This is a genomic window from Kribbella sp. CCNWLW201 (genome assembly GCF_037203805.1).
Lineage (GTDB): Bacteria > Actinomycetota > Actinomycetes > Propionibacteriales > Kribbellaceae > Kribbella.
This window is the reverse complement of sequence record NZ_JBBCBQ010000014.1, coordinates 57,157-112,615: the sequence shown is the minus strand read 5'-3', so window position 1 is coordinate 112,615 and position 55,459 is coordinate 57,157. Positions and strand designations below refer to the sequence as shown.

Genomic DNA, 55,459 nt, shown 5'->3' with positions numbered 1-55,459 from the left:
TTGCAGGCGTTCTTGACGTCCAGCGCGACCCACGCGGCGCCGACCAGCGAGGGGACGGTGCCCTGGTCCAGGCCGGCGTTCCAGTCCGGCGTACCACCGGGGGTCTTGCCGTCGATCTTCAGCGTCATCGCCTTGACACAGACGTCCCAGGCCTTGCGAATGTGGTCCTGGTCGCCGATGAACTTGTTGTCCTTGTCGATGTACCGATCCGGGCCCTGGCCGACGACGATGTCGTACAGATCGGTCGCGTCGGACACCATCGGCGCCTTCGGGTTCGCCTTCTTCAGCTCGACGCCGGCCGCGAGATAGTCGTCCCAGGTCTTCAGCTGCTCGGCCACCTTGGCCGGATCGCCCGGCAGGCCGCCCTTGGTGAACACGTCCTCGCGGTAGTACAGCGCGGTCGGCCCGATGTCGATCGGCAGACCGATCACCTTGCCGTCCAGCGTGGTGGCCTGCTTGACCTTCCACTCGACGTAGTCGCCGAGGATCGAGTCCGCGCCGAGGGTCTTCAGGTCGACGAACCGGTTGGCCTGCGGCAGCATCGAGGCGATGTCCTCACCCTTGATCCCGGTGATGTCCGGGATCGCCGTACCGCCGTTGAAGGTGGTGATCAGCTTCTGCTTGAAGTCGCCGCCGATCTCGGAGTACTTGATCGTCGGGTCGGGGAAGTGCGCGATGGTTTCGTCGAGCACCGTCTTGCCCAGGCCGCCGGGCCAGCACCACAAGGTCAGTGTGGTGGCGGTGTTCTTCTTCGGCTCCGCTGCCGTGTCCATCCCGGACGAGCAGCCGACGACCGTCCCGCCGAGCACGGCTGCGAAGCCCCCAGCGAGCAGCGTCCGACGTGAGAGCTCCATGGTTCTACCTTCCTGAGTGGGCGCTGATCAGCGCTTGGAGATGGTGGTCTTCGGGGTGGGCGGCCTGCCACGCGATCAGGTCGGCCCAGCGCGGCGCCGCCTCGGCGCCACTGAGCCGGGTCACCGACAGCGCGGCCACGAGTGCGGCGAACCGGACCCGCTGCTCCAGCGGCAGGTCCCACAACGTGGCCGCGATGAAGCCGGCGGCGAACACATCACCCGCCCCGGTGGTGTCCGCCGCCTGCACTGGATACGCCGGTACGACGACCCGTTCGCCGGTGGCGGCGTCGAGCGCCAGCGCACCGTCGGCACCGTTCGACACGACGACCAGCGGCACGAGGTCCGCCAGCCGGTCGAGGGCCTGCTCCGGGCTGTCCGTCCGGGTGTAGCTCATCGCCTCACCGGCGTTCGGCAGGAACACGTCGCAGTGCTCCAGTTGGTCGAGCACCTGCGGGTCCCACTGCTCCGACGGGTCCCAGCCGACGTCGGCGAACACCGCGCAACCGGCCGCCTTCGCCTTCGCCAGCCACTCGTTCGGCCAGGGGCCGATGTGGGCGGCGACGGCTCGGGCGGCCGGCGGCGCGGTGATCAGCTCGTCGGCTGACAGCAGGGGAGGGGTGCCCCGGGTGACCAGTGCCCTGTCGTTGTCATAGGCAAGGGCCACGGTCAGCGGGGTCTGCCAGCCGGCGAGCTTGCGGGAGAGAGTCAGATCGATGCCTTCACCGTCGGCGAGCCGGTCCCAGAGGCGGTCGCCGAGGTCGTCCGCGCCGAAGGCGGCGGCCAGCCCGGTGCGCAGACCGAGCCGGGCCAGCGCGACCGCGAAGTTGGCGATCCCACCCGGGCTCTCAAGCGAGTCGGTGGCCCAGACTTCGGTGCCTGGACGCGGCGGAGTGGGCAGCCCGAGCACCAGGTCCTGGAACAGCAGACCCGACACCACCACGTCCACTTCACTCATCCACGTCCTCGCTTCGCTCCGGGCGCGGATGAGGCACAAGTCCGCCTGTGTTTGACGGTGAACTCGCTCCGCTCCTTCACGCCTTCCCACACTCCTGCACCCTCGATCAAACTCGTGCATGAATTGTGTGGCGGGTCTGCAGGATCCGCAATACCTGATCAAGAATTTGAGTGAAAATGACGGAGTTTGCGTGATACGGTCTCTCCGTGTTGCCAAAGCAGCGGCAGGATCAGATCGTCCGCGCGCTTCGGGTCGATGGGGCCGGAGGCGTGAAGGTGTTGGCCGAGCGACTCGGCGTCAGTGAGGCGACGATCCGTCGCGACCTCGAGCAGTTGCACGCCGAGGGCCGGCTGACCCGGGTGTACGGCGGTGCGCTGGCAGTCGACGGCGGTGACGAGCCGTTCGCCGACGTGAACGCCGTACATGCCGCTCAGAAGGACCGGATCGCGCGGCGGGCCGCGGAGCTGGTGACCGACGGTGAGTCGGTGCTGCTCGACATCGGGACCACCGCGTTGCGCGTCGCGCAGCACCTGCACGGCCGGTCGTTGACGGTGGTGACGAGCAATCTCGCCGTACTCGAGGAGCTGCAGAACGACGAGCAGATCGAGCTGATCGTGCTCGGCGGGTTCGTCCGGCGGAGTTACCGGTCGCTGGTGGGGTATCTGACCGAGGAGAGTCTGCGGCAGATCCACGTCGACTGGCTGTTCCTCGGCACCAGCGGGGTCCGGCCGGACGGGCGGGTGATGGACAGCACGATGATCGAGGTGCCGGTGAAGCGGGCGATGATCCAGTCCGCCGACCGCGTGGTGCTGCTGGCGGACGCGACGAAGTTCCCCGGGCACGGCGTTGCGCGGGTCTGTGAGCCGGGTGAGCTGGACATGGTGGTGACCGAGCCCGACGCCGACGAGGCAACCCGGGCCCAACTGGCAGAGGCAGGCGTACAGGTGGTGTTGACGTGAGGCTGACCATCCTCGGCGGCGGTGGGTTCCGGGTGCCGCTCGTCTACCAGGCGTTGCTCGGAGATCGCGGCGACGGCCGGATCACTTCGGTGGTGCTGTTCGACACTGATGCTTCCCGGCTGGCGTCGATCGGGGCTGTGCTGCGGCAGCAGGCCGCAGCGGGTTCGCCGGGGGCCGGTGATGGCTCGGCGCTCGCGCCTCCGGTCGTGACCGAGACCACCGACCTGGACGAGGCCCTCCGCGGGGCCGACTTCATCTTCTCCGCGATCCGGGTGGGCGGGCTGGAAGGGCGGACCGTCGATGAGCGGGTCGCCCTCGACCTCGGCGTCCTCGGGCAGGAGACGGTAGGCGCCGGCGGGATCGCCTACGGACTGCGCACCCTGCCGGTCGCGGTGCACATCGCCCAGCGGATCGCGGCGGTCGCACCGGACGCGTGGGTCATCAACTTCACCAACCCGGCCGGGATGGTGACCGAGGCGATGATCCCGTACCTGGGCGACCGGGTGATCGGGATCTGCGACTCGCCGTCCGGGCTGGGTCGGCGGGCAGCGCTGGCGCTCGGCGTGGATCCGTCTACCGCGTTCTACGACTACGCGGGGCTGAACCACCTGGGCTGGCTGCGCGGGTTGCAGTCCGGGGGGGTCGATCGCTTGCCTTCGCTCCTGGAGTCGGGCGATGCGCTGGCGTCCTTCGAGGAGGGACGGCTGTTCGGGCCGGACTGGTTGCGGTCGCTGGGGTCGATCCCGAACGAGTACTTGCATTACTACTACTTCGCGCGCGAGACGCTGGCCGCCGTACAGGCTGTGCGGCAGACCCGGGGGACGTTCCTGCTGGAGCAGCAGTCCGCGTTCTATGCGGAGACCGCTCGGCACCCGGAGCAGGCGCTGGAGCTGTGGCAGAAGACCCGGGCCGAGCGTGAGTCGACGTACATGGTGGAGAGCCGTGAGGTCGCCGACGCGGGGGAGCGGGACGAGCGGGACATGGCCGCCGGCGGGTACGAGCAGGTCGCGCTGTCACTGATGCGGGCGATCGCCCACAACGAGCGGGCGTCGCTGATCCTGAACGTGCGGAACCGGGGCGTACTGCGTCATCTCGACGACGACGCGGTCGTGGAGATCCCGTGCACCGTCGACGCCAACGGTCCGCTGCCGGTCACCGTGTCCCAGCTCACGGACCACCAGGCCGGCCTCGTCTGCGCGGTGAAGGCCGTCGAACGCTCCACCATCGAGGCTGCCGCCGGTGGGTCTCGCGCCGCCGCCCTGCGAGCCTTCGCCTGGCACCCGCTGATCGACTCGGTCACGGCCGCGGGGAAGCTCCTGGACGCGTATGCTGACCAACTGCCGGATCTGGCGTCGTTCCGCGCTTGATCCCGGGTTGGTCGCTGTGCCGCGCATCTGGCACAATGGCCTGCTGAGTCCGTCCAGGTTCGTGCAGCCCTCTAACTCCACTGCCTGGCTCGGCCCATTCGAGTTGTCACCCGTTGTCCCCACGACGTTGTGCTGCTCACCCAGACATGTAATCAAAGGGAGTACCCACAAACGTGGCAGTCAAGATCCGTCTGAAGCGCATCGGCAAGAAGCGTGCGCCGCACTACCGCATCGTCGTGATGGACGCCCGGACCAAGCGGGACGGCCGGGCCATCGAGGAGATCGGCAAGTACAACCCGAAGGCCGAGCCGTCGTTCATCCACGTCGAGTCGGACCGGGCGCAGTACTGGCTGAGCGTCGGCGCGCAGCCGACCGAGGCCGTCGAGGCGATCTTCAAGGCCTCCGGCGACTGGCAGAAGTTCAAGGGCCAGGACGCGCCGCCGCCGCTGCGGGTCAAGGAGCCGAAGCGGGACAAGCAGGAGATCTTCAACGAGGCCCTGGCCGAGGCGCACGGCACGCTGAAGACCGAGGCCGTCACGGCCAAGAAGTCCGCGGCGAAGAAGGCGGCCCCGAAGGCCGACGACACCGCGAAGGACGAGGCCCCGAAGGCTGCCGACGAGGCTCCGAAGGCGGAGGCCGCTGAGGCCCCGGCCGAGGCCGCGCCGGCCGACGACGCCAAGGCCTGACCATGATGGAGACCGAGGCGCTCGAGCACCTGGTCCGAGGCATCGTGGACAACCCCGACGACGTCAGCGTCCGGGCCCGGAACCTGCGGCGTGGTCGCACGCTGGAGGTGCACGTGCACCCCGACGACATCGGCAAGGTGATCGGCCGCAACGGCCGGACCGCGACCGCGATCCGGACCGTCGTCGGCGCGCTCAGCTCCGAGTCGTCGATCCGCATCGACTTCGTCGACGAGTTCAACCGGCGTGGCCGGCGCTGACTCGTAGTACTTCCTTGGAGGGCCGCACCCGTCGCGGGTGCGGCCCTTCGCCATATTCTCGGTAGTGAGTAGAAGGGCTTGTGCGGGTGTTGGTGACAGTCGGGCGGATCGGCCGGGCGCACGGGATCAAGGGCGAGGTCGGTGTGGACGTCCGGACGGACGAGCCGGACCGGCGGTTCGCCGACGGCGCGACCCTGGTCACGACCTCCAAGGTGCCGCGCACCCTCACCGTGGAGGCCAGCCGGTGGCACAGCGGGCGGCTGCTGGTGAAGTTCGCCGAGGTGCCGGACCGGACCGCGGCCGAGCAACTGCGCAACCTGGTCGTGCAGTCCGAGATCGACGAGGACGAGCGCCCGGAGGATCCGGACGAGTACTACGACCGCGAGCTGATCGGCCTCGCGGTCCGCACTACTGACGGCGTCGAGGCGGGTGAGGTGATCGACGTCGTCCATCTGCCCTCACAGGACCTGCTGGAGATCCGCCGTCCGGCCGGCAACGCCGTACTGGTGCCGCTGGTCGAGCAATTGGTTCCGGAGCTCAACGTGGACAAGGGGTACGTCGTCGTGGCGGACCGGCCCGGTCTACTGGACCCGGAGGGCGCCGACGTGGTTCCGACCGAGCCAGGCGCGGACTGATGAGGCTCGACGTCGTCACGATCTTCCCGGAGTACCTGGCCGCCCTGGACGTGTCTCTGGTCGGCAAGGCGGCGAAGAGCGGCCTGCTGGACATCCACCTGCACGACCTGCGCGAGTGGACCCGCGACCGCCACCGGACCGTCGACGACACGCCGTACGGCGGTGGCGCGGGCATGGTGATGAAGCCAGAGCCCTGGGGCCAGGCTCTCGACGCCATCGCACCGCCTGACGGCCCCGCACAGCCCAGACTGATCGTGCCGACCCCGGCAGGTCGCCCGTTCACGCAGGAGCTCGCGTACGAGCTTGCAGCCGAGCCATGGCTCGCCTTCGCGTGCGGCCGCTACGAGGGGATCGACGGACGCGTCACGTCGTACGCGGGGGAGCGGATGCGGGTCGACGAGGTCTCCATCGGCGACTACGTGCTCAACGGCGGTGAGGTCGCCGTACTGGTCATGGTTGAGGCAGTCGCGCGTCTGCTGCCCGGTGTGATCGGCAACCCGGAGTCGCTGTCGGAGGAGTCCCACTCGGGTGACGGCCTGCTGGAGTACCCGGTGTACACGAAGCCGCCGAGCTGGCGCGGGTACGACGTACCTGAGGTGCTGCTGTCGGGCAACCACGGCCTGATCGCCACCTGGCGCCATGAGGAGTCGGTACGGCGTACTGCGGAGCGTCGGCCCGATCTGCTGGCCGCGTGGGGCGATGTGGTCGCCGGTAAGGACGATGCGACGTCGCAGGTCCGTGTGCTGCCCGCGACCGAGGCCGACGCGGGGGAGATCCACACCCTGCAGTTGGCAGCCTTCCTGTCGGAGGGACGGGCGTACGACGACCTGTCCATCCCACCCCTGGTGGAGGACGCGGAGGCGAGTATCCAGCGGCTGAAGCAGGGCGGCGTACTCAAGGCCGTGGCAGGCACCAGGATCGTCGGCTCGGTCCAGGTGACCGTCGACGGCGCCGTGGCGCGGATCGGCCGGCTCATCGTCGCCCCGGACTGGCAGGGCCGCGGCCTGGGCGGTCGGCTGCTGCGCGTGGCCGAACAGCTGGCACCCGCCGAGGTCACGTCGTACGAGCTCTTCACCGGTGCTGAGAGTGACCGCAACCTCGGGTTGTACCAGAAAGCCGGTTACCGAGAGGTACGACGGGAGCGGCAGACCCCGAAAGTCGAGTTGGTCCTGCTCACGAAGCGTCGCCGGCGGCGCTGATTTCGTTGTCGCTGGGGCGGTGTGGCAAGATTGTTCGCTGCTGCCCTTCGGTGCTCCTGCCACAGGGGGTGACCACCGACCGGCAGCCTCTTGATGACTTCATCACCACCGACATTCGTGGGTGACCTGTGGCACGCGCGAGGAAGAGACACCTGATGAGCAACGTCCTGAACGAGCTCGACAACGCGAGCAAGCGCGACGACATCCCCGCCTTCCGTCCCGGTGACACCGTCAAGGTGCACGTCAAGGTCGTCGAGGGCAACCGGTCCCGCGTCCAGGTGTTCCAGGGTGTCGTGATCCGGCGCCAGGGTGGTGGCCTGCAGGAGACCTTCACGGTCCGCAAGGTCAGCTTCGGTGTCGGCGTCGAGCGGACCTTCCCGCTGCACACCCCGATCGTCGAGAAGATCGAGGTCGTCACCCGCGGCGACGTCCGCCGGGCCAAGCTCTACTACCTGCGCGAGCTGCGCGGCAAGGCAGCCAAGATCAAGGAGAAGCGGGACGTCCCGGCCTCCTGAGCGTCTTAGCGACGACGGTCACCTATGGCGCCGAGCACTGCGACTCGCGCTCGCCCTCGCCCGGTAGCCAGGAGGGCACGTCGCAGCAAGGGACGTCACCGCAGGCTGAAGCAGCGCAATCCGCTGCTCAGCCTGCTGATCGAGATGAGCACCGTGACGGTGCTCGCGCTCGTCATCACGGTGGTGCTGCGGCTGTTCGTCGCCGAGGCGTTCTACGTACCATCGGAGTCGATGTACGACACGCTGACTACGAACGACCGGATCCTGGCCGAGAAGATCAGCTATATGCACCGCGACGTCGATCGCGGCGACATCATCGTCTTCAAGGACCCCGGCAACTGGCTGAACGAGGAGCAGGTCGAGCCAGGCCCGTTCCGGCGCATCGGTGAGTTCGTCGGCATCCTGCCGCGCAGCGGCGAGGGGCACCTGGTCAAGCGGGTCATCGGGATCGGCGGCGACCGGGTCATCTGCTGTGACAAGGCCGGCCGGATCACCGTGAACGGCATCCCGCTGGACGAGCAGGAGTACCTGCTCAAGGACGCCAAGCCGTCGCTGCAGCCCTTCAACGTTCAGGTTCCGCCCGGCCATCTGTGGGTGATGGGCGACAACCGGGCCGAATCCGCCGACTCCCGTGCCCACATGGGCGGCCCCGGCGGCGGATTCGTGCCGGTCGAGAACGTGGTTGGCCGGGCCTGTTGCGTAATCTGGCCGTCTGACCGGATGACGATGCTGCGTCCTCCGGAAACCTTCAAGAAGCCGGGGCTGAAGAAGTGACCGATACACCGACGAAGACGCCGGAGAAACCCGCCCACCGCTCGGGGTTCGCCGCGGCCGCCCGTGAGTTCGTCCTGATCGTGGTCGGGGCACTCATCGTCTCGTCGATCCTGCGCGCGTTCGTCGGGCAGATGTTCATCATCCCGAGCGAGTCGATGGAGAACACCCTGCTGGTCGGCGACCGGGTGGTCGTCGAGAAGCTCACCGACGTCAAGCGCGGCGATGTGGTCGTCTTCGAGGACCCGGGCGGCTGGCTCGGCCCGGAGGAGAGCGGCCAGAAGCGCGGCTCGATCGGCCGGTTCTTCGAGGTGGTCGGCCTGCTGCCGGACTCCAGCCACGGTCACCTGATCAAGCGCCTCATCGGCATGCCGGGTGACAAGGTCGCCTGCTGCGACGCGAAGGGGCGACTGCTGGTCAACGGGCAGCCGCTCGAGGAGACCAGTTACCTGTACCCGGGAGATGCGCCGTCGCAGATGGAGTTCCAGGTCACCGTCCCGGCCGGCCGGGTCTTCGTGATGGGCGACCATCGGTCCGCCTCCGGCGACTCCCGGGTCCACCTGAGCGACACCGCCAACGGCGGCAGCCCCGGCGACGCGGCGTTCGTCCCGATGGACAAGATCACCGGTCGCGCCGTACTGGTCGTCTGGCCGGCCGGCCGCTGGAGCAAACTCGGCGTCCCCGACACGTTCAAATCCGTCCCGGCCGCCGCCGAACCGCCCCCGGACAAACCCTCCATCTCCCTCACCGCACCCCCGAAGTGAGCGAGCCCCCGGTGCCCCTACCTCTCCATCAACCCCCGGCCCCGGCAGTCCTCCCAGAACACACCTCACCCCGCCTGTCACACCTGCTGCCCGCTCTGCCTAGGGTGGGAATTGTGGGTGGAGTTGGGAGGGCTGGATGAGCGTGTTGCCTCGGGGGAGCACGGTCCGGCGTGATGCCGGGCTGTACGGGTACGAGCGAGCGCTGCGCCGCGTCGGCCTGGACCCGATCGCAGGCGTGGACGAGGCCGGCCGCGGACCCTGCGCCGGACCCCTGGTCGCCGCCGCGGTGATCCTGCCGGACGGCAAGCGCGGCCAGATTCCCGAGCTCGCCGACTCCAAGCTCCTCACCGCCAAGGCCCGTGACCGCTGCTACGACGAGATCCGCAAGCGTGCGCTGGCCTGGTCGGTCGTCTCCATCGAGGCCACCGAGTGCGACCGCCTCGGCATGCACGTCGCGAACGTGGAGGCGCTCCGCCGGGCCCTGTTCCGGCTCGACGTGCGCCCGTCGTACGTGCTGACCGACGGGTTCGGCGTGGACGGTCTCGGCGTACCGGGCCTGGCGATCTGGAAGGGTGACCGCGTGGCGGCTTGTATCGCCGCGGCATCTGTGATCGCGAAAGTGACCCGTGACCGGGTGATGGAGCACTGGGACCAGGTGTACCCGCAATACGGGTTCGGGATCCACAAGGGCTACTGCACGCCTGAACACCAGGCGGCACTGGACGAATACGGCCCGTGCCCGCAACACAGGCGGCGGTTCGAGAATGTCCGCCGCAGTCTGCGACCCGATATGGGACAGAATGTGACCAGTCCCACCGGAGTGGAGAGCCGATGAGTGCCGATGACCTCGAGAAGTACGAAACCGATATGGAGCTGCAGCTCTACCGGGAGTACAAGGACGTCGTCGGGATCTTCAAGTACGTGGTGGAGACCGAGCGGCGGTTCTACCTGTGTAACGCGGTCGACCTGAAGGTCCGCACCGAGGGCGGCGACGTGTACTTCGAGGTGACGATGGCCGACGCGTGGGTCTGGGACGTCTACCGTTCCGCCCGCTTCGTCAAGAACGCCAAGGTCGTCACCTTCCGCGACGTCAACATCGAAGAACTCGCGAAGTCCGACCTGGAAGTCCCCAAGGACTCTGACTTCGGCCGCTGACTGCTCCGCCGCCCTATGGGGTTGGTGGAGTTGGCGGCGTGGTCGGGGTCAGGCGCCAGCCCGATTCGTCGTGCTGGATGAGCGTCAGGTCGGCGAGGGTTTCGAGGCATTCTTGGGTGCTTTCCAGGTCCAGGCCGGCTGTGGCGGCGATGCGGGTGACGGGGGCGGGGTTCAGAACGGGAACGGCGTCGAGCGTCCGGCGCAGATCGTGGTGCAGCTCGTCGGTCAGACTCTTCGGCGCCTGCGGGTACGGCGTGAGCCGGGTACCCAATGGGGAGATCGCCTCGATGATGTCGTCGACGTTGGTGACGAGTACGGCATTGCGTTCGCGGACCAGTAGATGGGCGCCTTCGGACATACGTGAGGTGATCGGGCCTGGTACGGCGAGCACCGCGCGACCGCACTGCTCGGCCCAACCCGCGCTGTTGAGCGCCCCACTCCGCACGGCCGCCTCGATCACGACCGTGCCGAGCGTTCCCGCGGCGATCAGCCGGTTGCGCGCCAGGAACCGCAGCCTGGTCGGCGAACACCCCGGCGGCAGCTCACTCACCACCAGCCCTTCCTCCACGATCCGGCTGAACAACGCCGAGTTCCGCTTCGGATAGCTGACGTCAACCCCGCACGCCAGCACCGCCACGGTCACACCCGAACCAGCCAGCGCCCCCCGATGAGCCGCCGCATCGATCCCGAACGCGCCACCGGACACGACGGTGATCCCGCCGTCCGACAGTCCGGACGACAGCTCAGCCGCGACATGCTCGCCGTACGACGAAGACGCGCGAGCGCCCACGATCGCCACGGACCGCGTGAGCACCTGCCGTAGATTCGCCGGCCCTCGCACCCACAATCCGAACGGCACCCCGGCCCGTCGCGTCAACTGCCCGGCCTCCGCGAGCACCTCCATCTGCTCGGGCCACTCGTCGTCTCCCGGGATCACGAACCGTGCGCCGGCCGCGGCGGCCCGTTCCAGATCGCGTTCCGGCTCGGCCTCAGCCAGCCGAGTGGTCCACCGCTCCGTCCCTGGAGACCGCTGCTGCAACAGCTCCCAGATCTCGAGTGCCTCGAGTCCTTCGAACGCCTTCAACGCCGCCAGATCCCCGGGTTCGACAACCCGAGACAGGCCTGCGCGAGCCAGCCGATCCCCATCGCCCGCGCCGGCAACCACGGCACCCGTCGGCCCACCGGTGCCTCCGACTCCCGCTTGATCTAGTTGCGCGGAGGGTGTCCCGGACGGGGGTCCACCGCCGACTGCAGCAGCGTGGTCAACGAACTCAGAGCCGGGAGGGCAATTGGTGATCATGCGGCGGTTCCTTTGAGGGGGCGAACGTCGGCGAGGTCGGTGAGGGCTTCGCCGGTGCGGAGTTGGAAGGCTTGGTGGGTGAGCTGGGCGGTGGGTCTGTCGAGGCCTTGGAGATCTGCCAGCGTCCAGGCCAGGCGGACGACACGATCGAAGCCACGGGCGGTGATGCGGCCGGCCGAGTACAGGTCCTCGAGCATCTTGTGGCTGGCGGCATCCAACGGGAAGTCGCGGCGCAGCACCGGGCCGGGGATCTCGCTGTTCAGGATCCATCCGGTATCCCGGTAGCGGTACGCCTGACGGTCGCGGGCCGCCTTCACCCGCTCGGCCACGACCTCGGTCGACTCGGGCTTCTCCCCGTCGGTGCTCGCGCGCGCCGCCGGCAGGATCTGTCTCTGGATGTCCAGCCGGTCCTTGATCGGTCCGCTGATCCGTTGCCGGTACCGCGCGAGCACCTGCGGCGTGCACGTGCAGATCCCACGGTTCGTGCCGGACAGCCCGCAGGGACAGGGATTCGCCGCGAGCACCAGCATGAACCGTGCCGGGAACTTGGCCACCGCCGCCGACCGGTGCACCTCGATGTATCCGGATTCCAGTGGCTGCCGCAGTGTGTCCAACGTCAGCGGATGCATCTCCGGCGCCTCGTCGATGAAGAGAATCCCTCGATGCGCGCAACTGATCGCCCCCGGGCGCGGCATCCCCGAACCACCGCCGACCAGGCTCGACAGCGACGCGGTGTGGTGCGGCGCGATGAACGGCGGCCGGACCACGAGTTCCGCATCGCTGGTCATCAACCCAGCCAGCGAGTGCACCGCCGACACCTCGAGCGAATCATCCGTGCTCAAGTCAGGCATCAACCCGGCCAGTCGCTCGGCGAGCATCGTCTTGCCTGACCCAGGCGGCCCGTGCAGGAGCAGATGATGACCACCGGCCGCGGCCGCCTCGATCGCTCGTCGCCCTTCGCGTTGACCGATCACGTCGTCCAGGTCGACCTCCGGCACTCGGGTCAGCGACTCGGACAACAGCCGCGGCTCGGCGCGAGGCGGCTCCTCATCCGGGATCTCGGTCCCGCGCAACATCGCCAGCACCTGCCGCAACGACCGAACGCCGTACACCTCGATGCCGGGCACCAGCCGCGCCTCACCTGCGTTCAGCTCGGGTACGACGATGCGCGCGAAGCCGGAGCGGGCTGCGGCCAACGTCATCGCGAGTGCGCCGCGGACCTCGCGGACCCGGCCGTCGAGTCCGAGCTCGCCGATCATCGCGGAGTTTCGCATCGACTCGCTCTCGAGGACCCCGGCGGCCGTGAGCAGCGCGATCGCGATGGCGATGTCGTAGTGCGAGCCCGTCTTGGGCAGCGTCGCCGGCGACAGCCCGATGGTGACCTTGCGGTCGGGGAATCGCTCGCCGCTGTTGACCACGGCGGCGCGAACCCGGTCGCGTGCCTCGGACAGCGACGCGTCCGGCAGGCCGATCAGAGTCGTCTTGGGCAGGCCCTGTGCGATATCGGCCTCGACTTCGACCAGGTGGCCTTCGAGACCGACCAACGCCACCGACCACGTGTGTGCGAGAGGCATCAGGCCACGCCCCTCACGTGGTCCACGCGGGGTGGTGAGTGGTGATCGAAGAGGACGGCGACGATGTCGATCCGGATCGTGCCCGGGTTGAGCTGATGAGTCTGCAGCCAGCGGCCGGCCAGCTTCCGCAGCGTGGTCAGCTTCCGGTAGGTGATCGACTCCAGCGGGCTGCCGTACTTGAGCCCGCGGCGGGTCTTCACCTCGCAGACGACAAGGGCGTCGCCCTCCCGCGCGACGATGTCGATCTCGCCCAGCTCGCAGCGCCAGTTGCGCTCGAGAATGACGAAACCTTCGGTCGTGAGATACCTGGCAGCGAGATCTTCGCCGTACCGTCCGACGGTGTTCTTGGTCCGCATCGATGACCACCTCCGGCTAAGAACATGCCGGGATCAGGCACCGATTCGGACGCGACTTTTCGGGCTGTGGACAACCGCGAAGACGTCAGCTGCGCATGTGTTTACCGCGGGTCGGCTTCTGTGGCGGCGTGCGGACCGCGCGCAGTTCGCCCTCCGGCCGGATCGCCTGCATCCCGCCCGTACCGGGGTCGGTGTCGCCGATGTCGAAGTCCCAGCTGTCCTCGTTCGCCAGGCGGCTGTGCCAGCGCCCGTACAGCCCGTAGATCAGCAGGCCGGCGACCATCCAGATGCCGAACTTGGTCCAGGTGCTGGTCTTCAGGTTGAGCATCAGCCACAGGGTCGAGCCCAGCGACAGCAGCGGGATCAGCGGCACCATCGGCACCCGGAACCCACGCTCGAGGTCCGGCTCCGACCGGCGCAGCGTGAGCACGCCGATCGCACAGAAGGCGAAGCAGAACAACGCACCGATGACCAGCAGCTCTTCCAGCTCGAGAACCTTCGGGTAGAGCGTCAGGAGCAGCGCGGCGAACCCGGCCGCTGCGGCCGCACGCGCGGGGGAGGAGTACACCCGGCTGACTCGGCCGAGGCTCTTCGGCAGCAGTCCGTCACGGCCCATGTTGAACAGCACACGGCTCTGCGCGATGAGCACCACCATGATCACCGTCATCAGCGCGAGCAAAGCGCCCAGGTTGACCACCTTCGCGGCCCAGCCCACCCCCACCGCAGCGAGCGCCTCCGAGACCGGTGCGCTGCCGCCCAGTTCGCCGTACGGGCGCATGCCGACCAGGACGACGGCCATCGCGATGTACAGGATCGTGACGGCGCCGACGCCGAGCAGCATGCCTTGCGGGACCGTCTTGCGCGGGCTGCGCGCGTCCTCCGACGCGGTCGCGATCAGGTCGAAGCCGATGTAGGCGAACACGATCGAGCTGGCCGCCGTGAAGATGCCCATCATGCCGAACGAGCCGAACGACGAGTCCAGGATCCAGCCGAGCAACGTCGGACTGGCGGTCGCGGGCGCGGCTCGGGCCATCGGCACGAACGGCTGGTAGTTGGCCGTGTCGATGTGCATCGCGCCGACCACCACGACCAGCAGGATCACGGCGACCTTCGCGATCACGACGACCGTCAGCACCCGGGCCGACAGCTTCGTACCGGTCACGATCATCGCGGTCAGGATCAGCAGCAGCAGCGGCGCGACCAGGTTCACCTTGGCGTCGGGGCCGAAGAACTGCGCGACGTTCGCGGGCAGGCTCACCCCGAATCCGTCCAGGGTGGCCAGGAAGTACGCCGACCAGACGCGGGCAACGATCGCTGCAGCCGTGACCAGCTCCAGCACGAGCGCCCAGCCGACCAGCCAGGCCCACATCTCGCCGAACGTGACGTAGCTGAAGGTGTACGCGCTGCCCGAGACCGGGATCGTGGACGAGAGTTCGGCGTAACAGGCCGCGGCCAGGACACACACGATCGCCGCGATCACGAACGACAGGATCACGGCCGGACCGGCGACCTTGGCCGCCTGGTTGCCGCTGATGCTGAAGATGCCGGACCCGATCATCACGCCCAGGCCGAGTACAACCAGGTCGCGACGACCGAACAGGCGCGGCAGACGGTGCCGCGCGTCCTCGACTCGAGTGAACGCCGACTCGACCGGCAGGCGCCGGCCTACGGTCTGTCCGTTCGCTGAGGGGGCCATGGTCAGGGGTGCCTCCGTTGCTACTAGGGCAATCGGGCCGAACAGTAGTCGACCGTCGGGCTATCGACCAGACCTCCTCTCATCGGCCTCCGCGCGGTGGCTTGCGATGCCGGGTCAGCTCCCGCATGGTCGAGGCATGGCGCCGGACGATGTCGGTACGAACCCTTCCTGGCCGGAAGGTTTCACAGTGTTACTGACCGACTACGAACGGCATCTGACGGCGGAAAGAGACCTCAGCAAACACTCGGTCAGAGCGTACCTTGGCGACGTCGCGGATTTACTCGAACATTTGATTCGGCTTGGTCACGATGATCTCGACGGCCTCGACATCCGCGGGCTGCGCTCCTGGCTGGCCAAGCAGCAGAGTCTCGGCAAGTCGCGCAGCACGATGTCTCGCCGGGCGACCGCCGCGCGTGTCTTCACCGCCTGGGCCCAGCGGACCGGCCGGATCAGCACGGATCCCGGTGCGCTGCTGGCGAGTCCACGGCCGCACAAGAGCCTGCCCGGCGTACTGGGACAGGCCGATACGCGGGCCGTACTCGACGCGGCGGCCGTTGCAGCCGACGACGGCAGTCCGATCGGGCTCCGCGACTTGGCCATCATGGAGCTCCTGTACGCGACCGGCATCCGCGTCGGTGAGCTCTGCGCACTCGACATCGACGACATCGACCCGTCGCGGCGAGTGGTCCGCGTGTTCGGCAAGGGCCGGAAGGAACGCTCGGTCCCGTACGGCGTGCCGGCCTCCGACGCGCTTCGCCGCTGGGTGGACGAGGCCCGGCCGCAACTGGTCCGGCCGGGGAGTGGTCCCGCGGTGTTCCTCGGAGCCCGCGGTGGTCGCATCGATCAGCGAGCGGTACGACGTCTTGTGCACGAGCGGATCGGGGTCGTCGACGCACCCGACCTGTCCCCGCACGGACTACGCCACACTGCCGCAACCCACCTGCTGGAAGGTGGCGCCGACCTCCGCAGCGTGCAGGAGTTCCTCGGTCATGCGTCACTCGCGACGACGCAGATCTACACACACATATCCACCGACCGCCTGCGCCGGGCCTACGAACAAGCCCATCCGCGAGCCTGAGACCGGCCTTTCAGGGTGTGTGTCGGGCGGGATGCGGCGCGGGGGTGGGGGAATGCGGCAGACTGCGGGGCATGCGGGTTTCGGCGAAGTCTGACTATGCGTTGCGGGCGCTGATCGAGATCACTCAGCGCTGGGTGGCCAACGACCCCTCGGTGGTATCGGCCGAGGAGCTCAGTCGCGCGCAGGGGATTCCGCACGGCTTCCTGCAGGGGATCCTGGCCGACCTCCGGCGGGCGGGCATTCTCGCGAGTCAGCGCGGGCAGTCCGGCGGCTGGAAGCTGGCGGTCGATCCGAACGAGATCTCGGTCGCCGACGTGATGCGCGCGGTCGACGGGCCGATCGTGAGCATCTCCGGCGTACGGCCGGAGAGTGTCGCCTACAACGAGCGCGCGGTCGTGCTCCAGCGCGTCTGGATCGCCGCCCGCGCCAGCCTGCGGGACGTCCTCGAGCACACCACCCTCATCGACCTCGCCAAAGGCAAGCTCCCAGCTGGCGTAGAACGCCGCTCCCGAGACGAAGACGCCTGGCAAGCCCGAGTCCCCGGCAGCTGACCACCCCGCTCAGTCCGTGACGGCCGCAAGCCCACGCGTCCTCCGGCCGGTGATGGGTCGGCGTCCGCGCTAGCTGACCCGCATGTGCGGCCGTCTGCCGACCAGCGACCCGGTCGGCCGGGTAGGCCGACCAGTAGGCGGCACCGAGTGCCCTGCTTGGGGCGGCGGCGCCGGCGTGACTGGTTGGCGGCGGCTCGCAAGCCTCCCCAGCACCTTGGCGCCATGACAAGCCGGCGACTGCGGGAGCGCGAGCAGTCGGCCCCTGGGCCGGTCTGACCAGCTGGCGACCGCGAGAGCGCAAGCAGTCGGCGCCCGGGTGATCTGACCAGCCGGCGTCTGCGCGGGCTGACCAGCAGGCCGGCGGGCGGGTCGGCCGAGCGTGATCACGCTGCCTTGCCAGGCGGGTGAGCGGCCGGAACGCCCGGCAGGCTGACCGGCCGTGTCCGCGGCTGCATGACGAGTTGGTGGCTGTTCTGGGTGGGGTGCTGGTGTTACAGTGTGGGCTTATATAAGTCTGGGGTTTTGGAGGAGAAGATGGCTGGGCAGAAGGTCACCACGTTCCTGTTGTTCGAGGGGGCGGCTGAAGACGCGATGAACTTCTATTTGTCGCTCTTCGATGACGCGGAGGTTGTGTCGATCAGTCGCTATGGGGCTGAGGGGCCGGGTGATGAAGGGACGGTGATGCATGCCGTGTTCACGCTGGCCGGGCAGCAGTTCATGTGCATCGACAGCCCGGACAAGCACGAGTTCACCTTCACGCCGGCGATGTCGCTGTTCGTCGACTGTGCGGACGAGGCCGAGATCGACCGCCTCTGGGCTGCGCTGTCCGAGAAGGGCGAGGCGCTGATGGAGCTCGGCGACCACGGCTTCAGTCGGAAGTTCGGCTGGCTCAACGACCGGTTCGGCGTCTCCTGGCAGCTCAACCTGCCTGCCTAGTGCCGTCGGATCAGCAGCCCGGCCGCGAGTGTCAGGGCTGCTGTGGTGGCGACGACAGCCGCGGCTGTTCGCTCGCCTCGCGGTGTCGACGCGTTGGCAAGGGCGCGAGCTCGGGGCTGGCCTGAGCCAGAGACACCTGCGCCGGGTTGGTCTGGAGCGCTTGGGCTGGCCCGGGCGTGTGGGGGTGGGGTGAGCGGGAGCAGGCGGACTGGGCGGTCCGGGAGCAGAGTCAGGGGGTTGAGGTACTGCTTGCCCTGGACGAGGCCCCAGTGGAGGCAGGTTGCGGGCGCGCAGTGGGAGCCGGCGGCCGAGAGCCGGCCGATGACGGTCCCTGGCGTGACGACGGCGCCGACCGCAACTGCCGGGACGACTGGCTCATAGGTCGTACGGCGAGGGCCGGTGGACAGCACGATGACGCCCCGGCCTGCGAGTTGGCCGGCGTACGTGATCGTGCCGGAGGTTGCGGCCAGGACGGGTTGGCCGGGGGAGCCGGATAGGTCGACGCCGCGGTGGCCCGGGAGCCAGGGCTTGGACGGTAGGTCGAATCCGCGCACGACTCGAGGTCGTGGTTGCAGCGGCCAAGCGGCCGTCTGTGGTTGGGCGTGCGCGGGTGGGCTGGCGGCTGCGGGCGCGACGCTTGCGATGGCTGGCGCGACCAGGGTCGTGCGGGGTGGCAGAGCCCTGGTCGAGAGGGCTGGCGCGGCGGTGGCTGTGACGGGTGGTGCGGCCAGGACCGGGAGGGCTGGAGTGGCTGCAGTCAGGGGGAGGACGGTGATCGGGGCGAGGAGAAATCGGATCGGGTTCATGCTGGAAAGGTGCCGTGGAGTCGGGGGTTCACGGACGGTGAGTTCGAGGGCTGTGGACAACCGGCGCCCGGTTCGCTTCGGGGTGGGGTGGTCCCGTACACTTCCGGTGGCGTCCCATGCGAATGGGACGACTTCGCACGCCCGCATACCTGTGCGTCCCCCTCGGTCCCGGTCCACGCCGGGATGGGTGCGCACACCGGGCGTCAGGCGCGGCGGACCACCCGGTTCGTCGCGGGACAACCGAGACAGCGCCGATCGGACCGGGTAGCCCGGCCACGGCGCGACAGGAGGAACACCTCATGGCCGTCGTGACCATGAAGCAGCTGCTCGAGAGTGGCGTGCACTTCGGACACCAGACCCGGCGCTGGAACCCGAAGATGAAGCGCTACATCCTCACCGAGCGCAACGGCATCTACATCATCGACCTGCAGCAGTCGCTGTCGTACATCGACCGCGCCTACGAGTTCGTCCGGAGCACCGTCGCCTCCGGCGGCGCGATCCTGTTCGTCGGCACCAAGAAGCAGGCCCAGGAAGCGATCGCCGAGCAGGCGACCCGGGTCGGCATGCCGTACGTGAACCAGCGCTGGCTGGGCGGCATGCTCACCAACTTCCAGACCGTGAACAAGCGGCTCCAGCGGCTCAAGGAGCTCGAGCTCATCGACTTCGACGACGTGGCCGCCTCTGGCGTCACCAAGAAGGAGCTGCTGCAGAAGCGGCGCGAGCACGACAAGCTGCTGAAGACCCTCGGCGGTATCCGCGACATGGCCCGGGTTCCGGCCGCCGTGTGGATCGTGGACACCAAGAAGGAGCACCTCGCGGTCGACGAGGCGCGCAAGCTGAAGCTGCCGATCATCGGCATCCTGGACACCAACTGCGACCCGGACGAGGTCGACTTCCCGATCCCGGGCAACGACGACGCGATCCGCTCGGTCGGCCTGCTGACCCGCGTGGTCGCCGACGCCGTCGCCGACGGCCTGATGGGCCGCTCGGGTCAGGGCGCCGCCGCGGCCGGTGAGGAGCTGGGCGCCGAGGAGCCGCTGGCCGCCTGGGAGCGGGAGCTGCTGGAGAGCCAGAACGGCACCACCGAGGCGAAGGCCACCGAGGCTCCGGCCGCCACCGAGGCCCCGGCCGAGGTCAAGGCTGACGAGGTCAAGGCCGAGGAGGCCAAGGCTGAGGAGACCGCCGAGGTCAAGGCCGAGGAGACCCCGGCCGCCGACGCCCCGAAGGCTGACGAGGCCCCCAAGGCCGACGAGGCCTGACAGCGCTGAGTGCCGCCCGGCTCCACGCCGGGCGGCACCCACCCAAGCACCAGGCCCACCACGAGGCCCAAGCACCAGGCCGCACGACAGAGGGCCGAAAGCACGGGGCTCCAAGCACCCCGGGCCGGGTGGGCACCGCAGAACCGCAGCGGAGACGCCCGCCGAAACCAGCAGGCCGCCCATCCAGCCGCACCGACAAGACGAGAGAACGAGGAATGGCGAACTACACCGCCGCTGACGTGAAGAAGCTCCGCGACGCCACCGGCGCGGGCATGATGGACGCCAAGAAGGCGCTCGAGTCCACCGACGGCGACTTCGAGAAGGCGATCGAGGAGCTGCGCATCAAGGGCGCGGCCAAGGCCGCCAAGCGCGGCGCCGAGCGCTCCGCCACCAACGGCCTGGTGGCCGCGGCGGAGAACGCGCTGGTCCAGCTCAACTGCGAGACCGACTTCGTCGCCAAGAACGAGCAGTTCCAGCAGCTGGCCGCCGACATCGTCGCGCACGCCGCCGCGAGCAAGGTGGGCGACGTCGAGGGTCTGCTCAGCGAGAAGCTGGCCGACGGCAAGAGCGTTGCCGAGAACATCGAGGCCCTGGCCGCGGTGATCGGCGAGAAGCTCGAGCTCAGCAAGGTCGCCGTGTTCGACGGCCAGGTCGCCGCGTACATGCACAAGCGTGCCGCGGACCTGCCGGCCCAGGTCGGCGTCCTGGTCGAGTTCGAGGGCGACAGCGTCGACGCCGCCCGCGGCGCCGCCATGCAGGCCGCCGCGATGCGCCCGCTGTACACCACCCGCGACGAGGTCCCGGCCGAGACGGTCGAGAACGAGAAGCGGATCGCCGAGGCGACCGCCCGCGAGGAAGGCAAGCCGGAGCAGGCGCTGCCGAAGATCGTCGAGGGCCGGGTGAACGGCTTCTTCAAGGAGGTCGTGCTGCTCGAGCAGCCGTCGGTCCAGGAGAGCAAGAAGACCGTGAAGGCCGTGCTCGACGAGGCCGGCGTGACCGTGAAGCGGTTCGCCCGCTTCGAGGTCGGCGCCTGACCGCAGGCGAGGACCGACAAGCACCGCAATCGACGAGGAGGCCGGAATCGTGACGGAAGCCCTGGGTACCGAGACGAGACCGGCCTCTTCGCCGTTCGCCCCGGCCTATCACCGGGTGTTGCTCAAGCTGTCGGGTGAGGTGTTCGGCGGCGGCAAGCTCGGCGTCGACCCCGACGTGGTGAACTCGATCGCCAAGCAGATCGCCGAGGTGGCCCGGTCCGGCGTCCAGGTCGCCGTGGTGGTCGGCGGCGGCAACTTCTTCCGCGGCGCCGAGTTGCAGCAGCGCGGGATGGAGCGCAACCGGGCCGACTACATGGGCATGCTCGGCACCGTGATGAACTGCCTGGCCCTGCAGGACTTCCTGGAGAAGCTCGGCATCGAGACCCGGGTGCAGACCGCCATCACGATGGGCCAGGTCGCCGAGCCGTACATCCCGCGCAAGGCCGAGCGGCACCTGGAGAAGGGCCGCGTGGTGATCTTCGGGGCCGGCTCCGGCATGCCGTACTTCTCCACCGACACCGTCGCCGCGCAGCGGGCGCTGGAGATCGGCGCCGAGGCGCTGCTGATGGGCAAGCAGGGCGTGGACGGGGTGTACGACTCCGACCCGAAGAAGAACCCGGATGCGGTGAAGTTCGACCAGCTCTCGTACGACGACTTCCTGGCCCGCGGCCTGCGGGTCGCCGACGCGACCGCGATCAGCCTGGCCCGGGACAACGCGCTGCCGATCGTCATCTTCGGCCTCGAGGAGGGCAACATCGCCCGGGTCGTGCACGGCGAGAAGATCGGCACGGTCGTCTCCCCGGGGCAGTAGCCGGGGTACGGCGTACGGTCCGCGACACGCCGGTGATCCGGGGCGGGCCGTCGTACCCGAGGACCGGGATCGGCCCGGCGGGGGACAACCACTAGGATCGTTCGACACGGGCGGTGACGTCCGTGGTCTGGTAGACCTGCGTTCGTAGGGTTTGGAGTGGCCGCGCCGAGGCGGCCCTGAGGAAGCGAGGAATGTCGTGATCGACGAAGCTCTCCGCGAAGCCGAGCAGAAGATGGCGAAGGCCGTGGAGGTCGCGAAGGACGACTTCGCCGCGATCCGCACCGGCCGGGCGCACCCGCAGATGTTCGCCAGCCTCCTGGCCGACTACTACGGCACGCCGACGCCGCTGCAGCAGCTGGCCGGTTTCCAGGTACCGGAGCCGCGCACCGTGCTCATCTCGCCGTACGACAAGGGCGCGATGAACGCCATCGAGAAGGCGATCCGCGACTCCGACCTGGGCGTCAACCCGGGGAACGACGGCGCGGTGATCCGGGTGGTCATGCCGCAGCTGACCGAGGAGCGGCGCAAGGAGTACATCAAGGTCGCCAAGACCAAGGCCGAGGAGGCCAAGGTCTCGATGCGCAACATCCGCCGGCACGCGATGGACCAGGTGCACAAGACCGTCAAGGACGGCGATGCGGGCGAGGACGAGGGCAAGAGTGCTGAGAAGCGGCTCGACGGGTTGACGAAGAAGTACGTCGACTCGATCGACGAGCTGCTCAAGCACAAGGAAGCCGAACTGCTCGAGGTGTGATGGGCGTCGAGAGCACGCCTGCGCCGAGTCCCAGCCCGAGCCGCGCCGGCCGCAACCTGCCGGCGGCCATCGCGGTCGGTGTCGGTCTCGGCGCACTGATCCTCGGATCGCTGTTCTGGCAGAAGGTCCTGTTCGCCGTCCTCGTGCTGGCGGTCGTTCTGGTCGCCGTCGACGAGATGATCAAGGCCCTGCGGACCGGTGGTGCGGTGATCCCGCGGATCCCGTTGTTCGTCGGTACGACGGCGATGCTGGTCGCGGCGTACTTCGGCGGCCCGATGGCGCTGCTGGTCGCGCTGGCGGGCACGGTGCTGGCGACGATCTTCTGGCGGATGCCGGGCGGTTCGGTCGGTTTCGTCCGCGACGCCAGCGCCGGGGTGTTCCTGATCGGCTACGTTCCGCTGCTGGCCGGGTTCGCGATCCTGCTGGTCCAGCCGGAGGCGGACGGCCCGCAGCGGGTGGTGACGTTCTTCCTGGTCGTGGTCGCCAGCGACGTCGGCGGCTACGCGGCCGGTGTCCTGTTCGGCAAGCACCCGATGGCGCCGACGATCAGCCCGAAGAAGTCCTGGGAGGGTTTCGCCGGTTCGACGCTGGCCTGCATCGGTGCCGGTATCGCTGCGACCGTCTGGCTGCTCGACGGGAGCTGGTGGGTCGGCGCGATCGTCGGCGCGGTCGCCGTCGGTACCGCGACGGTCGGCGATCTCGGCGAGTCAATGGTCAAGCGGGACCTCGGCATCAAGGACATGTCCAACCTGCTGCCGGGCCACGGCGGTGTGATGGACCGGCTGGACTCCTTGCTGGCAACGGCTCCCGCTGTCTGGCTGTTGCTGCACCTACTCGTCTGATGAGGACCCGATGACTGTTGCCCCCGACGGCCGGCCGCTGGTCGGCGACGTCGTACGCCTGGACCGGCTCGTTGCTTCTGACATCGAGCCGCTGTACGACGCGATCGCACACGCGGAGGTGTACGCGTCCGGCTTCGGCGGTGGTGTCGCCGGTCTGCCCGCCGACGCGGCGGAGATGGCCGAGCAGTGGATCGAGTCCTCCGCTCAGCGGGTCGCGTACGTCGTCCGGCTGGTTGCCGATGGCACCGTCGTCGGTACGACGAGCCTCGGAGATGTGGACCTGGGCAACGAGTCGGTGCACCTGGGCTGGACCGCATACGCGCCCTCGGTGTGGGGGACCGTGGTCAACCCGGAGTGCAAGCTACTGCTGCTCCAGCACGCTTTCGAGGACTGTGGATTCGGCCGGGTGAAGATCCAGACCGGTACGGCGAACACTCGGTCCCAGGCCGCGATCGCGAAGCTCGGGGCGACCCGGGAGGGCGTACTGCGCCGCCACAAGCGACTCGCTGACGGCTCGTTCCGCGACACCGTGGTGTTCTCGATCCTGGCGGACGAGTGGCCGGAGGTCCGCAAGCGGCTCGAGGACCGGCTCAGCTAACGGTGCTGCGGGTCCCGGCCAGTTCGGCGAGGGCGGCGTACGAGTTGAGCAGGTCTGTGCGGTCGTAGGTGCTTGTAGTGAGCAACACTTCGTCTGCCGCGGTACGACGTACCAGACCGGCCAGTGTGGAGTCGACCTCCTCCGGAGTGCCATAGATCTGGCCACGGAGGGACTGCTCGAAGAACTCGCGCTCCTTCTCGGTCATGTCCCGCTGCCGTACCGGCTCCAGCGGTGGGAACACGCCACGGGTGCGCGAGTAGGCGCTCGACCACGCCTCAGGCAGTAGCAGCCGCCGAGCCTCCTCAGTGGTTGCTGCAACAGCAGCAGTCGTTGCCAGTACGACGTAAGGCGTCGGAGCCCACGTGGACGGCTGGAACTCGCTGCGGTAGCGGTCCAGGAGTCGCAGCAGGTCTGACTCGGCTCTGACGCCGGCGATCACCAGGGGGAGTCCTAGCGAGGCTGCAAGGAGTGCGCCTTCTCCCACGGCGAGGATGAAGGGCGGGATGCGCAGGCCTTCACCGGGGCGGGCGTGGACCTGTGGGTGGTTCTGTTGCGTGCCGTCGAAGTACCCGAGGAGCTCCTGGACCTGTGCGGCGAAGTCCTCAGCCGCATCCTTCTCGACACCGAGTGCTCGGCGGATGCCGTTGGTGAAGCCCACTGAGCGGCCCAGACCCATGTCGATGCGGCCGGGGAAGAGTGACTCCAGCACTCCGAACTGCTCCGCCACCACCAGCGGGCGGTGGTTCGGCAGCATCACACCGCCTGTGCCGACGTGAATCCGGCTAGTACTGGCCGCGACAGCCGCTGCCAGCACAGTCGGCGCGGAACCGGCCACTCCGGGGACACTGTGGTGCTCAGACACCCAGAAGCGCTTGTAGCCAAGCTCTTCCACCTGCCGCGCGAGCTCGACCGTCTGCCGCAGCGTCTCCGCGTCCGACTCACCCACCCGAGTCCGGGACCGGTCAAGCACAGACAACGGAACCCCGGCCAAGGCAGACATACCTGGTCCAACTGCTCCACCGGGAACCTCATTCCCTTCGATCTGACCGGAAAGGTTGGTGAGTTTTCACCAAAGCTCACCGGTGAGCGCGGCTGTGATCCTGGGCACGTGGTGGATGTGAATTTGTGAAGCGCGTCGGTGGCGGGCGACAATGGGTCGGTTATGACTACCTCCCTCCCGCTTGTTTTCGATGAGCCGCGCCGTGCCAAGAAGCCGCCGCGGCACCTGGCCGACCTGTCCGGGGAGGAGCGGCGTACGGCGGTCGCCGCGCTGGGAGAGCCCGCGTTCCGGGCCAAGCAGCTGTCGAACCACTACTTCTCCCGGCTGGTCTCTGACCCGGCCGACATGACGGATCTGCCGGCCGCCACCCGGGACAAGCTGGTCGCGGAGCTGATGCCGCCGCTGCTGACCCGGGTGCGCGACCTGGAGTGCGACAAGGGGCAGACCCGCAAGACGCTGTGGAAGCTGCTCGACGGCTCCCTGGTCGAGTCTGTCCTGATGCGGTACACGGACCGCACCACGATGTGCGTGTCCTCGCAGGCCGGCTGCGGGATGGCCTGCCCGTTCTGCGCGACCGGCCAGGCCGGGCTGACCCGCAACATGACCACGGCGGAGATCGTCGAGCAGGTCGTCGACGGCGCCCGCGCGCTGTCCCGCGGTGAGATCGCCGGCGGTCCCGGCCGGGTCAGCAACATCGTGTTCATGGGCATGGGCGAGCCGATGGCGAACTACAAGGCCGTGATCGGCGCCGTCCGGCGGTTCACGGACCCGTCGCCGGAAGGCCTCGGCATCTCGGCCCGCGGGGTCACCGTGTCGACCGTCGGCCTGGTGCCGCGGATCAACCAGCTCGCCACCGAGGGCATCCCGGTCACGCTCGCGCTGTCGCTGCACGCGCCGGACGACGAACTGCGCGACGAACTCGTGCCGATCAACAACCGCTGGAAGGTCGACGAGGTGCTCGACGCGGCCTGGGCGTACGCGCAGCAGACCAAGCGCCGGGTATCGATCGAGTACGCGATGATCCGCGACATCAACGACCACGCCTGGCGCGCGGACCTGCTGGCCGAGAAGCTGGCGGCGCGCGGCGACTGGGGCTGGGTGCACGTCAACCTGATCCCGCTCAACCCGACGCCCGGCTCGAAGTGGACCGCATCGGATCCGGCCGACGAGCGCGAGTTCGTCCGACGCCTCCAGGCCGGCGGCATCCCGACCACCGTCCGCGACACCCGCGGCCAGGAGATCGACGGTGCCTGCGGCCAGCTCGCCGCGGCCGACAAAGCCTGATTCGGTGCTGACACCCGAGTTCGCCGTCCGCCGGTTCGGCGCGCGGTACGACCGCGCCGAAGTCGATGCCTTCGTCGAACGGATCCTGGCAGCGGCCCGGACGGCCTCGCCGAGCCTGACGGTCGCCGACCTCCGCAACGTCGGGTTCCGGGCCCCGGTGTTCGGCGCCGGCTACGCCGCCGACGAGGTGGACGCTTTCATCGCGGACGCCGAGCGGTGGATGCCGGACCGGCCGGTCGCAGGGCAGGTGCCCACCCCGGTTGCGACCGGGACGCAGCGACCGGCTCCCACGTTCAGCATGGTCCGGCTGCAGGACGGGTACGACGTCGAGGAGGTCGACATATTCGTCGACCGGGTGATGGCGACCGTCAACGGCCAGCCTGTCGATGGCCCGGTGACCGCACGCGAGATCCAGAACGTGCAATTCACGCCGGTCCGCTTCCGTGAGGGCTATGACGTGCTCGAGGTCGACCAGTTCCTTGAACAGGCCGAGGGCTGGCTCAGCGGGCGCCGCTGAGGATCTTTGCCAGGGCTGCTGGTTGGGAGAACATCGGCCAGTGGCCGGTTGGCAGCTCGACCAGCTCCCAGTTGGGTGACTTGAGTTGCTCGGCGACTGGCGGCGATGGCTCTGCGCCGTCCATCAGGCACTTGATGTACGTGGTCGGCAACTCCCCGATCGGCCGGACCAGGTGGGCCGGCTCAGAGATCGCTCGCCCGGGGTGCGGCGTACTGCGGCTGACGATCGTCGCGATCGCCTCGTCCGACAGGTCCTGGTCGGCGTAGTCCTCGGCCGTGAGCGGCGGCCAGAAACCGCCCGACTCCGCCATCTGCCCCTCGACCCAGGCGCGTCCCTCGTCCGACCACCCGTCGATGAACGATTTGCCGTCGACCGGGATGTTCGAATCGACGTACACCACTCGCCGCAGCCGGTCCCCGATCCGCGCCGCCGCCTGGCCGACCGGGATCCCGGAGTAGCTGTGCCCGGCGAGCACGACATCGCGCAGATCGTTGCCCTCGACCACCGAAACGATGTCGTCGACATGTTGCTGCTGCCCGGCGTCCTCGCCCTGTCGCTCCGCGAGCCCGCTCAGCGTCACGGCGTACACCTGATGCCCATCAGCTCGCAGAAGCCCAGCCACCTCGTCCCAAGCCCACGCACCCAGCCAAGCCCCCGGCACCAACACGAAATCCACCATGCCGCGCACCCTAAATGACCCCACCGACATAACTTGGAGCATGCGCATCCAGGGGTCACGCTGGAGACCGGTGCGGCGAACGCCTCGGCGCGCAGCTTCTACCTCAGCCTCGGCTTCGAGGAGGAGGACGTCCGGCTGACCAGGGTCCTCAGCTGACCAGGTCTGCGGCCTCTTCGATGGTGTTGACGAGGTGGATGGAGGTGGACAGGGGGCGGTTGGTGGACAGGGACTGGAGGAGGGGCCAGACGGGGAGGGTGGTGGTCCAGTATTTGGTGTCCACGAGGATCAGGGGGACCTGGGTGGCGGGGTCGCCGTAGTAGTTGGGGGTGACGGCCTGGAAGATCTCCTGGACCGTGCCGGCCGCGCCGGGGAGGTAGAGGATGCCGCCGCGCGCCCGACTCAGCAGGACGTCCTCACGCTGGGCGTTGGAGAAGTACTTCGCGATCGACGACGCGAACACGTTCGGCGGCTCGTGACCGTAGAACCACGTCGGGATCGACACTCCACCGTCGCCTGGGAACTCACGCCGTACGCCGAGACCCGCGGCAGCCCACGCTGCCACGGACGGATGGAACGACGGTACGGCGGCCAGCGCGGCCAGGGCCGTGTCGACGGCGGAATCGTCGTACCCGGACAGTGAAGAACCCAGGTTGGCCGCCTCCATCGCACCCGGACCACCTCCGGTGACGACGGTGTGGCCGGCCCGGGCCAGGGTGCGACCGAGGAGCACTGCGGAGCGGTACGGCGTACTGCCGCGAGCGATCCCGTGTCCGCCCATCACGCCGATCCACGGCTGGTCGTCGGGGAGTTCGGTGAGGGCGTCGGCGATGGCGTGGTCGTGCAGGGCCGCGGCGAGGGTGCGGCTGGTGTCGCCCTTCTCGTCGTGCTGCCGGGACCAGGCGTAGATTCGTGCGTCCGGGGTGGCGTCGTACCCGTTCTCCAGGCCGGCGTAGAGCTCCTCGGCGTCGTACAGCGTGCCGCGGTAGGCGTCGAAGGGCAGCGACGGGATGGTCGGGAAGACGAGCCCGCCGCCGTCGCGGATCCAGGTCTCGGCCTTCTCCTCCAGCGCGCAGCCGAGGAACAGCGAGCCTCGCGGGTCGAGTCCGAGGAGCTCCGCCGTACGCTCGGACAGGTCCACGGACTGCACCCGCCACCCCTCCATCGAGGCGGCCCCGGCGGCCACCACCCGGTCGAAATGCCCCAGCGACTCGATGTCGACGTGCGGAATGCTCGGCAGTGTCACGAACAGCACCCTAACGGGCCGGAACGCACCCGGAACCGAACCGGCATTCTTCACGCACTTTCATAGACCTCCCCTATCAGGCGGGGGTCCGATGAGGTAATTCTTGGGGCATGACACATGCGGAGCTCTGGGAGCGTCACAAGGCCGTCATGCCGGACTGGCTCGCGTTGTACTACGAGGAGCCGATCGAGATCGTGAAGGGATCCGGGCGCCGGGTCACCGACGGCGAGGGGAACACGTACCTCGACTTCTTCGCCGGCATCCTGACCAACGCGATCGGCTACGACATCGCGGAGATCTCCGACGCGGTGCGCGAGCAGCTGGCCACCGGTATCGCGCACACCTCGACGGTGTACTTGATCCGCAAGCAGATCGAGCTGGCCGAGCAGATCGCGGAGCTGTCCGGCATTCCCGACGCCAAGGTGTTCTTTGCCAACTCCGGCACCGAGGCGAACGAGGCCGCCCTGCTGCTCGCCACCCAGAACCGTCGGTCCAACCAGGTGCTGGCGATGCGCAACTCGTACCACGGCCGCGCGTTCGGCACGGTCGCGATCACCGGCAACCGCGGCTGGTCCGCGAGCAGCCTGTCGCCGGTGAACGTGCAGTACGTACAGGGTGCGTACCGGTACCGCAGCCCGTTCCGCGACCTGCCCGACGCCGAGTACATCAAGGTCTGTGTCGACGACCTGCGCAATGTCATCGAGACCACCACGTCCGGCGATGTCGCATGCCTGATCCTGGAGCCGATCCAGGGCGTCGGCGGGTTCTCGTCCCCACCGGACGGGATGTACGGCGCCTTCAAGGAGGTGCTCGACGAGTTCGGCATCCTGCTGATCGCCGACGAGGTGCAGACCGGCTGGGGCCGGACCGGTGAGCACTTCTGGGGGATCCAGGCGCACGACGTGGTGCCGGACGCGATGACGTTCGCCAAGGGCCTGGGCAACGGGTTCGCGATCGGCGGCGTGGTCGCGCGGCCGGACCTGATGGACAGCCTGAGCGCCAACTCGCTGTCCACGTTCGGCGGCAACCCGATCTCGACCAGCGCGGCCAAGGCGACCATCGATTACCTGCTCGACCACGACCTGCAGGCGAACGCGGCCAAGCGCGGCGCCCAGCTGGCCGACGGGCTGCGCGGGATCTCGGAGGAGTTCCCCGAGCTCGGCGACGTTCGCGGCAAGGGCCTGATGCTGGCCGCCGAGATCGTCAAGCCGGACGACAACAGACCCGACCCGGCCACCACCGCCAAACTCCAGCAGGAGACGAAGAATCGCGGCCTGCTCGTCGGCAAGGGCGGCCTCTACGGCAACGTCCTCCGAATGGCCCCACCCATGACCCTGACCGAAGCCGAAACCACCGAAGCCCTGGAGATCATCCGAGACTCCTTCAACACCCTCCGCTGACCTACCGGCGAACGTGACAGTGCCCCCGGTGGGAACCGGGGGCACTGGGGGTTAGAGCGGGGCTTCGGCTGAGGTGGCTGCCTCGGCGATGTCTGGCGGGGGAGTGCCGCGCGCCTTGCGCTGGCGGCGGGAGCGGCCCTCGAGCCAGCGGGCCAGGACCGACAGCAACGAGCAGAGGCCGATGTAGATCACCGCGACGACGATGTACGTCGGGATGTACGGGAAGCCGTACTGGAGCCGGCCACCCATCTGCTTGGCCACGTAGAGCAGTTCGGCGTAGGTGATGATGAAGCCGAGCGCGGTGTCCTTCAGCAGCACGACGAGCTGGCTGACGATGGCCGGCAGCATCGAGGTGATGGCCTGCGGCAACAGGATCAGCCGGACCACCTGGTTCTTCCGCAGCCCGGTCGCGTACGCGGCCTCACGCTGCCCCTTCGGTACGGCGGCGATACCGGCCCGGAAGATCTCCGCCAGCACCGAGCCGTTGTACAACGTCAACCCGAACACGACCGCCCAGAACGGGGTCAAGCCGAGCCCGTACTGCAGGCTGCCGTAGTAGAAGAAGAACATCAGGATCAGCAGCGGGATGGCCCGGAACAGCTCGACGACGAAGGTCGCCGGTGCCCGGAACCACCAGTGGTCGCTGATCCGGGCCGCCGCGAACACGGCACCGAACAGGAGTGCGAGCACCGCGGCCAGACCGGCCGCCTTGAGCGTGTTGAGCAGGCCGTTCCACAGTTCCTGCTGGATCGACGAGTAGGTGAACTGGATCCAGCGGCGTTCGGCGAACTGCCCGCTCTCGTTCAGCCGGAAGAGCACCCAGCCGATGACGGCCAGCAGGCCGAGGATGACGACCACGTTGAGGATCCGGTTGCGCGCCCTCGCCCGCGGGCCGGGTACGTCGTACAGGACTGCACTCATCAGGCCACCGCCGTCCGTCGCTCGGCCCACCGCTGCAGGAAGACCAGGGGAATGATCAGGATCAGGAAGCCGACGGTGATCCAGACGAGCGTGGCCATCTGGTTCTGACCGCGTTCGGCCATCACCGCCGGGATCGCGCCGGCCTCCGCGACGGAGAAGCCGGCCGCGATCGTGGTGTTCTTCAGCAACGCGATCATCACGCTGGTCAACGGCGGCACGATCGCCCGGAAGGCCTGCGGGAGTACGACGATGCCGAGCACCTGGATGAACGTCATGCCGACCGAGCGGGCGGCCTCGGCCTGGCCGGGCGAGATCGTGTTGATACCGGACCGGACGATCTCGCAGACGAACGCCGACGTGTAGACCGTCAGCGCGACCACCGCGGACCAGAAGAACGTCGGCAGCGAGATCTGCATCTTCGGAGCGCCGAAGACGAGGAACGCGAACACCAGGGTCAGCGGGGTGTTCCGCACCACGTTCACGTAGCCGGTGCCGATGGCGCGCATGGCCGGCACCGGGGAGACCCGGAACCCGGCCAGTAAGGTGCCGAGCGCCAGGCTCAGCACCGCAGCGATCAGGAACAACCTGAGCGTCGTCCAGAAACCGTCGACGAACAGTTCCCAGTTGTCGGTGAGGACCGAGAGCATCGCGACCTTCCAGAATCAAGTGGAGCGCAATCCCCAGAAATGAGCGGAGCGCAGGCCGGCCGCGACGCCCTGGAGGACGCCGCGGCCGGAGTGGATCAGTACTTCTCGAGCGGCGGCGGCGTCGAGTCCGAACCCGACTTGCCGAGCGTCTCGTCGTACAGCGACTTCCAGGTGCCGTCGGTGGCCGACGTCTCCAGGATGGAGTTCACCTTGTCCCGCAGCGGCTTGTCGGCCAGCGGCAGGCCGATGCCGTACTTCTCGGTGCTGAACGGCTTGCCGACCACGCGCAGCTCGTCGGGTGCGGTCGCCGCGTAGCCCTTGAGGATCGCGTCGTCGGTGGTGACGGCGTCGACCTTGCTGTCCAGCAGCTGCGAGACGCACTCGGAGTAGGTCTTGAACTCGGAGATGTTGCTCGCCTCGGTCAGGTTCTCGTCCTTGACCCGCTGGATCGGGGTCGAGCCGGTGGCCGAGCAGACCTTCTTGCCCTTCAGCGCGGTCTTGCCGCCGTCCATCGAGGTGTCGGACTTGCGCACCAGCAGGTCCTGGCCGGCGATGAAGTACGGACCGGCGAAGCCGACCTGGGTCTTGCGCTTGTCGGTGATCGAGTAGGTGCCGACGTAGTAGTCGATCTCACCACCGGCCAGCGCGGTCTCCCGGTTCGCCGACGGGATCTCCTTGTACTCGATCTTCTCCGGGTCGAAGCCCAGGTTCGCCGCCACCATCCGGGCGATCTCGATGTCGAAACCGCAGCGCTTGCCGTCGGCATCCTTGTAGCCGAGGTTCGGCTGGTCGGCCTTGACCCCGACGACCGGGTTGCCACGCGTCTTGATCTTGGTGAAGGTGGCGCTGCCGGCGACGTCGACGCCGCTGGCCACGTCGAACTTGTGGAGGTCACCGCAGGCGTCGGAGGCCGCGTTGCCGCCGCCACCGCCGCCCGTCGCGGGCTCGTCCCCTCCACAGGCGGTGGCGGTCAGCGCGAGCGCCGCGACGCCTAGGCTGGCGACGAGGTTGCGCATTCTCATGATCTGGTTCCCCTTCGTGTGGTTGCTGGTACGGCAGCGGGCGGACGTCAGTGCTTCAGGATCTTGCCGAGGAAGTCCTGGGCACGCTGCGAGGTCGGGTTGGTGAAGAAGGTCTCCGGAGTTGCCTCTTCGACGATCTCGCCGTCGGCCATGAACACCACCCGGTTCGCGGCGGTGCGGGCGAACCCCATCTCGTGCGTGACCACGACCATCGTCATTCCCTGCTTGGCCAGGTCGATCATCACGTCGAGGACCTCCTTGATCATCTCCGGGTCGAGCGCCGAGGTGGGCTCGTCGAAGAGGATGACCTTCGGGTCCATCGCCAGCGCCCGCGCGATCGCGACGCGCTGTTGCTGGCCGCCGGACAGCTGAGCCGGGTACTTCGAGGCCTGGTTGGCCACCCCCACCCGCTCCAGCAGTTCCATCGCCCGCTTCTCGGCCGCCTTCGGGTCCGCCTTGCGGACCTTGCACGGACCGAGCGTGACGTTCTGCAGGATCGTCTTGTGCGCGAACAGGTTGAACGACTGGAACACCATGCCGACATCGGCGCGCAGCCTGGCCAGGGCCTTGCCCTCGCTCGGCAGCGGCTGCCCGTCCAGCATGATGGTGCCCTCGTCGATCGGTTCCAGCCGGTTGATCGCGCGGCAGAGCGTCGACTTGCCGGACCCGGACGGGCCGATCACGACGATGACCTCGCCCTTGTCGATGGACAGGTTGATGTCCTTCAGGACGTGCAGGTCACCGAAATGTTTGTTGACACCGGTCAGTGCGACCAGACCGGTTTTCGTCAGAGTCCCGGAATCGCTCATGGCCAGAACCTAGCGGAGCCTTGGGTTCCGTCGCAGCGCTGGTCGGTTCCACGGTGGTAACGATCTGCAATATAGCCAAGCAGACTGTGACCACCTGGTCACAGCCTGCTCGAAAGCTGCGTCAGCAGCATCCACCGGGGGCGATCGTCGCCGCCGTCGGGGGTTCCTTGACCGCCGCTTCCACCTCGGCCAGCATCCGCTGCCGGGCGGCGGGCGAGATCACCCGGCCGCGGGTGACGACGGTGTGGATCCGGCGGGTGTTGCGGATGTCGGCCAACGGGTCCGCGTCCAGTACGACGAGATCCGCGAGCTTCCGGGGTTCGACCGAGCCCAGGTCCGCCCGCATGCCGAGGAACCGGGCCGGCTCGACGGTGGCGGCGTACAGGGCCTGGCGGGGTGTCGCGCCGGCGCCGACGAGGAGCTCGAGTTCGTCGTGCAGGGCGAAGCCGGGGACGGAGTACGGCGTCCCGGTGTCGGTGCCGGCCAGGATCGGGACGTCGTACGCGAACAGTTCGCCGACGAATCGTTGCCGCCAGGCCCACATCTGGCGCTGACGGGCGATCTCCTCGGCCGGCCGGTTGGCCTTGTAGAGGTTGTTGAGCGCGTAGTCATAGGAGAAGACGGCATCCGCGCTCAGGTACTTCGTCAGCGCTGGATCGAGGGCCGCGTAGTCGGGCTGGTCGAGAACGGTGTGCATGGTGAGCGTCGGCGTGACCCGGGTGCGGTTGCGTCGCAGCGTGCCGAACACGTCCGCGGCGCGGGCCTGGCTGAAGGTGTGCGCCGCGAGCCACTCGATCGGGTGCAGTTGCCGGAACCACGAGTTGTAGTCGCCCGCTGTCACGCTGATGTCGAGGAGCATCCGCCGTACCTCGGCTTCGCGGCTGGAGACGGCGAGACCGAGTGAGTGGATGTGCTCGATGCTGCGCTGCCCGGCGTTGCTGACCTGTTTCGAGGTGAGCTGGTCAGGCCCGTGGCCGTGGACGGTCAGGCCGGTCTTGCGGGCCTCGTCGAGGATCGCGGCGTACGACGTGGGGCTCAGGCGCGAGTAGACCTTGACGAAGTCGGCGCCCTCGGCCTTGACCCGGCGTACGGCGGCCCGCGCGGACGGCTCGTCGTCGACCACGATGACCTGGATCAGGTTCGGGTCCCACAGGGTGGGGTCGCCGTCGATGATGTTGCTCGCGACGATCATCCGTGGGCCAAGCAGGGTGCCGGCCTCGATCCGATCGCGCCAGTCGTACAGCGCCGGATTGTTGCCGGCCATCTCGCGGACCGTGGTGACGCCGTTCGCGAGGTACAGCGGGGGAGACACCCGCTCGTCGCCGAGGCTGTGGACGTGCATGTCGGCCAGACCGGGGATGACGAACTTCCCCGTCAGGTCGAGCTCGACGGCCCCGCGCGGTACCGGGAGGTGGCGGCCGACGCCGATGATCCGGTCGCCGCTGATCAGGACGGTCTGGTTGCGGTCCCGGCGGCCGGTCGCGACGTCGACGACGGTGACGTTGGTGAGAGCGGTGATGGGTGTGGCGCCGACGGCCGCGAGGGGCTGGACCAGGCCGGTGCTGACGGAACCTCCGGCGATGACGGCGGCACCGGCGGCGGTGCGGGCGAGGAACTGACGACGAGAACTGTTCATACCCTTCACTATTCTCGTCGCCCCGCCGCGGGTCAGGGGTGCAGCCCCGCGCATCCCAAGTAGGGAAATGTCTACCGCGGCACGTACTCTAGGTGGCTGTCATGCGTACTTATGAGGTCCGCACCTACGGGTGCCAGATGAACGTCCACGACTCCGAGCGCCTGCGCGGGCTGCTGGAGGACGCGGGCTATGTCCGCGCGCCCGAGGGTGACCAGGCCGACGTGGTCGTCTTCAACACCTGCGCGGTCCGGGAGAACGCCGACAACAAGCTGTACGGCAACCTCGGCCACCTGGCGCCGGTGAAGGCCAAGAAGCCCGGGATGCAGATCGCCGTCGGCGGCTGCCTGGCGCAGAAGGACAAGGCCACCATCACCAAGAAGGCGCCCTGGGTGGACGTCGTCTTCGGCACCCACAACATCGGCTCGCTGCCGGTGTTGCTGGAGCGGGCCCGGGTGCAGGAGGAGTCGCAGGTCGAGATCCTCGAGGCGCTCGAGGTGTTCCCGTCCACGCTGCCGACCCGGCGCGAATCGCCGTACTCGGCCTGGGTGTCGATCAGCGTCGGCTGCAACAACACCTGCACGTTCTGCATCGTCCCGTCGCTGCGCGGCCGGGAGAAGGACCGCCGGCCGGGTGACGTGCTGGCCGAGGTCGAGGCGCTGGTCGCCGAGGGCGTGATGGAGGTGACGCTGCTCGGCCAGAACGTGAACTCGTACGGCGTCGAGTTCGGCGACCGGTACGCCTTCGGCAAACTGCTCCGCGCCTGCGGCACGATCGACGGGCTGGAGCGGGTCCGGTTCACCTCGCCGCACCCGCGCGACTTCACCGCCGACGTGATCGAGGCGATGGCCGAGACGCCGAACGTGATGCCCTCGCTGCACATGCCGCTGCAGTCCGGGTCCGATCGTGTCCTGAAGGCGATGCGGCGGTCCTACCGGCGTGATCGGTACCTTCGCATTATTGAGGACGTACGCGCGGCGATGCCGGACGCGGCGATCACCACCGACATCATCGTCGGCTTCCCGGGGGAGACCGAGGAGGACTTCCAGGGCACGCTCGACGTGGTCCGGCAGGCACGCTTCTCGGGCGCCTTCACCTTCCAGTACTCCAAGCGTCCGGGGACGCCGGCGGAGTCGATGGAGGAGCAGGTCCCGCGCGACGTCGTACAGGATCGATACGAGCGGCTGGTCGCCCTGCAGGACGAGATGGCCTGGGCCGAGAACAAGTTGATCGTCGGGCGGTCGCTCGAGGTGCTCGTGGCCGAGGGGGAGGGGCGCAAGGACGCCGCCACCCACCGGCTGAGCGGGCGCGCTCGGGACAACCGGCTGGTGCACTTCGCGCTGCCCGAGGGTGTCGAGGCGCCGCGACCGGGTGACCTGGCAACGGTCGAGGTCACCTACGCGGCTCCGCACCACCTGGTCGCGGATGTCTTCGGTTCGGTACGGCGGACGCGCGCCGGCGACGCGTGGGAGCGGGCGCAGGACGCGCCGGCTTCCTCCGGCCCAGGTGTGATGCTCGGCATGCCGACCCTCGGCGCCAAGCCTTTGGAGCCGGCCGTCGGCGGCTGCCAAGCAGGGTGACCGACCAGGCCGACGCCGTCGGCGACCAGCCGCAGTCGCCTGGCGAGGACCCTCGCGCTCCTCTCCTTCCGGCCGATGCCCAGCCGTTTGCGGCTGGGCGGGACGCCGACGTCTACGCGTTGGACAGCGATTGGGTGCTGCGGCGCTACCGCAACGGGCACCCGGTGCGGGACGAGGCCGACTTCATGCGGCACGTCGCTCAGTACGACTACCCGGTTCCCGCGGTCCGCGAGGTAGACGGGCCAGACATGGTGATCCAGCGACTCGACGGTCCGACCCTCGGCGACGCCGCTCTCGCCGGCGACGTGACCGCGACGGAGGTCGGCGAGATCCACGCCGACCTGCATCGCCGGCTGCAGGCGATCCCTACGCCCAGCGGGACACCGGGTCTGGTCGTCGTACACGGTGATCTGCATCCGCTGAACGTGATCGCGACCGCCGACGGACCGGTCGTCATCGACTGGCGGAACGCCGTCGAAGGCACGGCGGCCTTCGACATCGCGATGACCGCGATCATCTTCGCCCAGGTCGCCCTCGACCCGTCGTTCGAGGCGCTCAGCCCGCTCCTGCGCAAAGGTCTCGGCGCCTACCTCGCCAACTCGATCGACCCGACACCGGGTCTCGCCGACGCCCTCGCCGTACGCGGCAGGAACGTCACCCTCACGGCTGAGGAGTTGGCGCTCCTGCCGGCGCAGGAAGAGCTGATCCGCTCGTATCTCTGAGTGCTGGCGTACCGAAGAACGGGTAGTAGTCGGCCGGCGCGCAGGATGGCCGGCGTGTTCAGGCGCGCCCAGCGGTGATGGAGCCGACCACTACCCGTTCTTCGGTACGGATCAGGCGTTCAGGAACTGTGACGGCTCGAGGGCACGGGTGACGATGCGGAGCTCGCCGATGTGGCCGGCGAAGGCCTGCTCGATCACGTTGTCGTAGTGGTTCGCGCCGACCAGCCACGGCTTGCCCGCGGTCGCGAGCCCGTTCGACGGAGTCGCCGGGTTGCGGAGCAGCGGCGACGAGTCGACGTACAGGGTGGAATGCCGTCCGTCGTTGACGACCGCGAGGTGGAACCACCGGCCGGCGACCTGCTCGTGGCCCCAGTTGGTGAAGGTGTCGTTGCGGTCGAGCGGGTACACCGCCCACTGCAGTTGACGGCCGCCGGAGAACGCGAGGTTGACGACCGGCTCGGACGGGTCGCTGCCGGTCTTGCCCGCGTCCGCGCCGGTGCCCATCCGGCTGAGCAGGCCCTCCCACGAGTGATCCGCGTCGTCGTCGGCCAGCTTCACGAAGGCCTCGATCGTGTAACCCTTGGTGAACGTCATCGCGTTGAGCGGCGCGTTGTCCGCCGTACGCAGGTATCCGCCCCGAGCCGGGTTCTTGCCGCCGGCAAACAACCAGCTGGCGTGCCCGGGCTGGTCCGGGTGGAACTCTGTGGACGCGGAGATCCCGTTGGCGGACAACTGGGCCCGGGTCAGGTGGTTGCCTTGACCCGAGTGGTCGGTGACCTGGTCCGAGAGCGGCCCGTCGAATCTCCAGTACGCCGCCGTACCCGGGATGACCAACTGCTTGGCCGGCCGGGCCGGGCGGACCGGAATCGGGGCGAACCCGGCGAACCGTTGGTCGAAGTCGATCGGCACGCTGAACCGGTTGGTGTCGTCGGTCAGCTCGATCTCGCCCTCGGCCAACTCACTGCGCCGGGCCGGGTCCTGGTCGAGGATCCACGGCGCGATCGTCTCGACGTCGATCGTGTTCCGGGCCAGGTCGAAGTGGTAGAGCCGGATCATCGCCGACCCGCCGTAGTACCGGTCCTGGTAGTTGGTCAGGTGCAGGTGGACGTCGTTGCCGGCGGCATTCTTCCGGATGGTCCGGCCGGGGGGCCAGAAGTGCCCGTTCAGGGTGAGGAAGATCTGATCGTTGCCCTGGATGAGCTGGTCCCAGACGCGGTTGCCGTGGCCAGTGAAGTACGCCGTTGGGTTGCCGTGGTCGGCGTTCACCAGCTCATGGGTCGTGAGGATGACCGGCAGCCGCGGGTGCGCCGCGATCACCCCGCGGGCCCAGGCGAAACTCGCGTCGGACGGCCGCCAGTCCATGGCCAGCAGCAACCATTGCCGGCCGGCCGCGCGGAACACGTGGTAGCTGTTGTAGCCGTTCTGCGTGGAGCCGCCGTACGTCGTGATCCGGCGGAACCGCTGCGGCCCGAAGGTCCGCAGGTACGGCGAATCGCCCCGAGTGTCGTCCTTGGACGCGTCGATGTCGTGGTTGCCGGCCAGGACGGAGTACGGCATCCGGGCCCGGTCGAGGATCTGGAACACCGGATCGGCCTGGGCGAACTCGGACGCCTGCGCGTTCTCGACCACGTCGCCTAGGTGCGCGGTGAACACGATGTTCTCGGCCGAGCGCTGCTCGATCAGATACTCGAAGCTCGCGATCAGCGGCGCCGCGTCGCCACGGTCGAGGTCGAACAGGTACTGCGTGTCGGGTACGACGGCCAGCGTGAAGCGCGGGTGCTCGGTGTCGATCCTGGATCCGGTCGTTGCTGCGGCCGTCTTCGCGTCGGCCTCTCCGGCGCTCAGCACACCAGGTGCGATCACCGCACCGGCGCCGAGTGCGCCCGCTTGCAGGAGCCGCCGCCGGCTCGTCCCGTCGTACCGCTCGTCCATGCCGCCTCCAGGGTTCTCTGACACAGCAGGGAACTCTAAAGCGGTTCAGCCCCGTGAATGGTGAACAGGAGAAGAAACCTGGACGTGCGGCGGATCAGAAGCCGTGCGTGATGACAGGTGGTACGCCGCCGCCGTACAGGCCGGCCAGGACACGGGCCTCGTGTGGCACGACCGGATCGGGCAGTTCGTCGAGCGCGAACCAGTCGAGGCCGTCGGCCTTCCCCGGCTCCATCAGCCGCGGCTCGCCGGTCCACTTCGACGCGGTGAAGAAGAAGTCGACCCGCTCGTCGATCGGATCCCCGTTCGCACCGGTCCGATGCATCGCGGTGACCGGCACCAGGTCGGCCGGATCGATCTCCACCCCGGCCTCCTCCCGAGCCTCCCGGACCGCCGCCTCGAACACCGACTCACCCTGCTCGACATGGCCCGCCAGCACCGCCCAGTGCCCGTCCATGTACCCGGTGTTGGCCCGCAGCAACAACAACACCTCATCCGCCCGCCGCAACACCACATAAGCCGCCGGCACCACCCGAAACCGATCCATACGAGCACCCTAATCAGCCCCACCGACACCACCAGAACCCGCCCAAACGCCACCGCCCTCCGGCGGGCCCGCGAACTGGGGTTGTGGATCGGCGTGCTGGGCGGGCGGACCGTGACAGCCGGCTGCCGTCGAAGGACACCGCCTTCGGAGGCGGCTGCCGCCTCCGGCCGGTGCGCGGACTGGTGTTGCGGATCGGCGTGCTGGGCGGGCGGACCGTGACAGCCGGCTGCCGTCGAAGGACACCGCCTTCGGAGGCGGCTGCCGCCGCCGGCCGGTGCGCGGACTGGTGTTGCGGATCGGCGTGTTCGGCGGCCGGACTGTGGAGAGCGGTCGGCGGCGCAGGACAACACCTTCGGGGTCGGCTGACCGCCTGCGGCGGTGTGGCGCCCCACCGTGGAGAGGAGGCGGCGTAATCGGCGGCCCGGCTGGTGCACAGCTGGCCAGCGGCCCAACGAGTCCGCCCTCGGCGGCGGCTGTTCTTTGATCACCTCCGGCCTCGGGGCGCCCGCCGTGGAGACAAACCGGCGCGATGGGCGAATGCAGATGGTGTGTGGTGGGGCCGAAGGACAGGACATGTGCGCCGGGGGAATGGTTGGGTAGGCGGGTCCACGCGGGGCCGAGGCACTTCACGTCGTATACCTCCTGTCCTTCGGCCCACTCTGGCAGCGGGCCGGCGCGTGGGGGCCCACTCTCACCGAACCGGATCAGGTCCTGGCACAACTCCGTAACCAGGCTTCCGACGGAGGTAGGTTGCAGCCCTGTGGAAGGAGGATTTGTGGGCGCCATGAACTCTGAACCTGACTACCTGGAAGCGCTGGCTCAGTTTGCAGGTATGTCTGGGGCTGATCTGGCCGATGAGCACGTTCGCTGGCAGGTCTACAGTCGGGTTCTTCCTCTGCCTGCGGCGCGAGACCCGCTGCGGGTGGCGCTGTCCGTTGAGCTGGTGCGCAGTCTGGCCTCAGCTGTGGTGGTGGAGATGTTCGGCCACCTGTCGCCGGGCGACCGCGCTGACTGGGTAGCGCTTCTGCCGCCCGAGTCGCGGGCGTTTCCTGCGCAACGCATGGCGGAGCTGGAGATCATCGACCGGTACCAGACTCGCCCGCACGAGACCACTGCGACGGACGTCGCGGCTTGGTCGGACTGGCTTCAACGGCAGATCGCCAGCACGACGTTTGCGCCGGCCGTCCTCGGTGAACTCGCCGCCGAAGGTCGTACCAAGCGAATCCGGGCGATCGCCGCGAGACGACTGGCTGCTGTCCGAACGGAGACCACTGCCCGCGCCGATGCGACTTTCCGCGCTCTCGTCGAGGCCATCATCGAGACAGCCGACGCGTCGGTCGGCGTCGAGGCGCTCGAGCCCGGCCTCGAGCGCGCACTCCAGCTGGTGCGACAGAACCCAGACCAGCGCCCACAGTTCGAAGCCGAGCTCATCTCCTTGCTCAGCCCCTCAAAGCAGGCGTGATTGAGCTGGTCTCCTTCCTGATGCACGAGCTTCGTTGGCCGGCCGTCGAGCTCGCGATCCGCGAAGGGCTCGCCGGTCCTCCCGATGTCAGCACCGTCCGCCACTACTCGGCGATGCTCGACTCCTTCTCCGATGCGTGGCGAGACCGCGACCTCTACGCGCGATTCGAGGACTGAGCGCGGCTCGTCTGCACACTTGTCCGTAGTCGGCCGAGCGGCGTCGCGATTTGTGAGCTGACCGAATACCGTTCTGCCAGGGCCTGCCTCCGGTGGCGGCCGAGGAGCGGCACAAGGAGGCTGATGAACACGACCCGGCTGCCGCAGCTGGTCGGTCGGCATCGTGAATGCGCGGTGCTGGACGACCTGCTGGCCGGTTTGCGTGCGGGCGACTCCGCCGTGTGCGCGATCCGGGGCGAGGCGGGTGTCGGGAAGTCCGTGTTGCTGGAGTACGTCGCCGCTCGCGCCTCGGAGGTCACGGTGACCCGGGCGCAAGGCATCGAGGCCGACATGGAGCTGGCCTACGCGAGCCTGCACCAGTTGTGCGCGCCGTTCCTTTCCGTGATCGACGGACTTCCGGGCCCGCAGCGCAACGCCCTGCAGGTCGCGTTCGGTATGGCGGCGGGCGACACTCCGGACCGCTTCCTGGTCGGGCTGGCCGTGTTGAACCTGCTCACCCGGGCCTCCGAAACCCGGCCCGTGCTCGTCGTCGTCGACGACGCCCAATGGCTCGACCAGGTGTCCCTTCTGACTCTCGAGTTCGTGGCCCGTCGACTGCTGGCCGAGGCCGTCGCCATGGTGTTCGCGGTGCGCGACCCCGCGGGGGAGTCCGCGCTGATCGGGCTTCCGGAGTTGCTGGTCGGCGGTCTGGACCCGGTCGCGGCCGGCGAGTTGCTGGAGGCGGCGGTCGACGGGCGACTGGAGGAGCGGGTCCGGGACCGGCTCGTGGCCGAGACGCGCGGGAACCCGTTGGCGCTGCTGGAGCTCTCTCGCGGTCGCAGTGCGGCCGAATTGGCGTACGGCGTGGAGTCGGCCGACCCGGGCTCGGTGTCGAACCGGGTCGAGCAGGACTTCGCCCGCCGGCTGGGCACGCTTCCGACGCAGACCCGGACGCTGCTGCTGATCGCGGCCGCGGAACCGGTCGGCGACACTCGGTTGCTCGTCAAGGCGGCCGACGTACTGGGCATCACGCCCGATACTGCACCGGCCAAGGCGGCCGGGCTGATCGAGTTCGGTGAGTCCGTGCGGTTCCGGCACCCGCTGGCGCGGTCTGCGGTCTACCGCGAGGCGGACCCCGACGAACGCCGTACTGTGCACCGCGCGCTGGCGACGGCCACTGATCCAGTCCTGGAGCCGGACCGTCGGGCCTGGCACGCCGCGCAGGCATCCGACGGACCGGACGAGGAGGTGGCCGCCGGGCTGGAGCAGGCCGCCGACCGAGCCAGGCAGCGCGGCGGCATGGCCGCTGAGGCAGTCCTGCTCGAGCGCGCCGCCGTACTGACGCCGGACCCGTGGCAGCGCGGCCGCCGGGCCCTTGCCGCGGCCGAGGCGCACTTCTCGGCCGCCGCTCCGGATCGCGCCACTGAGATGGCCTTCCTTGCCGACGTCTGTCCGCTCAGCCCGCTGGACCGGGCACGGCTGGCTCGTCTGCGTGCCCGCATGCTCTTCGCCCGGAGCAGGAGCGACGAGGCGGCGCCGCTGCTGTTGGAGGCAGCCGCACAGTTCGCTGCCGCGGGCTCCCCGCTGGAGCGGGAGACGTACCTCGAGGCGATCAGCGCCACGGTCTTCGCAGGTCGGGTGCATGGTCCGGCCGGTGCCCGTGCCGCAGCGATCGCCGCCCGCGCATCCGGTACGGCGGCATCGAGCTCCGACCCGTCCGACCTGCTTCTGGACGGGGTGGCCACGCTTCTCGCCGACGATTACGAGCGAGGGGTTCCGGCGCTGCGCAGGGCCTTCGAGCCGTTCGCACATGAGGAGCTCGACGGCCGGGAGGCGACGATGCGCTGGCTCCTCCTGGTGCCGGTAGCCCTGGAGTCCTTCATCCACCATGCCTGGGACCTGCCCGCCTGGGACACGCTGGCAACTCGCGCGGTACGCCTGGCGCGTGAGATCGGCGCTCTCGGCGTACTGCCGCCTGCGCTCATCTACGCCGGCGGCGTACACATCCACCACGGAGACTTCGCGGCGGCCACCAGGATGATCGAGGAGGCCGACACGATCGCCGCCGCGACCGGCCAGGCCCCGCATACCTATGCGGCGCTCGTCCTGGCCGCGTGGCGTGGCGAGGAGGAGGCTGCCGCCCCCATCATCGAGGAGGCCCGGGTGAGCGCCACGCAGCGGGGCGAGGTCTCGCTACTCGGAGTCACCGGCTACGTCCAGGGCGTCCTGTACAACGGCCTGGGGCGCTACGACCAGGCCCTCGTCGCCGCGTGGGCGGGCATCGACCACGATGGGTTCAACTTCACGGGCTTGTCGTTGGTCGAGCATGTCGAGGCCGCGACCCGTTGTGGGGAACTCACCCAGGCCAGGGAGTCTCTCGCCCGGCTGGTCGAGCTCACGCGCGCCGCCGACACCGGGTGGGCCCGTGGCATCAGCGCGCGCAGCCAGGCACTGCTCAGCGACGGGGAGGAGGCCGACCGCCTGTATCGGACCGCCTTGGAACAGCTCAACCAAGACCGCGTGATGGTCGAGGTGGCGCGCACCCACCTGCTCTACGGCGAGTGGCTCCGTCAGACCCGGCGCCGGGCCGAGGCGCGCGACCAGCTCCGGATCGCCCACCGGATGTACGACGGAATGCGTGCCACCGCCTTCGCAGAACGGGCCCGGCGCGAGCTGCTTGCAACCGGTGAGCGCGTCCGGACCCGGACCACCGAACCGGCAAGCAGCCTCACTCCGCAGGAGGCTCAGATCGCTGCCCTCGCCGCTAGCGGGATGACAAACCCGAAGATCGGCGCCGAGCTGTTCCTCAGCCCTCACACCGTCGAGTGGCACCTCCGCAAGGTCTACTCAAAGCTCGACATCACCTCCCGCCGGCACCTCCCCGCAGCCCTCGCGTCCGCTGGCCCAAACCCCTCAGCCCCCGCCTGACCCCGCTACTCGTGCCGGTTCAACCGGCACGAGTAGCGTCGCATCACGCGACGGCGGTGGCCTCGAGTTCGACCAGTTGGCCCGGGATTGCCAGCCGTGTCACCCCGAGCATCGTGGTGGTCGGCGCCACCTCGGCGGCGCCCAATCGCGACGCCAGCACCCCGTAGTGCTGGAAAAGCAGGTCGACATCAGTGGTGTAGACGTTGAGCCGGACGAGGTTCGAGAGAGACATGCCGGCCTCGCCGAGCACGGCCTCCACGTTGTCGAGGCTCAACGCCAACTGTGCCGCCATGTCCCCGTCATGCTGCGGCTTGCCGTCGCCGTCCATCGCGGTCTGCCCGGAGCAGTACAGCGTCCGGGCATGCCCCGAGACGACCTCCCCCTGGTTGAACCCCATCTCCATCGACCACGTCACCGGGTTCACTGCCGTTCGTTCCATTGCCACCTCAGATCCACTCGATTCATCAGAAGTACGACGCCTGCCGGCTCGGTAACCGCCATCGGCGACGTCGTGGAAGCGAGCCTCCCAACAAACCACGACACCCTCTGTCGTGTATGCCGAGAGAACTTCGTCTGGTCGACCTGAGGTGGTCATAGGCTGCCGGACGTGACCGACTTAGACGACCAGGGTCGGCCGGAGCCTCCGCTTGCGTCGGATGAGGTGGAGACTCTGGTGGGGTTTCTGGAGTACCAGCGGGCGACGTTTGCCTGGAAGTGCTCCGGGCTGGACGCGGCCGGGCTGCAGGCGACCGTGGGCGCTTCGTCGATGACGCTGGGCGGGATGCTCAAGCATTTGGCGTACTACGAGGACCACTGGTTCTCCCATCGCATGCGGGGGAACGCGCGCCAGGCGATGTGGAACGACGACTACTGGGACGCCGACCCCGACTGGGAGTGGAACTCGGCCGCCCAGGACCGCCCGGAGGACCTGCACACCCTCTGGCAGGACGCGGTGGCCCGCTCCCGCGATCTCCTCTCCGAGACCCTGGCCGACGGCGGCCTCGACCAGCCGGCACGGCGTAGCCTGCCGGACGGTCGCATGCCCAGCGTGCGCTGGATCGTGGTTCACATGATCGAGGAGTACGCCCGGCACAACGGTCACGCCGACCTCATCCGGGAGTCAGTCGACGGCCTTGTCGGCGAGTGACGCGCCATCGACGCGAGTTGAGACGGTGAAGTCGATGAGTTCGATCGTGCCGTCGGTGACGAAGAGGCCCAGGCGGCCTTGGCGGTGGCCGTAAAGGCGGAAGCTCAGCGCGACGGATTGGTCGACCACGACTTGGCCGGTGGTCGCTTCCACCAGAACCTCCACGGTGTGGCGGCCGGGTGGGAGTCGGCAGGGCCGTTCGAGTTCCACGGCATGCGGGACGTCGCCTTCGACCTGCCACTGAGCCGGACCGGTTCGCCTGCGCGGCCAGCGGTCGAAGACGATCCGGCCGCGTTCGGGCTCGAGCCGGATGATGGCGGCTTCCTCACCGTCGGTGGTGGAGTGCAGCAGAAGTCCGAACGCCTGCGTACCGGCGGCCACCTCGACCGTGAGCGTGATCATGCACCGTTCGGGAAGCGGGTCGCCGATCCAGGCGGCGTACCGATCGGCAGCTCCTGAGCCGGGCTCGGCTGCCGCACCGTCGATCGGTGCCAACGAGACGGGACGTGGGTCGGAGTGGGCCGCGAGAATCTCCACCGGGAACGCGAACGCGAGACCGCCGTCGTCCTCCTGGTGCGCCTCCAGGACCGCGAGTTCGCCGGCCCACTGCCACGCACCGGCATCGGATTCCCCTTGTTTTGTGGGGATCCAGCCGATGAAGAAGCGCCGGCCTTGATGCTCGACCGACTTGGCTGCGTAGAACGCGCGCCCGTCGACGGTGTCGCGGCTGGGCGCGAGCCACGGGCCTTCGGGTTGGCGGGCGATCCGGTAGCGCGTCTGGAATGCGTCGCTGAACTCGGAGTACACCAGGTACCACCAGTCGCCCCACTGGAACACGTCGGGACATTCCTGAGTGATGAACCGGTGTGGCTTCCACAGTGGCTCCGCGAGCGTCCAGTGCTCCAAGTCCTGCGAGGTCAGCCGGGCGACGACACCGCAGCGCCGATCCAGACCGTCGGCGTACCGCGCCGCCAGCACCATCTGCCACGGTTCATCGGGGGCCGGACGGAACACGAAGGGATCTCGCCAGTCCTGGGGCCGGTATCCCGGCGGCGCGCCGAAGGTGTGTTCGGGCTGCTTCTTCCACTGTTTCGGATCACCGTCACTGGTCGCGTGGCACACAACCTGGAACGAGCCGTCCGGCGTACCTCGGCGCGGGTTGTGGCCGGTGTAGAACAGGTGCAGCTGGTCGCCGTCGGCGATCACGCTCCCGGTGTAGCAGTCGAAGTCGACGGCATCCCTGTCTCCACCCGGCAGTACGACGCCATGATCGGTGAAATGCACGAAGTCGGTCGTCGACACCAACGCCCACGGCATTCCGCTCGGGCCTGCTGTCGGGTCGTCCGGACGCTCGTCCAGCAAGTAGAACAGCCAGATGCGACCGGCGTGGCTGAAGGGGATGACGTCACCGACATAGCCACGCCCAGGACGCCAGTGGAGGGCGTCGATCATGTACGGCGCCTCGCCGCCGGATCCGGGCGTGGTCGACGCCGACGCTTTGGGGGGTCGCCGACCGAGTCCCGCTCGATCAGCTCGCAGTCGACGATCACCCGCTCAGGCGCGCCTTCGGGATCGGCCAGTAGCAACTCCCCGGCGCGGCGGCCGAGCATCAGGTGGGGCAACGCGGCAGTGGTCAGGCCGGGCCGGACCTGGTCCGCGACGTCGGGCTGATCGTCGAAGCCGACGATGCTGACGTCGCGCGGGCACTCCAGCCCCATGGCGTGCAGTGCCAGCAGTGCCCCGATGGCCATTCGGTCGTTCCCACAGACGAGCGCTGTCGAACCATGCTCGGTCACCACCTCGGACGCCAGGTCGTAACCGGATCCGATCGAGTAGTCGCCGTACCGCTGCACCAGATCGGCCGGCCGCAGACCCGCCTCGCGGGCCGCATCGGCGAAGCCCCGCCGGCGTTCCTTGCAGGCGTAGTCGTTGCGCGGGCCGCCGATGAAGGCCACCTCGCGATGTCCGCGGGTGAACACCGATGCAGCCGCCGCACGACCGCCGCCGTACTCGTCGGCGAGCAGGACCGTGTCGGCCGCACCCTCCTCCGGCCAGCAGTTGACGAAGATCGTCCGCGTACCGTCCAGCCGCGGGCTCCGGTGCAGCGGCTCGGGCGACAGAGAGGCGTACATGATCGCCGCGACGCCCTGCGCCACCAGGCTCGCGACCGCCCCGTCACCCTTGTCCGGGTCGCCCGTCGTGTCGACGACCATGCACACGTAGCCGGCGGGCTGGACGACCTGCTGGATTCCGAGCACGATCAGACCGGCGTACGGCTGGGAGACGATTCCGTTCGTCACCACGCCAACCGTGAAGGACCGGTTCGACCGCAGCAGTTGCGCGGCCCGGTTCGGTACGAAGTCGAGCTCGGCCGCGGCCTGCAGCACCCGGCGCCGGGTCTCCTCGGCGACCGCGACGTCGCGGCGGTCGTTCAGGACGAACGAGACGGTGGGCTGGGACACCCCCGCGCGGCGCGCGACATCGGTCATCGTGATGCGCTTCGGCCGGTCGGCCGGCTGCTTCGCCATGGTCCCCCTTCAGCAGGGCGGCGTCGTCGCCGCGGTCGCACAATTCAATATCACAGCACGGGCCAATACGTATTGACCCTCACCGTACACCGCTGCTACGGTCACCGGTCAATACGTATTGGGTGGCGCGCCGGGCCACTCATCGGTCAAGGAGGCAGACCCATGACAGGCATCCATTCACCGGGTAGCTCGATCGCTCGCCGTACCCTGCTGAAGGCCGGAGCCGGCGGCCTCACGCTGGCCGCGCTGGCCGATCTGGTCGCCTGCGGCAACAGCGGCGGCGGCTCGTCGTCGAAGACACTCAAGATGCTGTACTTCGGTGAGCAGGCGAGCGCGACCGAACTCCAGAACAGGTTGCAGCCGCAGATCACCAAGCTGGACTCGACCATCAAGTTCGAGATCTCGGCCATCAACGGCACCGACTGGAACGACTTCCTGGCCAAGGTGCTCACCCAGATCGCCGCCGGCACCCCGCCCGACATCATCAGCGTCGCCACCGAGGGCCTGCAGTTGATGGCGTCGAAGGAGCTGGCGGTCCCGCTCGACGACTACGTCACCAAGGACCTGGACGCGCTGAAGGACTACTTCGCCGACATCCACCCGGCGCTGGTCGAATCGATGATGTACCAGGGCCACCTGTGGGAGCTGCCGGACAGCTTCAACGCCGGGAACATGTTCTACAGCACCAGCCTGTTCCAGCGCGCCGGGGTCGCGCCGCCGAGCGAGGACTGGACGCTCGACGACTTCGAGTCGGCCGCGACCAAGATCGCCAAGTTCAAGGGCATCAACGCCTTCGGCTGGGTCGTCCGGCTGTGGGGCAGCTGGACGTCGTTCATGTACGCCAACAACGCCAACCTGCTGGAGGAGGGCAAGTACGACGGCGGCGACTGGCTGTGGAGCAAGGCGTACGCCGGCAACCCGGCCGCGGCGGGTCGTCAGGGCGGCTGGAAGTGGGGCGCGCCCACCGCCAACTCCGAGGGCACCGTCGAGGCGCTCAACTACATGATCGAGCTGACCAAGAAGGGACTGTCACCGTCGCCCGACGTCGGTGGCGGTGGCACGCTGCAGGGCCTGTTCGCCTCGAACCGGATCGGCATGTCGATCGGCGGCGGGTTCTGGGCCGGCGGCCTGACCAACGCGGGGATGAAGAACGGCAGCTTCGACGTCACGATGTTCCCCAAGTGGAAGAGCCAACGGCACCTGTTCGGTGCGGGCGGGTACGCGATCTTCAAGTCCTCGAAGAAGAAGGATCTCGCCTGGGAGGTCCTGAAACTGCTGGTGAAGCCGGAGTCGTTCGATCTGGTCTTCCCCGGGAACGTGACGACGCCCGGCCGCAAGTCCCTGGTGACGGCCGAGCGGTACGCGAAGACCGGTCCGAAGCACTGGTCGGTGTTCTACGACACGCTGACCAAGCACCCCGAGACCGCCCCGATCCCGGCACCGCCGTACTACAACGCCCTCGCGACGGCGCTCAACCAGCGGACCACCCAGGCGATCTCCTCGGGTAACGCCAAGGAGGCCCTGGACGGACTGCAGGCCGACCTGGAGAAGGCTGCGGGGGCCAGCTGATGTCTGCCGTCACCGCTGAGGTGCGGGCCACCGCGACGAAGCGGCGAGGGCATCCCTCCTCCCACCGGGAGGCCCCGTTCGGCTTCGCGATGATCGGGCTGTCCGTCCTGTTCGTCGCGGTGTTCACCGCCATCCCGATCGTCGCCTCGCTCGGGCTGTCGTTCTTCTCCTGGGACGTCATTTCGAACCCCGAGTTCGTCGGGCTGGAGAACTACCAACGGCTGCTCCACGACGGCCCGGTCCTCAAGTCCTTCGGCGTGACGCTCGGTATGTCGCTCGCCATCGTCGTACTCCAGCTGACCATCGGCCTCGGCCTGGCGGTCCTGGTCAACCAGCGCAAGCTGGTGTGGGTGCGGACCCTGTTCCGGACCGCGTTCTACCTGCCCCTGCTGGCGTCGACAGCCGCCGTGTCGATCTTCATGGGTTACCTGTTCGACTACAAGTTCGGGGTCGTCAACTACTACCTCGGGCTGCTCGGGATCTCGAACGTGCCCTGGCTGACCAGCGGGTTCGGCGCGGCCGCCACCATCGTGCTGATCACGGTGTGGCAACAGGCCGGGTTCACGTTCGTCCTGTTCGTCGCGGCCTTGATGTCGGTACCCAACGACGTCCTGGAGGCCGCGCAGATCGACGGCGCCGGTGGCCTGCGCACCCTGTTCGGGATCAAGATCCCGCTCATCAGCCCGACCATCCTGTTCGCGGCAGTGGTCGCCCTGATCAATGCGATGCAGCTGTTCGACCAGCCGTACATCATGACCAAGGGCGGGCCGGGGTCGGCGACCACGACGGTCACGATCGCGATGTACCAGAAGGGCTTCCAGAACCTGCAGTTCGGGTACGGCTCGGCGATCGCCATCGTCTTGCTGGCGGCGATCCTGGTCATCACCGGGCTGCAGTTCCTCGCGGCACGGAAGCTGGTGTTCTACCAATGAGCACGATCCAGACGACAACTTCGATCGCCCGGGTCGGCCGGATCGCCGGCATCGCGGTACTGATCGTCGCGGCAATGGTTGCCCTCGGCCCGTTGCTCTGGACGGTCACCACCTCGCTGCGGACGCCGGCCGAGGCGTTCAGCAACCCACCCCAGTGGATCCCGTTCCACCCGGACTTCTCCAACTACAGCGCGGTGTTCGACCGGATCCCGATCGGCCGGTTCTTCGTCAACAGCCTGATCGTGACCGGGCTGATCGTGGTCGGCCAGACCATCACCTGCACGCTGTCCGGCTACGCGTTCGCAATGGTGAACTTCCCCGGCCGCTCGGTGATCTTCGCGATCTTCCTGGCGACCATGATGGTCCCGCTGCAGACGATCATCATCCCGGTGTTCGTGATCATCCGGTACCTCGGGCTGTCGGACAGTCCGATGTCCCTGGTGGTGTCAGCGCTCGGCAGCGCGTTCGGCACGTTCCTGATGCGCCAGTACTTCATGCAGATGCCCAAGGAACTCGGCGAGGCGGCCCGGATCGACGGCGCGGGCCATTTCCAGACGTTCCTGCTGATCTACGCCAAGATGGCCGGCCCGGCGATCGCCACCCTCGCGATCCTGAACTTCTCCGCCTTCTGGGCAGAGTTCTACCGGCCGCTGATCTTCCTGCAGTCCCAGGACAACTTCACGTTGCCGCTCGGACTGGTCGGCCTGCAAGGGAACTTGGGCACCGGATCGATCTCGGTGGTACTGGCAGGCGTGGTGCTCGCCATCCTGCCGAGCGTAGTGCTGTTCATCGTCGCGCAGAGGTACTTCATCGCAGGAATCACGGCAGGAGCATCAAGGTGACCCAGACCCAGTCCGCGCCCCGGTCGGCCGAGACGGTGGCACACCACCGCCCGGCCTTCCATGTCCGGCCGCCCCGCGGATACATCAACGACCCGAACGGGCCGATCGAAGTGGGCAACGACGTACATCTGTATTTCCAGTCTCGTCCGACGCTCGACCTGGAGGTACCGGTCGAATGGGGTCACGCGACCTCGTCGGACTATGTGCGGTGGACTCTGCACCGACCCGCGATGGCTCCGCTGCCCGGCGGGCCGGACAGCGACGGCTGCTGGTCCGGCAACACTGTGCGGGACGGCGACCGGATCCGCGCCTTCTATTCCGGAAGGATTGACGGCCATCCTTACGAATCAGTGCTCACTGCTGTCTCCGACGACGGTGGCAACACCTTCGGTCCACCCCGCCAGTCGATCCCCGATCCGCTGCCCTCCGAACAGGCGATCATGTTCCGCGACCCGTTCGTGTGGCGTGAGCACCAGGCATGGTGGATGGCCGTCGGCGCCGGCTACGCCGACCGGGGCGCGAGCATCGCGCTGTACCGCTCGACCGACCTACAGGATTGGACGGCCGAGGGGGCGCTGGCAGAACTGCCGCGAAGCCACGCGGCCGGCGAGGATACTGGAGCCGCCTGGGAGTGCCCACAGGTACTCACGCTGGACGGTCGCCGGATTGCCGTCGTCTCGTCATGGTCACCCGAAGGTGGCCCCAGCCAGGTGCTGTCGTTCGACGTGGACACCCCCGCGAACCCCCATCGGGTCGACCATGGCACCAACTTCTACGCAGCATCGGCATTGCGGGACAGTAGATTCGGGCCCTTGCTCTTCGGCTGGCTGACCGAGGGGCGCGACAGATCCGGTTGGACCGACGGTTGGGCCGGCGTCATCTCGCTTCCCCGGGTCGTCTGGCTCGGCGCGGACTCCTCACTGCGCAGTGCACCGGTTCCGACCATCGACAGTCTCCGAACCGGATCGGCGTTGGCCGCCGACGGCGCCAGGACAACGCCGTACTGCGAGATCGAAGTACCGACCGGGTCCGGGCGAGTCGTCGTACGCTTCGGCGATCAGGAATTCCTCGAGATCGAGCTCGACGAGGCAGCCAGCACCCTCGCGATCAACCGCAGCCAGGCCGGCATCGATCCGCAGGCCCACGACGGTTGGATGCAGGCAACCGACGCGTTCGACCGGACCTCTGGGCGCCCGGCAGCCCGAGTCATTCTGGACGGCTCCGTAGTCGAGGTCTTCACCAGCGCCGGCCGCGTACTCAGTACCCGGATCTACCCGACAACCCCGCCCCCTTGGCGAATCGAAGCCCCACCCAACACGCGGCACTGGACACTCGCCCGCTGAGCCACGGCTTAGCGGTGGCGGTCGAGGAAGGTGGTGAGTTCCGCGAGGTACTGCGGGCGGTTGTCGCGGCGCACCGAATGGCCGGCGTTGGCGATGTGTACCGCGCGGAACTCGCCGGCCGCGGCTTGGGCGCAGCTCTCCGCGTAGTCGGTGGAGATCAGCGAGCCGCGTTCAATGTCCCCGTGGATCAGCAGTACCGGGCACGTTGTCGCGGCCAGCAGTTCGGTCAGCGGGACCGCTTCCTGAAACGGCAGATCGAACAGCTGCGGGTTGAGTTGTGCCTTCGACGCGGCCCAGGGCTCGAGTTCGTCCTCGGGCCAGTCGGGCTCCTCGGATCGGCCCCGCGCGATCCGTGCCGGCAGATCGAGTGCTCGGAGGTCCGCGAGCCAACTCGGCTCGGACCACGCCTGGGCCTGTTGGCCGGCCGGCGGCGCTCCCGTCGGCGGGTCCTCCAGCACCACCGCACGGACCAGGTCCGGCCTCGACGCGGCCAGGTAGGCGGCCGACATCGCGCCCATCGAGTGCCCGACCACGACCACCCCGCCGTCACTGGGCTGGCTCGACAGCACGAGGGCGGCATCGTCGCGGTGTGCGGTATAGCGCAGCGGTTCCTCGGGAAGCCCGGACTCACCGTGCCCGCGCGCGTCGATCGCAACCGCCCGAACCCCAGGCATCGCCCGGATCAACGGCTCCCAGCACTGCGCAGAGTCGGAAAACCCGTGCAGAAAAGCAACCTCAGCCGCCGCCTCCCCGGTCCGATACCACGCCAGATGCCCCGCCCTACCTCGCACACCGAACATGCCTGCGCACACTAGCCCAAACCCCCACCCACCCAGCCTGCGGGCCAGGCCGGTGACCGCTTCTCCTCAGCTCGTCACTCAGCCAGCGGCAGCCGCCAGTTGGTGAGTCGTCCCGCGCCGCTGGGAGACGATCAGGCCGCTGCCGAGGAGCACGTGCCCGATCATGATCGGGTAGATCACGCCGCGTTCGAACATGCCGATGTTCCACATCCAGCCGGTGAACACGTCGACCATGAAGAGGGGGAACGCAACCAGGCCGACGATGCCGAGTACGACGCTCGCGGTCGACCGGCCGTGGTCGAGCCCGATGCGGGATCCGTTGGCGCCGACGACGATCGCCATCGCGTTGCCGGCGAGCATGACACCTTGAGCACCGAAGGTGTGGAAGGCGATCAGGCCGTTGGCCACGTTCTCGTTCGACCCCTGGAAGAGCCCGACGAGTGAGACGCCGACCCCGGCGAGGACCGCGAGAACGACGATGACGATCGGCCGGGCACCCGTGCGGAGGTCGAACACGAGGAGCGTGCCGACGATCAGCAGGACCCCGTAGATCACCCAGCCTGCGTCCATGACCGCGCCGAGTGGGGAGTTCCCGACCTGCCCGAACGCGGTCTGGGCCGGTCCGGTCAGGCCGAGGTGGCTGACCCAGTTGTGCACCGGCGAGTACGGCGGGTCCTGCCAGGCTGCTGCGGTGACGATCTCGGCGGCCCAGGACACGAGTGGACCCAGAAGGAGCAGAAGGGCTCCGGCCTGAGCAGCCGCGCCGAAGCGCGTGATGCGGTTCACGACAGTGCCATTCCTGGAACACGCCGGCGGATGGCTTCCAACTCGGCCTCGTCAGAGATGCCCTGCCAGTCGTACCGCGGCGTGTAGGGGGCTTCGAGGGCATGCACGTCGTCGTCGCTGAGCTCAACGTCCAATGAGGCCACAGCCTCGTCGATCTGCTGGATCGAGCCGGCCCCGACCAACGGCGCGGTGACGACCGGCTGACGGCGCAGCCAGGCGAGTGCGACCTGTGCGCGGCTGACGCCGTGGCCTTGGGCGACCTGTCCGACCGCGTCGATGATCGCGCGGTTCGACGCCTCCTGCTCAGGCGAATAGAGCATGTCCGCAAAGGCGCCGTCGGTCTCGGATCGCGCGGTCGACTTGGCATCGTCCCACCCGCGGGCGAGGCGGCCGCGGGCCAGCGGCGACCAGATGATCGTGCCGACGCCCTCGTCCAGGCACAGCGGGATCATCTCCCGCTCCTCCTCACGAGCGAGCAGGTTGTAGTGGTCCTGCATCGACACGAACCGCGCCCAGCCGTTCTGCTTCTGCAGATGCAACGCCTTCGCGAACTCCCAGGCGTGCATCGACGACGCACCGACGTACCGCACCTTGCCGACTTTCACGAGATCGCTGAGCGCCTCGAGAGTCTCCTCCCACGGGGTCGAGTGGTCGTTGCGGTGAATCTGGTACAGGTCGATGTAGTCGGTTCGGAGGCGGCGCAGCGAGTGGTCGACCTCGGTCATGATCGCCTTCCGCGACAGACCGCGGCCATTGGGACCGATCCGCATCGGGTGCCGGAGCTTGGTCGCGATCACCACGTTGTCGCGGTCGGCGAAGTCCTCGAGCGCGCGGCCGAGAATCTCCTCGCTGGACCCGTTCGAGTACATGTTCGCGGTGTCGAAGAAGTTGATCCCCGCCGCCAGCGCGTGCTGGATCAGCGGCCGTGCCTCCTCTTCGCCCTTCGACCACACCGGGTGCCCGCGATCGGGCTCCCCGTAGGTCATCGCACCGATCGCGATCGGTGACACGTCCAGGCCAGTCGTGCCGAGCTTGATGTACCGCATGATGCTCCTCTAAGCTATGTGGAGAGTTCTCCAGATACATTAGTGGAGAGCTCTCCACTTAGCAAGATGAGGTTTCCATGGTCCGTTCAGACGCCCGCGAAAATCGGGCCCGCATCCTCGCGGCGGCCCGCGAGGCCTTCGCCGAGGACGGCGCGACGTCCATGAACCAGGTCGCTCAGCGCGCGGGCGTCGGGGCGGGCACCCTCTACCGCAACTTCCCCACCCGGGAGGCGCTGGTGCTGGCCGTCTATCAGGACGAGGTCGAACGGATCGTTG

Annotated in this window: 58 protein-coding genes (2 of these 58 running past the window's edge); 35 read left to right on the top strand and 23 right to left on the bottom strand. The window is 68.4% G+C overall.

What is annotated here, in order from left to right:
- Together V9K99_RS38930 and V9K99_RS38925 are read right to left on the bottom strand one after the other, a co-directional pair.
- Positions 1-854, bottom strand: the 5' portion of a protein-coding gene (locus V9K99_RS38930) for an ABC transporter substrate-binding protein (protein ID WP_337008453.1). The gene continues 436 nt to the left of window position 1, outside the view; only the first 854 of its 1,290 coding nucleotides appear in the window; it begins with the start codon at positions 852-854; its stop codon lies off the left edge, out of view.
- A 4-nt stretch (positions 855-858) separates the two neighbouring features.
- Positions 859-1,809 carry a carbohydrate kinase family protein gene (locus V9K99_RS38925; RefSeq protein ID WP_337008455.1) on the bottom strand — a complete coding sequence of 317 codons (951 nt, stop codon included), beginning with the start codon at positions 1,807-1,809 and terminating at the stop codon, positions 859-861.
- Between the two features lie 206 nt (positions 1,810-2,015).
- On the opposite strand from V9K99_RS38925, the gene V9K99_RS38920 reads away from it, so the two are divergent.
- From V9K99_RS38920 to V9K99_RS38870, 11 genes are all read left to right on the top strand, one after another.
- Positions 2,016-2,768, top strand: coding sequence for a DeoR/GlpR family DNA-binding transcription regulator (locus tag V9K99_RS38920; protein WP_337008457.1), 753 nt, complete (start codon positions 2,016-2,018; stop codon positions 2,766-2,768).
- Complete coding sequence (locus tag V9K99_RS38915) at positions 2,765-4,135, top strand: 6-phospho-beta-glucosidase (RefSeq protein WP_337008459.1); 1,371 nt, start codon at positions 2,765-2,767, stop codon at positions 4,133-4,135. Before V9K99_RS38920 ends, V9K99_RS38915 begins: the two co-directional genes overlap by 4 nt.
- Before the next feature lie 173 nt (positions 4,136-4,308).
- A complete protein-coding gene (gene rpsP / locus V9K99_RS38910) occupies positions 4,309-4,821 on the top strand; it encodes a 30S ribosomal protein S16 (RefSeq protein ID WP_337008461.1) in 513 nt (170 codons plus the stop codon).
- 5 nt (positions 4,822-4,826) lie between these two features.
- Positions 4,827-5,078, top strand: a complete 252-nt coding sequence (locus tag V9K99_RS38905; protein WP_337008704.1) for an RNA-binding protein — start codon at positions 4,827-4,829, stop codon at positions 5,076-5,078.
- Positions 5,079-5,164: 86 nt separating this feature from the next.
- Positions 5,165-5,713, top strand: a complete 549-nt coding sequence (gene rimM / locus V9K99_RS38900) for a ribosome maturation factor RimM (protein ID WP_337008463.1) — start codon at positions 5,165-5,167, stop codon at positions 5,711-5,713.
- Positions 5,713-6,912, top strand: coding sequence for a tRNA (guanosine(37)-N1)-methyltransferase TrmD (gene trmD / locus V9K99_RS38895; protein WP_337008465.1), 1,200 nt, complete (start codon positions 5,713-5,715; stop codon positions 6,910-6,912). The genes rimM and trmD overlap by 1 nt, the downstream gene beginning before the upstream one ends.
- Positions 6,913-7,067: 155 nt before the next feature.
- Entirely contained in the window at positions 7,068-7,427 is a 360-nt protein-coding gene (rplS, locus tag V9K99_RS38890) for a 50S ribosomal protein L19 (RefSeq protein WP_337008467.1), read from the top strand.
- A gap of 144 nt (positions 7,428-7,571) precedes the next feature.
- Complete coding sequence (gene lepB / locus V9K99_RS38885) at positions 7,572-8,201, top strand: signal peptidase I (RefSeq protein ID WP_337008469.1); 630 nt, start codon at positions 7,572-7,574, stop codon at positions 8,199-8,201.
- On the top strand, positions 8,198-8,962 hold the full coding sequence (lepB, locus tag V9K99_RS38880) for a signal peptidase I (RefSeq protein WP_337008471.1): 765 nt from the start codon (positions 8,198-8,200) through the stop codon (positions 8,960-8,962). The genes lepB (V9K99_RS38885) and lepB (V9K99_RS38880) overlap by 4 nt, the downstream gene beginning before the upstream one ends.
- A 136-nt stretch (positions 8,963-9,098) precedes the next feature.
- Entirely contained in the window at positions 9,099-9,797 is a 699-nt protein-coding gene (locus V9K99_RS38875) for a ribonuclease HII (RefSeq protein WP_337008473.1), read from the top strand.
- The gene (locus tag V9K99_RS38870; RefSeq protein ID WP_012922325.1) at positions 9,794-10,117 is read left to right on the top strand and encodes a DUF2469 domain-containing protein; all 324 of its coding nucleotides are present in this window, start codon (positions 9,794-9,796) and stop codon (positions 10,115-10,117) included. The genes V9K99_RS38875 and V9K99_RS38870 overlap by 4 nt, the downstream gene beginning before the upstream one ends.
- Before the next feature lie 13 nt (positions 10,118-10,130).
- On the opposite strand, the gene dprA is transcribed toward V9K99_RS38870, so the two are convergent.
- From dprA to V9K99_RS38850, 4 genes are all read right to left on the bottom strand, one after another.
- Positions 10,131-11,201, bottom strand: coding sequence for a DNA-processing protein DprA (dprA, locus tag V9K99_RS38865; RefSeq protein WP_337008503.1), 1,071 nt, complete (start codon positions 11,199-11,201; stop codon positions 10,131-10,133).
- A gap of 212 nt (positions 11,202-11,413) precedes the next feature.
- Positions 11,414-12,991 (bottom strand): YifB family Mg chelatase-like AAA ATPase, encoded by a 1,578-nt coding sequence (locus V9K99_RS38860; RefSeq protein WP_337008505.1) that lies wholly within the window; start codon positions 12,989-12,991, stop codon positions 11,414-11,416.
- A complete protein-coding gene (locus V9K99_RS38855) occupies positions 12,991-13,347 on the bottom strand; it encodes a YraN family protein (protein ID WP_337008507.1) in 357 nt (118 codons plus the stop codon). The genes V9K99_RS38860 and V9K99_RS38855 overlap by 1 nt, the downstream gene beginning before the upstream one ends.
- A gap of 85 nt (positions 13,348-13,432) precedes the next feature.
- On the bottom strand, positions 13,433-15,043 hold the full coding sequence (locus tag V9K99_RS38850) for an APC family permease (protein WP_337008508.1): 1,611 nt from the start codon (positions 15,041-15,043) through the stop codon (positions 13,433-13,435).
- Positions 15,044-15,179: 136 nt separating this feature from the next.
- On the opposite strand from V9K99_RS38850, the gene V9K99_RS38845 reads away from it, so the two are divergent.
- From V9K99_RS38845 to V9K99_RS38835, 3 genes are all read left to right on the top strand, one after another.
- On the top strand, positions 15,180-16,121 hold the full coding sequence (locus V9K99_RS38845) for a tyrosine recombinase XerC (RefSeq protein WP_337008511.1): 942 nt from the start codon (positions 15,180-15,182) through the stop codon (positions 16,119-16,121).
- Between the two features lie 71 nt (positions 16,122-16,192).
- Positions 16,193-16,672 carry an RrF2 family transcriptional regulator gene (locus V9K99_RS38840; protein ID WP_337008513.1) on the top strand — a complete coding sequence of 160 codons (480 nt, stop codon included), beginning with the start codon at positions 16,193-16,195 and terminating at the stop codon, positions 16,670-16,672.
- A 534-nt stretch (positions 16,673-17,206) separates the two neighbouring features.
- Positions 17,207-17,608 (top strand): VOC family protein, encoded by a 402-nt coding sequence (locus tag V9K99_RS38835; protein ID WP_337008515.1) that lies wholly within the window; start codon positions 17,207-17,209, stop codon positions 17,606-17,608.
- On the opposite strand, the gene V9K99_RS38830 is transcribed toward V9K99_RS38835, so the two are convergent.
- Entirely contained in the window at positions 17,605-18,162 is a 558-nt protein-coding gene (locus tag V9K99_RS38830; protein ID WP_337008517.1) for a M23 family metallopeptidase, read from the bottom strand. The genes V9K99_RS38835 and V9K99_RS38830 overlap by 4 nt on opposite strands.
- A 551-nt stretch (positions 18,163-18,713) precedes the next feature.
- Here V9K99_RS38830 and rpsB point away from each other — a divergent pair.
- The 6 genes from rpsB to V9K99_RS38800 all read left to right on the top strand — a co-directional run bounded on the left by rpsB (position 18,714) and on the right by V9K99_RS38800 (position 23,712).
- Entirely contained in the window at positions 18,714-19,673 is a 960-nt protein-coding gene (gene rpsB, locus V9K99_RS38825) for a 30S ribosomal protein S2 (RefSeq protein WP_337008519.1), read from the top strand.
- Between the two features lie 215 nt (positions 19,674-19,888).
- Complete coding sequence (gene tsf, locus V9K99_RS38820) at positions 19,889-20,707, top strand: translation elongation factor Ts (RefSeq protein ID WP_337008521.1); 819 nt, start codon at positions 19,889-19,891, stop codon at positions 20,705-20,707.
- Positions 20,708-20,756: 49 nt separating this feature from the next.
- Positions 20,757-21,518, top strand: a complete 762-nt coding sequence (pyrH, locus tag V9K99_RS38815) for a UMP kinase (protein WP_337008523.1) — start codon at positions 20,757-20,759, stop codon at positions 21,516-21,518.
- A 199-nt stretch (positions 21,519-21,717) separates the two neighbouring features.
- On the top strand, positions 21,718-22,272 hold the full coding sequence (gene frr, locus V9K99_RS38810; protein WP_337008706.1) for a ribosome recycling factor: 555 nt from the start codon (positions 21,718-21,720) through the stop codon (positions 22,270-22,272).
- Positions 22,272-23,114 carry a phosphatidate cytidylyltransferase gene (locus V9K99_RS38805; protein ID WP_337008525.1) on the top strand — a complete coding sequence of 281 codons (843 nt, stop codon included), beginning with the start codon at positions 22,272-22,274 and terminating at the stop codon, positions 23,112-23,114. The genes frr and V9K99_RS38805 overlap by 1 nt, the downstream gene beginning before the upstream one ends.
- Positions 23,115-23,124: 10 nt before the next feature.
- Positions 23,125-23,712 carry a GNAT family N-acetyltransferase gene (locus V9K99_RS38800; RefSeq protein WP_337008527.1) on the top strand — a complete coding sequence of 196 codons (588 nt, stop codon included), beginning with the start codon at positions 23,125-23,127 and terminating at the stop codon, positions 23,710-23,712.
- Here V9K99_RS38800 and V9K99_RS38795 read toward each other — a convergent pair.
- A complete protein-coding gene (locus tag V9K99_RS38795) occupies positions 23,705-24,712 on the bottom strand; it encodes an LLM class flavin-dependent oxidoreductase (protein ID WP_337008529.1) in 1,008 nt (335 codons plus the stop codon). The genes V9K99_RS38800 and V9K99_RS38795 overlap by 8 nt on opposite strands.
- A gap of 162 nt (positions 24,713-24,874) precedes the next feature.
- Here V9K99_RS38795 and rlmN point away from each other — a divergent pair, with 162 nt between their 5' ends.
- Both rlmN and V9K99_RS38785 read left to right on the top strand, forming a co-directional pair.
- A complete protein-coding gene (gene rlmN, locus V9K99_RS38790) occupies positions 24,875-25,996 on the top strand; it encodes a 23S rRNA (adenine(2503)-C(2))-methyltransferase RlmN (protein ID WP_337008531.1) in 1,122 nt (373 codons plus the stop codon).
- Positions 25,997-26,000: 4 nt separating this feature from the next.
- Positions 26,001-26,513, top strand: a complete 513-nt coding sequence (locus V9K99_RS38785; protein WP_337008533.1) for a DivIVA domain-containing protein — start codon at positions 26,001-26,003, stop codon at positions 26,511-26,513.
- Here V9K99_RS38785 and V9K99_RS38780 read toward each other — a convergent pair.
- A complete protein-coding gene (locus V9K99_RS38780; RefSeq protein ID WP_337008535.1) occupies positions 26,497-27,192 on the bottom strand; it encodes an alpha/beta fold hydrolase in 696 nt (231 codons plus the stop codon). The two genes, V9K99_RS38785 and V9K99_RS38780, sit on opposite strands and share 17 nt — an antisense overlap.
- Before the next feature lie 33 nt (positions 27,193-27,225).
- On the opposite strand from V9K99_RS38780, the gene V9K99_RS38775 reads away from it, so the two are divergent.
- The gene (locus V9K99_RS38775) at positions 27,226-27,348 is read left to right on the top strand and encodes a hypothetical protein (RefSeq protein ID WP_337008537.1); all 123 of its coding nucleotides are present in this window, start codon (positions 27,226-27,228) and stop codon (positions 27,346-27,348) included.
- Here V9K99_RS38775 and V9K99_RS38770 read toward each other — a convergent pair.
- A complete protein-coding gene (locus tag V9K99_RS38770; RefSeq protein WP_337008539.1) occupies positions 27,341-28,435 on the bottom strand; it encodes an LOG family protein in 1,095 nt (364 codons plus the stop codon). The two genes, V9K99_RS38775 and V9K99_RS38770, sit on opposite strands and share 8 nt — an antisense overlap.
- Positions 28,436-28,545: 110 nt before the next feature.
- Between V9K99_RS38770 and V9K99_RS38765 the strand changes: the two genes are divergently transcribed.
- On the top strand, positions 28,546-29,835 hold the full coding sequence (locus tag V9K99_RS38765; protein ID WP_337008541.1) for an aspartate aminotransferase family protein: 1,290 nt from the start codon (positions 28,546-28,548) through the stop codon (positions 29,833-29,835).
- 51 nt (positions 29,836-29,886) lie between these two features.
- On the opposite strand, the gene V9K99_RS38760 is transcribed toward V9K99_RS38765, so the two are convergent.
- The 5 genes from V9K99_RS38760 to V9K99_RS38740 all read right to left on the bottom strand — a co-directional run bounded on the left by V9K99_RS38760 (position 29,887) and on the right by V9K99_RS38740 (position 34,870).
- A complete protein-coding gene (locus V9K99_RS38760) occupies positions 29,887-30,756 on the bottom strand; it encodes an amino acid ABC transporter permease (protein WP_337008543.1) in 870 nt (289 codons plus the stop codon).
- Complete coding sequence (locus V9K99_RS38755; protein WP_337008545.1) at positions 30,756-31,403, bottom strand: amino acid ABC transporter permease; 648 nt, start codon at positions 31,401-31,403, stop codon at positions 30,756-30,758. The genes V9K99_RS38760 and V9K99_RS38755 overlap by 1 nt, the downstream gene beginning before the upstream one ends.
- 95 nt (positions 31,404-31,498) lie before the next feature.
- Positions 31,499-32,425 carry a glutamate ABC transporter substrate-binding protein gene (locus V9K99_RS38750; RefSeq protein ID WP_337008547.1) on the bottom strand — a complete coding sequence of 309 codons (927 nt, stop codon included), beginning with the start codon at positions 32,423-32,425 and terminating at the stop codon, positions 31,499-31,501.
- Positions 32,426-32,472: 47 nt separating this feature from the next.
- Entirely contained in the window at positions 32,473-33,201 is a 729-nt protein-coding gene (locus tag V9K99_RS38745) for an amino acid ABC transporter ATP-binding protein (protein ID WP_337008708.1), read from the bottom strand.
- Positions 33,202-33,355: 154 nt separating this feature from the next.
- The gene (locus tag V9K99_RS38740; protein WP_337008549.1) at positions 33,356-34,870 is read right to left on the bottom strand and encodes an amidohydrolase family protein; all 1,515 of its coding nucleotides are present in this window, start codon (positions 34,868-34,870) and stop codon (positions 33,356-33,358) included.
- Positions 34,871-34,971: 101 nt separating this feature from the next.
- Here V9K99_RS38740 and miaB point away from each other — a divergent pair, with 101 nt between their 5' ends.
- Positions 34,972-36,447 (top strand): tRNA (N6-isopentenyl adenosine(37)-C2)-methylthiotransferase MiaB, encoded by a 1,476-nt coding sequence (gene miaB, locus V9K99_RS38735; RefSeq protein WP_337008551.1) that lies wholly within the window; start codon positions 34,972-34,974, stop codon positions 36,445-36,447.
- Positions 36,444-37,169: a phosphotransferase gene (locus V9K99_RS38730; protein ID WP_337008553.1), complete on the top strand. Its 726-nt coding sequence runs from the start codon at positions 36,444-36,446 to the stop codon at positions 37,167-37,169. The genes miaB and V9K99_RS38730 overlap by 4 nt, the downstream gene beginning before the upstream one ends.
- Before the next feature lie 111 nt (positions 37,170-37,280).
- On the opposite strand, the gene V9K99_RS38725 is transcribed toward V9K99_RS38730, so the two are convergent.
- Together V9K99_RS38725 and V9K99_RS38720 are read right to left on the bottom strand one after the other, a co-directional pair.
- Complete coding sequence (locus tag V9K99_RS38725) at positions 37,281-39,125, bottom strand: LamG-like jellyroll fold domain-containing protein (protein WP_337008556.1); 1,845 nt, start codon at positions 39,123-39,125, stop codon at positions 37,281-37,283.
- A 70-nt stretch (positions 39,126-39,195) separates the two neighbouring features.
- A complete protein-coding gene (locus V9K99_RS38720; protein ID WP_337008558.1) occupies positions 39,196-39,645 on the bottom strand; it encodes an NUDIX hydrolase in 450 nt (149 codons plus the stop codon).
- A 775-nt stretch (positions 39,646-40,420) separates the two neighbouring features.
- Here V9K99_RS38720 and V9K99_RS38715 point away from each other — a divergent pair.
- The 3 genes from V9K99_RS38715 (at position 40,421) to V9K99_RS38705 (ending at position 44,190) form a co-directional block, all read left to right on the top strand.
- On the top strand, positions 40,421-41,107 hold the full coding sequence (locus V9K99_RS38715; RefSeq protein WP_337008560.1) for a hypothetical protein: 687 nt from the start codon (positions 40,421-40,423) through the stop codon (positions 41,105-41,107).
- Entirely contained in the window at positions 41,104-41,283 is a 180-nt protein-coding gene (locus tag V9K99_RS38710) for a hypothetical protein (protein ID WP_337008562.1), read from the top strand. Before V9K99_RS38715 ends, V9K99_RS38710 begins: the two co-directional genes overlap by 4 nt.
- Before the next feature lie 123 nt (positions 41,284-41,406).
- The gene (locus tag V9K99_RS38705) at positions 41,407-44,190 is read left to right on the top strand and encodes a helix-turn-helix transcriptional regulator (protein WP_337008564.1); all 2,784 of its coding nucleotides are present in this window, start codon (positions 41,407-41,409) and stop codon (positions 44,188-44,190) included.
- A 43-nt stretch (positions 44,191-44,233) separates the two neighbouring features.
- Here V9K99_RS38705 and V9K99_RS38700 read toward each other — a convergent pair whose 3' ends face one another.
- Complete coding sequence (locus V9K99_RS38700) at positions 44,234-44,629, bottom strand: RidA family protein (protein WP_337008566.1); 396 nt, start codon at positions 44,627-44,629, stop codon at positions 44,234-44,236.
- Positions 44,630-44,797: 168 nt separating this feature from the next.
- Here V9K99_RS38700 and V9K99_RS38695 point away from each other — a divergent pair, with 168 nt between their 5' ends.
- Positions 44,798-45,337 carry a DinB family protein gene (locus V9K99_RS38695; protein WP_337008568.1) on the top strand — a complete coding sequence of 180 codons (540 nt, stop codon included), beginning with the start codon at positions 44,798-44,800 and terminating at the stop codon, positions 45,335-45,337.
- Here the strand turns inward: V9K99_RS38695 and V9K99_RS38690 are convergent.
- Entirely contained in the window at positions 45,311-46,789 is a 1,479-nt protein-coding gene (locus tag V9K99_RS38690) for a glycoside hydrolase family 32 protein (RefSeq protein ID WP_337008571.1), read from the bottom strand. The two genes, V9K99_RS38695 and V9K99_RS38690, sit on opposite strands and share 27 nt — an antisense overlap.
- Positions 46,786-47,865 carry a LacI family DNA-binding transcriptional regulator gene (locus tag V9K99_RS38685; protein WP_337008573.1) on the bottom strand — a complete coding sequence of 360 codons (1,080 nt, stop codon included), beginning with the start codon at positions 47,863-47,865 and terminating at the stop codon, positions 46,786-46,788. Before V9K99_RS38685 ends, V9K99_RS38690 begins: the two co-directional genes overlap by 4 nt.
- Before the next feature lie 162 nt (positions 47,866-48,027).
- Between V9K99_RS38685 and V9K99_RS38680 the strand changes: the two genes are divergently transcribed.
- Genes V9K99_RS38680 through V9K99_RS38665 form a run of 4 tightly spaced genes read left to right on the top strand, consistent with a single transcriptional unit; the run spans position 48,028 to position 52,551 of the window.
- The gene (locus V9K99_RS38680; protein WP_337008575.1) at positions 48,028-49,434 is read left to right on the top strand and encodes an ABC transporter substrate-binding protein; all 1,407 of its coding nucleotides are present in this window, start codon (positions 48,028-48,030) and stop codon (positions 49,432-49,434) included.
- Positions 49,434-50,366 (top strand): carbohydrate ABC transporter permease, encoded by a 933-nt coding sequence (locus V9K99_RS38675; RefSeq protein ID WP_337008577.1) that lies wholly within the window; start codon positions 49,434-49,436, stop codon positions 50,364-50,366. Before V9K99_RS38680 ends, V9K99_RS38675 begins: the two co-directional genes overlap by 1 nt.
- Positions 50,363-51,208 carry a carbohydrate ABC transporter permease gene (locus V9K99_RS38670; protein WP_337008579.1) on the top strand — a complete coding sequence of 282 codons (846 nt, stop codon included), beginning with the start codon at positions 50,363-50,365 and terminating at the stop codon, positions 51,206-51,208. The genes V9K99_RS38675 and V9K99_RS38670 overlap by 4 nt, the downstream gene beginning before the upstream one ends.
- Positions 51,205-52,551 (top strand): glycoside hydrolase family 32 protein, encoded by a 1,347-nt coding sequence (locus V9K99_RS38665; protein ID WP_337008581.1) that lies wholly within the window; start codon positions 51,205-51,207, stop codon positions 52,549-52,551. The genes V9K99_RS38670 and V9K99_RS38665 overlap by 4 nt, the downstream gene beginning before the upstream one ends.
- 8 nt (positions 52,552-52,559) lie before the next feature.
- Here the strand turns inward: V9K99_RS38665 and V9K99_RS38660 are convergent, their stop codons facing one another.
- The 3 genes from V9K99_RS38660 to V9K99_RS38650 form a co-directional block, all read right to left on the bottom strand.
- Positions 52,560-53,351, bottom strand: coding sequence for an alpha/beta fold hydrolase (locus V9K99_RS38660; RefSeq protein ID WP_337008583.1), 792 nt, complete (start codon positions 53,349-53,351; stop codon positions 52,560-52,562).
- Between the two features lie 78 nt (positions 53,352-53,429).
- Complete coding sequence (locus tag V9K99_RS38655) at positions 53,430-54,137, bottom strand: DUF998 domain-containing protein (RefSeq protein WP_337008585.1); 708 nt, start codon at positions 54,135-54,137, stop codon at positions 53,430-53,432.
- Complete coding sequence (locus V9K99_RS38650) at positions 54,134-55,183, bottom strand: aldo/keto reductase (protein ID WP_337008587.1); 1,050 nt, start codon at positions 55,181-55,183, stop codon at positions 54,134-54,136. Before V9K99_RS38650 ends, V9K99_RS38655 begins: the two co-directional genes overlap by 4 nt.
- A gap of 77 nt (positions 55,184-55,260) precedes the next feature.
- On the opposite strand from V9K99_RS38650, the gene V9K99_RS38645 reads away from it, so the two are divergent.
- Positions 55,261-55,459: the beginning of a TetR/AcrR family transcriptional regulator gene (locus V9K99_RS38645; protein WP_337008589.1), read on the top strand. 344 nt of this gene lie beyond the right edge of the window; only the first 199 of its 543 coding nucleotides appear in the window; the start codon lies at positions 55,261-55,263; its stop codon lies off the right edge, out of view.

Excerpts from the sequence above, each read along its gene's own strand:
- V9K99_RS38925 (WP_337008455.1), bottom strand. The coding sequence starts at position 1,809 with ATGAGTGAAGTGGACGTGGTGGTGTCGGGTCTGCTGTTCCAGGACCTG.
- V9K99_RS38905 (WP_337008704.1), top strand. The coding sequence starts at position 4,827 with ATGGAGACCGAGGCGCTCGAGCACCTGGTCCGAGGCATCGTGGACAAC.
- trmD (WP_337008465.1), top strand. The coding sequence starts at position 5,713 with ATGAGGCTCGACGTCGTCACGATCTTCCCGGAGTACCTGGCCGCCCTG.
- rplS (WP_337008467.1), top strand. The coding sequence starts at position 7,068 with ATGAGCAACGTCCTGAACGAGCTCGACAACGCGAGCAAGCGCGACGAC.
- lepB (WP_337008469.1), top strand. The coding sequence starts at position 7,572 with ATGAGCACCGTGACGGTGCTCGCGCTCGTCATCACGGTGGTGCTGCGG.
- V9K99_RS38875 (WP_337008473.1), top strand. The coding sequence starts at position 9,099 with ATGAGCGTGTTGCCTCGGGGGAGCACGGTCCGGCGTGATGCCGGGCTG.
- V9K99_RS38870 (WP_012922325.1), top strand. The coding sequence starts at position 9,794 with ATGAGTGCCGATGACCTCGAGAAGTACGAAACCGATATGGAGCTGCAG.
- V9K99_RS38860 (WP_337008505.1), bottom strand. The coding sequence starts at position 12,991 with ATGCCTCTCGCACACACGTGGTCGGTGGCGTTGGTCGGTCTCGAAGGC.
- V9K99_RS38855 (WP_337008507.1), bottom strand. The coding sequence starts at position 13,347 with ATGCGGACCAAGAACACCGTCGGACGGTACGGCGAAGATCTCGCTGCC.
- V9K99_RS38850 (WP_337008508.1), bottom strand. The coding sequence starts at position 15,043 with ATGGCCCCCTCAGCGAACGGACAGACCGTAGGCCGGCGCCTGCCGGTC.
- V9K99_RS38845 (WP_337008511.1), top strand. The coding sequence starts at position 15,180 with ATGGCGCCGGACGATGTCGGTACGAACCCTTCCTGGCCGGAAGGTTTC.
- V9K99_RS38840 (WP_337008513.1), top strand. The coding sequence starts at position 16,193 with ATGCGGGTTTCGGCGAAGTCTGACTATGCGTTGCGGGCGCTGATCGAG.
- V9K99_RS38835 (WP_337008515.1), top strand. The coding sequence starts at position 17,207 with ATGGCTGGGCAGAAGGTCACCACGTTCCTGTTGTTCGAGGGGGCGGCT.
- rpsB (WP_337008519.1), top strand. The coding sequence starts at position 18,714 with ATGGCCGTCGTGACCATGAAGCAGCTGCTCGAGAGTGGCGTGCACTTC.
- tsf (WP_337008521.1), top strand. The coding sequence starts at position 19,889 with ATGGCGAACTACACCGCCGCTGACGTGAAGAAGCTCCGCGACGCCACC.
- V9K99_RS38805 (WP_337008525.1), top strand. The coding sequence starts at position 22,272 with ATGGGCGTCGAGAGCACGCCTGCGCCGAGTCCCAGCCCGAGCCGCGCC.
- V9K99_RS38800 (WP_337008527.1), top strand. The coding sequence starts at position 23,125 with ATGACTGTTGCCCCCGACGGCCGGCCGCTGGTCGGCGACGTCGTACGC.
- V9K99_RS38795 (WP_337008529.1), bottom strand. The coding sequence starts at position 24,712 with ATGTCTGCCTTGGCCGGGGTTCCGTTGTCTGTGCTTGACCGGTCCCGG.
- rlmN (WP_337008531.1), top strand. The coding sequence starts at position 24,875 with ATGACTACCTCCCTCCCGCTTGTTTTCGATGAGCCGCGCCGTGCCAAG.
- V9K99_RS38780 (WP_337008535.1), bottom strand. The coding sequence starts at position 27,192 with ATGGTGGATTTCGTGTTGGTGCCGGGGGCTTGGCTGGGTGCGTGGGCT.
- V9K99_RS38765 (WP_337008541.1), top strand. The coding sequence starts at position 28,546 with ATGACACATGCGGAGCTCTGGGAGCGTCACAAGGCCGTCATGCCGGAC.
- V9K99_RS38760 (WP_337008543.1), bottom strand. The coding sequence starts at position 30,756 with ATGAGTGCAGTCCTGTACGACGTACCCGGCCCGCGGGCGAGGGCGCGC.
- V9K99_RS38755 (WP_337008545.1), bottom strand. The coding sequence starts at position 31,403 with ATGCTCTCGGTCCTCACCGACAACTGGGAACTGTTCGTCGACGGTTTC.
- V9K99_RS38750 (WP_337008547.1), bottom strand. The coding sequence starts at position 32,425 with ATGAGAATGCGCAACCTCGTCGCCAGCCTAGGCGTCGCGGCGCTCGCG.
- V9K99_RS38740 (WP_337008549.1), bottom strand. The coding sequence starts at position 34,870 with ATGAACAGTTCTCGTCGTCAGTTCCTCGCCCGCACCGCCGCCGGTGCC.
- miaB (WP_337008551.1), top strand. The coding sequence starts at position 34,972 with ATGCGTACTTATGAGGTCCGCACCTACGGGTGCCAGATGAACGTCCAC.
- V9K99_RS38720 (WP_337008558.1), bottom strand. The coding sequence starts at position 39,645 with ATGGATCGGTTTCGGGTGGTGCCGGCGGCTTATGTGGTGTTGCGGCGG.
- V9K99_RS38705 (WP_337008564.1), top strand. The coding sequence starts at position 41,407 with ATGAACACGACCCGGCTGCCGCAGCTGGTCGGTCGGCATCGTGAATGC.
- V9K99_RS38700 (WP_337008566.1), bottom strand. The coding sequence starts at position 44,629 with ATGGAACGAACGGCAGTGAACCCGGTGACGTGGTCGATGGAGATGGGG.
- V9K99_RS38690 (WP_337008571.1), bottom strand. The coding sequence starts at position 46,789 with ATGATCGACGCCCTCCACTGGCGTCCTGGGCGTGGCTATGTCGGTGAC.
- V9K99_RS38685 (WP_337008573.1), bottom strand. The coding sequence starts at position 47,865 with ATGGCGAAGCAGCCGGCCGACCGGCCGAAGCGCATCACGATGACCGAT.
- V9K99_RS38680 (WP_337008575.1), top strand. The coding sequence starts at position 48,028 with ATGACAGGCATCCATTCACCGGGTAGCTCGATCGCTCGCCGTACCCTG.
- V9K99_RS38675 (WP_337008577.1), top strand. The coding sequence starts at position 49,434 with ATGTCTGCCGTCACCGCTGAGGTGCGGGCCACCGCGACGAAGCGGCGA.
- V9K99_RS38670 (WP_337008579.1), top strand. The coding sequence starts at position 50,363 with ATGAGCACGATCCAGACGACAACTTCGATCGCCCGGGTCGGCCGGATC.
- V9K99_RS38660 (WP_337008583.1), bottom strand. The coding sequence starts at position 53,351 with ATGTTCGGTGTGCGAGGTAGGGCGGGGCATCTGGCGTGGTATCGGACC.
- V9K99_RS38650 (WP_337008587.1), bottom strand. The coding sequence starts at position 55,183 with ATGCGGTACATCAAGCTCGGCACGACTGGCCTGGACGTGTCACCGATC.